The 57,671-nt window shown below is 33.0% G+C and carries 53 protein-coding genes and 1 other RNA gene (1 of these 54 running past the window's edge); 16 read left to right on the top strand and 38 right to left on the bottom strand.

Going from position 1 to position 57,671, the window contains the following annotated elements; all coding sequences use genetic code 11:
- From HDR40_RS03830 to HDR40_RS03785, 10 genes are all read right to left on the bottom strand, one after another.
- Nucleotides 1–1,133, bottom strand: partial view of a phage/plasmid primase, P4 family gene (locus HDR40_RS03830; RefSeq protein WP_290626677.1) — the 5' end (the start) only. It extends 1,231 nt beyond the left edge of the window; 1,133 of the gene's 2,364 nt are visible here — the first part of the coding sequence; the start codon lies at nt 1,131–1,133; its stop codon lies off the left edge, out of view.
- 9 nt (nt 1,134–1,142) lie between these two features.
- Complete coding sequence (locus HDR40_RS03825) at nt 1,143–1,682, bottom strand: DUF669 domain-containing protein (protein ID WP_290626675.1); 540 nt, start codon at nt 1,680–1,682, stop codon at nt 1,143–1,145.
- 15 nt (nt 1,683–1,697) lie between these two features.
- Nucleotides 1,698–3,056 (bottom strand): DEAD/DEAH box helicase, encoded by a 1,359-nt coding sequence (locus HDR40_RS03820; RefSeq protein WP_290626673.1) that lies wholly within the window; start codon nt 3,054–3,056, stop codon nt 1,698–1,700.
- Entirely contained in the window at nt 3,056–3,784 is a 729-nt protein-coding gene (locus HDR40_RS03815; protein ID WP_290626671.1) for an AAA family ATPase, read from the bottom strand. Before HDR40_RS03815 ends, HDR40_RS03820 begins: the two co-directional genes overlap by 1 nt.
- 37 nt (nt 3,785–3,821) lie before the next feature.
- The gene (locus tag HDR40_RS03810) at nt 3,822–4,301 is read right to left on the bottom strand and encodes a siphovirus Gp157 family protein (RefSeq protein ID WP_290626669.1); all 480 of its coding nucleotides are present in this window, start codon (nt 4,299–4,301) and stop codon (nt 3,822–3,824) included.
- Between the two features lie 238 nt (nt 4,302–4,539).
- Nucleotides 4,540–4,764 (bottom strand): hypothetical protein, encoded by a 225-nt coding sequence (locus HDR40_RS03805; protein WP_290626667.1) that lies wholly within the window; start codon nt 4,762–4,764, stop codon nt 4,540–4,542.
- Nucleotides 4,764–4,997 (bottom strand): hypothetical protein, encoded by a 234-nt coding sequence (locus HDR40_RS03800; RefSeq protein ID WP_290626665.1) that lies wholly within the window; start codon nt 4,995–4,997, stop codon nt 4,764–4,766. Before HDR40_RS03800 ends, HDR40_RS03805 begins: the two co-directional genes overlap by 1 nt.
- The gene (locus tag HDR40_RS03795; protein ID WP_290626663.1) at nt 4,994–5,293 is read right to left on the bottom strand and encodes a hypothetical protein; all 300 of its coding nucleotides are present in this window, start codon (nt 5,291–5,293) and stop codon (nt 4,994–4,996) included. Before HDR40_RS03795 ends, HDR40_RS03800 begins: the two co-directional genes overlap by 4 nt.
- 88 nt (nt 5,294–5,381) lie before the next feature.
- A complete protein-coding gene (locus tag HDR40_RS03790) occupies nt 5,382–6,089 on the bottom strand; it encodes a hypothetical protein (RefSeq protein ID WP_290626661.1) in 708 nt (235 codons plus the stop codon).
- An 18-nt stretch (nt 6,090–6,107) separates the two neighbouring features.
- Nucleotides 6,108–6,326, bottom strand: a complete 219-nt coding sequence (locus tag HDR40_RS03785) for a helix-turn-helix transcriptional regulator (RefSeq protein WP_290626659.1) — start codon at nt 6,324–6,326, stop codon at nt 6,108–6,110.
- A 153-nt stretch (nt 6,327–6,479) separates the two neighbouring features.
- Here HDR40_RS03785 and HDR40_RS03780 point away from each other — a divergent pair, with 153 nt between their 5' ends.
- The 3 genes from HDR40_RS03780 (at nt 6,480) to HDR40_RS03770 (ending at nt 8,993) form a co-directional block, all read left to right on the top strand.
- Nucleotides 6,480–7,121, top strand: a complete 642-nt coding sequence (locus HDR40_RS03780; protein WP_290626657.1) for an XRE family transcriptional regulator — start codon at nt 6,480–6,482, stop codon at nt 7,119–7,121.
- Nucleotides 7,122–7,197: 76 nt separating this feature from the next.
- Nucleotides 7,198–7,608: a hypothetical protein gene (locus HDR40_RS03775; RefSeq protein WP_290626655.1), complete on the top strand. Its 411-nt coding sequence runs from the start codon at nt 7,198–7,200 to the stop codon at nt 7,606–7,608.
- 257 nt (nt 7,609–7,865) lie between these two features.
- On the top strand, nt 7,866–8,993 hold the full coding sequence (locus HDR40_RS03770) for a site-specific integrase (protein ID WP_290626653.1): 1,128 nt from the start codon (nt 7,866–7,868) through the stop codon (nt 8,991–8,993).
- A gap of 396 nt (nt 8,994–9,389) precedes the next feature.
- Here the strand turns inward: HDR40_RS03770 and HDR40_RS03765 are convergent, their stop codons facing one another.
- Both HDR40_RS03765 and HDR40_RS03760 read right to left on the bottom strand, forming a co-directional pair.
- The gene (locus HDR40_RS03765; RefSeq protein ID WP_290626651.1) at nt 9,390–10,142 is read right to left on the bottom strand and encodes a carboxymuconolactone decarboxylase family protein; all 753 of its coding nucleotides are present in this window, start codon (nt 10,140–10,142) and stop codon (nt 9,390–9,392) included.
- Nucleotides 10,143–10,240: 98 nt separating this feature from the next.
- Nucleotides 10,241–10,918 carry a dihydrofolate reductase family protein gene (locus HDR40_RS03760; RefSeq protein ID WP_290626649.1) on the bottom strand — a complete coding sequence of 226 codons (678 nt, stop codon included), beginning with the start codon at nt 10,916–10,918 and terminating at the stop codon, nt 10,241–10,243.
- 394 nt (nt 10,919–11,312) lie between these two features.
- Between HDR40_RS03760 and HDR40_RS03755 the strand changes: the two genes are divergently transcribed.
- From HDR40_RS03755 to HDR40_RS03740, 4 genes are read left to right on the top strand one after another with little or no spacing between them, the layout of a single operon-like run.
- On the top strand, nt 11,313–12,455 hold the full coding sequence (locus HDR40_RS03755) for a PLP-dependent aspartate aminotransferase family protein (RefSeq protein ID WP_290626647.1): 1,143 nt from the start codon (nt 11,313–11,315) through the stop codon (nt 12,453–12,455).
- Between the two features lie 28 nt (nt 12,456–12,483).
- Nucleotides 12,484–13,176, top strand: coding sequence for an amino acid ABC transporter permease (locus tag HDR40_RS03750; protein ID WP_290626645.1), 693 nt, complete (start codon nt 12,484–12,486; stop codon nt 13,174–13,176).
- Nucleotides 13,177–13,190: 14 nt separating this feature from the next.
- Nucleotides 13,191–13,937: an amino acid ABC transporter ATP-binding protein gene (locus tag HDR40_RS03745; RefSeq protein WP_290626643.1), complete on the top strand. Its 747-nt coding sequence runs from the start codon at nt 13,191–13,193 to the stop codon at nt 13,935–13,937.
- A 15-nt stretch (nt 13,938–13,952) separates the two neighbouring features.
- The gene (locus HDR40_RS03740; RefSeq protein WP_290626641.1) at nt 13,953–14,759 is read left to right on the top strand and encodes a transporter substrate-binding domain-containing protein; all 807 of its coding nucleotides are present in this window, start codon (nt 13,953–13,955) and stop codon (nt 14,757–14,759) included.
- Nucleotides 14,760–14,898: 139 nt separating this feature from the next.
- On the opposite strand, the gene HDR40_RS03735 is transcribed toward HDR40_RS03740, so the two are convergent.
- On the bottom strand, nt 14,899–16,086 hold the full coding sequence (locus HDR40_RS03735) for an amidohydrolase family protein (protein WP_290626639.1): 1,188 nt from the start codon (nt 16,084–16,086) through the stop codon (nt 14,899–14,901).
- Between the two features lie 216 nt (nt 16,087–16,302).
- Here HDR40_RS03735 and HDR40_RS03730 point away from each other — a divergent pair, with 216 nt between their 5' ends.
- On the top strand, nt 16,303–16,626 hold the full coding sequence (locus HDR40_RS03730) for a heavy metal-binding domain-containing protein (protein ID WP_290626637.1): 324 nt from the start codon (nt 16,303–16,305) through the stop codon (nt 16,624–16,626).
- Nucleotides 16,627–16,670: 44 nt separating this feature from the next.
- On the opposite strand, the gene HDR40_RS03725 is transcribed toward HDR40_RS03730, so the two are convergent.
- Nucleotides 16,671–17,879, bottom strand: coding sequence for a hypothetical protein (locus HDR40_RS03725; RefSeq protein WP_290626635.1), 1,209 nt, complete (start codon nt 17,877–17,879; stop codon nt 16,671–16,673).
- A gap of 134 nt (nt 17,880–18,013) precedes the next feature.
- Between HDR40_RS03725 and HDR40_RS03720 the strand changes: the two genes are divergently transcribed.
- The 3 genes from HDR40_RS03720 (at nt 18,014) to HDR40_RS03710 (ending at nt 20,524) form a co-directional block, all read left to right on the top strand.
- Entirely contained in the window at nt 18,014–19,354 is a 1,341-nt protein-coding gene (locus HDR40_RS03720) for a potassium transporter TrkG (RefSeq protein WP_290626633.1), read from the top strand.
- Complete coding sequence (locus HDR40_RS03715; protein WP_290626631.1) at nt 19,347–20,015, top strand: TrkA family potassium uptake protein; 669 nt, start codon at nt 19,347–19,349, stop codon at nt 20,013–20,015. The genes HDR40_RS03720 and HDR40_RS03715 overlap by 8 nt, the downstream gene beginning before the upstream one ends.
- Nucleotides 20,016–20,287: 272 nt before the next feature.
- Nucleotides 20,288–20,524 carry a cytochrome b5 domain-containing protein gene (locus HDR40_RS03710; RefSeq protein WP_290626629.1) on the top strand — a complete coding sequence of 79 codons (237 nt, stop codon included), beginning with the start codon at nt 20,288–20,290 and terminating at the stop codon, nt 20,522–20,524.
- Between the two features lie 117 nt (nt 20,525–20,641).
- Here the strand turns inward: HDR40_RS03710 and HDR40_RS03705 are convergent, their stop codons facing one another.
- On the bottom strand, nt 20,642–21,526 hold the full coding sequence (locus HDR40_RS03705; protein ID WP_290626627.1) for a DegV family protein: 885 nt from the start codon (nt 21,524–21,526) through the stop codon (nt 20,642–20,644).
- A 74-nt stretch (nt 21,527–21,600) separates the two neighbouring features.
- The gene (locus HDR40_RS03700; RefSeq protein WP_290626625.1) at nt 21,601–22,716 is read right to left on the bottom strand and encodes a low temperature requirement protein A; all 1,116 of its coding nucleotides are present in this window, start codon (nt 22,714–22,716) and stop codon (nt 21,601–21,603) included.
- Between the two features lie 121 nt (nt 22,717–22,837).
- Here HDR40_RS03700 and HDR40_RS03695 point away from each other — a divergent pair, with 121 nt between their 5' ends.
- Nucleotides 22,838–24,529: an NFACT RNA binding domain-containing protein gene (locus tag HDR40_RS03695; RefSeq protein ID WP_290626623.1), complete on the top strand. Its 1,692-nt coding sequence runs from the start codon at nt 22,838–22,840 to the stop codon at nt 24,527–24,529.
- 41 nt (nt 24,530–24,570) lie between these two features.
- Here HDR40_RS03695 and HDR40_RS03690 read toward each other — a convergent pair whose 3' ends face one another.
- The 6 genes from HDR40_RS03690 to HDR40_RS03665 are packed head-to-tail and all read right to left on the bottom strand — an operon-like array spanning nt 24,571 to nt 32,224.
- Nucleotides 24,571–27,735 (bottom strand): carbamoyl phosphate synthase large subunit, encoded by a 3,165-nt coding sequence (locus HDR40_RS03690; protein WP_290626621.1) that lies wholly within the window; start codon nt 27,733–27,735, stop codon nt 24,571–24,573.
- A 3-nt stretch (nt 27,736–27,738) separates the two neighbouring features.
- Nucleotides 27,739–28,794 (bottom strand): carbamoyl phosphate synthase small subunit, encoded by a 1,056-nt coding sequence (locus tag HDR40_RS03685; RefSeq protein WP_290626619.1) that lies wholly within the window; start codon nt 28,792–28,794, stop codon nt 27,739–27,741.
- A gap of 6 nt (nt 28,795–28,800) precedes the next feature.
- A complete protein-coding gene (locus HDR40_RS03680) occupies nt 28,801–29,715 on the bottom strand; it encodes an RluA family pseudouridine synthase (protein ID WP_290626617.1) in 915 nt (304 codons plus the stop codon).
- A complete protein-coding gene (gene lspA / locus HDR40_RS03675) occupies nt 29,712–30,191 on the bottom strand; it encodes a signal peptidase II (RefSeq protein ID WP_290626615.1) in 480 nt (159 codons plus the stop codon). The genes HDR40_RS03680 and lspA overlap by 4 nt, the downstream gene beginning before the upstream one ends.
- A gap of 3 nt (nt 30,192–30,194) precedes the next feature.
- A complete protein-coding gene (locus HDR40_RS03670; RefSeq protein ID WP_290626613.1) occupies nt 30,195–31,868 on the bottom strand; it encodes a formate--tetrahydrofolate ligase in 1,674 nt (557 codons plus the stop codon).
- Nucleotides 31,868–32,224, bottom strand: coding sequence for a hypothetical protein (locus HDR40_RS03665; RefSeq protein ID WP_290626611.1), 357 nt, complete (start codon nt 32,222–32,224; stop codon nt 31,868–31,870). Before HDR40_RS03665 ends, HDR40_RS03670 begins: the two co-directional genes overlap by 1 nt.
- 146 nt (nt 32,225–32,370) lie before the next feature.
- Between HDR40_RS03665 and HDR40_RS03660 the strand changes: the two genes are divergently transcribed.
- Complete coding sequence (locus HDR40_RS03660; protein ID WP_290626751.1) at nt 32,371–33,300, top strand: DegV family protein; 930 nt, start codon at nt 32,371–32,373, stop codon at nt 33,298–33,300.
- A 95-nt stretch (nt 33,301–33,395) separates the two neighbouring features.
- Nucleotides 33,396–34,454 (top strand): SEC10/PgrA surface exclusion domain-containing protein, encoded by a 1,059-nt coding sequence (locus HDR40_RS03655; protein WP_290626609.1) that lies wholly within the window; start codon nt 33,396–33,398, stop codon nt 34,452–34,454.
- 48 nt (nt 34,455–34,502) lie between these two features.
- Here the strand turns inward: HDR40_RS03655 and HDR40_RS03650 are convergent, their stop codons facing one another.
- The 16 genes from HDR40_RS03650 to HDR40_RS03575 all read right to left on the bottom strand — a co-directional run bounded on the left by HDR40_RS03650 (nt 34,503) and on the right by HDR40_RS03575 (nt 54,462).
- Nucleotides 34,503–34,958, bottom strand: a complete 456-nt coding sequence (locus HDR40_RS03650; RefSeq protein ID WP_290626608.1) for a DUF441 domain-containing protein — start codon at nt 34,956–34,958, stop codon at nt 34,503–34,505.
- A gap of 21 nt (nt 34,959–34,979) precedes the next feature.
- Nucleotides 34,980–36,104, bottom strand: coding sequence for a class I SAM-dependent RNA methyltransferase (locus HDR40_RS03645; protein ID WP_290626607.1), 1,125 nt, complete (start codon nt 36,102–36,104; stop codon nt 34,980–34,982).
- 62 nt (nt 36,105–36,166) lie between these two features.
- An RNA gene (rnpB, locus tag HDR40_RS03640) (RNase P RNA component class B) lies at nt 36,167–36,525 on the bottom strand.
- A gap of 51 nt (nt 36,526–36,576) precedes the next feature.
- Nucleotides 36,577–37,404 carry a helix-turn-helix transcriptional regulator gene (locus HDR40_RS03635; RefSeq protein ID WP_290626605.1) on the bottom strand — a complete coding sequence of 276 codons (828 nt, stop codon included), beginning with the start codon at nt 37,402–37,404 and terminating at the stop codon, nt 36,577–36,579.
- A gap of 4 nt (nt 37,405–37,408) precedes the next feature.
- A complete protein-coding gene (locus HDR40_RS03630; RefSeq protein ID WP_290626603.1) occupies nt 37,409–38,275 on the bottom strand; it encodes a helix-turn-helix transcriptional regulator in 867 nt (288 codons plus the stop codon).
- Nucleotides 38,276–38,410: 135 nt separating this feature from the next.
- Nucleotides 38,411–38,947, bottom strand: a complete 537-nt coding sequence (locus tag HDR40_RS03625) for a hypothetical protein (protein WP_290626601.1) — start codon at nt 38,945–38,947, stop codon at nt 38,411–38,413.
- A gap of 45 nt (nt 38,948–38,992) precedes the next feature.
- The gene (locus tag HDR40_RS03620; RefSeq protein ID WP_290626599.1) at nt 38,993–39,769 is read right to left on the bottom strand and encodes a hypothetical protein; all 777 of its coding nucleotides are present in this window, start codon (nt 39,767–39,769) and stop codon (nt 38,993–38,995) included.
- Nucleotides 39,770–40,100: 331 nt separating this feature from the next.
- Entirely contained in the window at nt 40,101–41,231 is a 1,131-nt protein-coding gene (locus HDR40_RS03615) for an SLAP domain-containing protein (protein WP_290626597.1), read from the bottom strand.
- 197 nt (nt 41,232–41,428) lie between these two features.
- Nucleotides 41,429–42,331 (bottom strand): SLAP domain-containing protein, encoded by a 903-nt coding sequence (locus tag HDR40_RS03610; protein ID WP_290626595.1) that lies wholly within the window; start codon nt 42,329–42,331, stop codon nt 41,429–41,431.
- A 1,608-nt stretch (nt 42,332–43,939) separates the two neighbouring features.
- Entirely contained in the window at nt 43,940–47,428 is a 3,489-nt protein-coding gene (locus HDR40_RS03605) for an SIALI-17 repeat-containing surface protein (RefSeq protein WP_290626593.1), read from the bottom strand.
- Nucleotides 47,400–47,627 (bottom strand): YSIRK-type signal peptide-containing protein, encoded by a 228-nt coding sequence (locus tag HDR40_RS03600; protein ID WP_290626591.1) that lies wholly within the window; start codon nt 47,625–47,627, stop codon nt 47,400–47,402. The genes HDR40_RS03605 and HDR40_RS03600 overlap by 29 nt, the downstream gene beginning before the upstream one ends.
- A gap of 308 nt (nt 47,628–47,935) precedes the next feature.
- Nucleotides 47,936–51,703 carry an SEC10/PgrA surface exclusion domain-containing protein gene (locus HDR40_RS03595; RefSeq protein ID WP_290626589.1) on the bottom strand — a complete coding sequence of 1,256 codons (3,768 nt, stop codon included), beginning with the start codon at nt 51,701–51,703 and terminating at the stop codon, nt 47,936–47,938.
- A gap of 117 nt (nt 51,704–51,820) precedes the next feature.
- Nucleotides 51,821–52,600, bottom strand: a complete 780-nt coding sequence (locus HDR40_RS03590; protein WP_290626587.1) for a hypothetical protein — start codon at nt 52,598–52,600, stop codon at nt 51,821–51,823.
- Between the two features lie 21 nt (nt 52,601–52,621).
- Nucleotides 52,622–53,176 carry a helix-turn-helix transcriptional regulator gene (locus HDR40_RS03585; RefSeq protein ID WP_290626585.1) on the bottom strand — a complete coding sequence of 185 codons (555 nt, stop codon included), beginning with the start codon at nt 53,174–53,176 and terminating at the stop codon, nt 52,622–52,624.
- Nucleotides 53,177–53,384: 208 nt separating this feature from the next.
- Nucleotides 53,385–53,810 carry a DivIVA domain-containing protein gene (locus HDR40_RS03580; protein ID WP_290626584.1) on the bottom strand — a complete coding sequence of 142 codons (426 nt, stop codon included), beginning with the start codon at nt 53,808–53,810 and terminating at the stop codon, nt 53,385–53,387.
- Between the two features lie 91 nt (nt 53,811–53,901).
- The gene (locus tag HDR40_RS03575) at nt 53,902–54,462 is read right to left on the bottom strand and encodes a DUF1273 domain-containing protein (protein ID WP_290626582.1); all 561 of its coding nucleotides are present in this window, start codon (nt 54,460–54,462) and stop codon (nt 53,902–53,904) included.
- A gap of 72 nt (nt 54,463–54,534) precedes the next feature.
- On the opposite strand from HDR40_RS03575, the gene recU reads away from it, so the two are divergent.
- Entirely contained in the window at nt 54,535–55,152 is a 618-nt protein-coding gene (recU, locus tag HDR40_RS03570) for a Holliday junction resolvase RecU (RefSeq protein ID WP_290626580.1), read from the top strand.
- Nucleotides 55,153–55,157: 5 nt separating this feature from the next.
- A complete protein-coding gene (locus tag HDR40_RS03565) occupies nt 55,158–57,563 on the top strand; it encodes a PBP1A family penicillin-binding protein (protein WP_290626578.1) in 2,406 nt (801 codons plus the stop codon).
- The last annotated feature ends 108 nt before the right edge of the window (nt 57,564–57,671 follow it).

Raw genomic sequence — 57,671 nt, 5'->3', positions numbered from 1 at the left:
ACTTTATCAGCCATAGTTTCAATTTTTCCCATGTCATCAGATGACCAAACGCCATTTTCATAGATATACCAACCTTTACGTTCACCTGACATGTAACGAACATCATCACCAAACATCTCTACAAATCTCTTTGCATTACCAGTATCATCTTGTGAATAGTGCTTAGGAGCGTCTGGTAAGTTTGGCTCTGTATCCAGAAAGCTCAAATCAGCATGATAATCGTCTGCTTCTTCAACTTCTTGAGAGTAGAAATTGTGTGCTTCACTAGCTGCTTTTTCTAACAGTTCTTGTCCGTAAGTCGAATTGCCACGTTTTGAATTGAATTTAGGGCGTATCATAGCCGAATTTTCAAAAATTTGTCTCATCATAGATACATCCCCAGAGCACCAAAATGCTAAATCATTCGCAAATGCAATATCTGCTTCAGAATGCGAATTATAATGTCCTTCCCAGCCTCCATACATAAACCAAGCAAATCGATCACCAGTTTTTGAACTTAAAGCTTTTCGAATAACATCACCAATCGATAAATTATTAATTGGCTTTGCTACTGCTTCCCTCATTACTGGCTCAGGGTCTTTACCAAAGCAAAATTCATATAACTTCAACATCTCATCGTGGTTTAGCTCTTTAACGTCGCCGGAACCAATGCGGTTACCAGTCATTGCGAAGAACCTACCAGATTGATACATTTCGAATTGGCCTTTTCTTCTGCGTTTACCTGGAATTTTTCCTTTAAAGATGACATGGATTCCTTCGCCCGATTGACTAACTTCCATATAACTATTTTTAGTTAATTCTTTAATTTGTCTAATCAGGTTATCCGGGTCAGGGTCACCGAGTAAGTAACTTTCTAAATCGTCTTTAATGTGATCAACATCTAGGCCAACAAGGCCGTTTTCTAGGTACAATGCTAGTCCATCAGCCCTATCATACTTATCCAGCGCTTTAAGAGCTGTGGAAAAATCAGCCCATGAACTAGGGGCATTTGATTTGCCATTTAATCCTGTGTATGAATTAATTGGAATTTTTGTATTTTTGTGACGCTCTTCAACCCATTTTAAGTTGAAGTTTCCCCATTGGCTTAACTGTCTGAGCTTATCGGGGATTGTAGTGTAATTAAATTCAGACATTTAAGCCTCCTAAAATGGAATATCAGAATCTGAAAGTTCAGTACCTTCTTTGCTATCTTTAAATGGATCAGCTGCAGTGTTAGTTCCTTGAAGTGGAAATTGGGTTGTATGCCAACCATTTGGAAATACTGAATTTCTTTCGGTTGTTTTCCCATTATATTCACTTTTATCTAAAACTAAACTTACTCTAACCGGTTTGTTTACTAATATATCGGTAAAATCATCCCAAGTCGCAATTGATGTTCCTTGTGGCACTCCAATAGCTTTCATAATGCGATTAATTTCGTTGGCATCATACTTGCCAGTCTTTTTACGTTTCCAAATGTTTAAGAAAATTAAGCGCTTATGATACTTACCATTTGTATCCGGCATAGCTTGGTCAAGGTCTGAACGAACTTGTAAGGTAATACTGATATTTTCAGTACCACTAGGAGTTGCATCGGGTTGGGCTTTAGTCACGATGCATTCATAATTACCTTTTGGCAATGCATCGTAATTGTTGTCTTCATCCAAATTTGAGTAATCTGTAGTAAATAATGGTTGTGTCATTTTAATTTTTCCTTTCTATTTAAGCCAGCCGCGTTGTTTTTGCTGAAAATAAATCCAGCCTGGCTTATATCCTTTAACTTTGGCGTACTCTTTTAATTCTTCTACTGAATTCAATTCAGATGGCTTAACATCTAAGTACTTATAATTAGCTACATATTGTTCATCGTCTGAAGTAAATTTTGTTAATTTAGCTTTTTCATCAACTTCAATCTTATCTTTGCGTTCCTCTACCGGGACTTTGAATCCGCAAATTGGACAAATGTTTTTAGATTTCACTGGTTCAAACCATGCATAGCATTGAGGACATTCCCTAATACTAGGACCTTCATTACTAGCATTATTCTTACGCTTTCTAGCTTCCAGTGACCATTTTCTTTCCGTGGCCGGTGCTCCGAAGCTATGAACATTGCCGATTTGGTCAATAATAATTGCTTCTTTTCCAGGTTGATACCTCATGCAACGCATTGCTTGCTGCAAGTACAGTACTAAGCTAGCCGTTGGCCTAAGTAAAACTACGCATCCACAATCCGGAACATCAAAGCCCTCAGAAATTAAATCTACGTTAGATAGTATTTTTATTTTCCCGTTTCTAAAGTCTTCCATGATTTGATCACGCTTTTTAGAGGGTGTCTTACTATCAACATGAATTGCATTAATTCCAGCGTCATTAAATGCTTTAACTACTTCTTGACTAAACTGGATTGAGTGACAATAGATAATTGTTTTTCTATTTTCGCCGTGTTCAATCCAATTTTTAACGATATCTCCACGGATTATGTATTTAGAAAATTCATCCATTGAGGCTTGCGTAAAATCCCCGGTAGACGACTTTTTTAATAATTCACGATTGCCATCTTCACTACACCAGTATTTATAAGGTGCCAGGTGATGATGATCAATCAGCCACTTAACCGCTTTACCTTCAATCATCACATCATAGATTTCACTTAATCCTTGGCCGGATAATCGCCAAGGTGTTGCTGTAAAACCTAAACGCGGTACATCAGAATAGTAATCATATATTTTTTGATACGTCTTAGCTAAACTGTGATGAGTCTCATCCGTAATGATTAAGTTAGGTCTAGGTAAGATAGATAATCTGTTTTTGATTTTGCCAACGGTCATAATAGTGCAAAGCTTCATATCAACATTTTGTTTGATAAATGTTTCTCGAATTTGCTTTACTAATTCTTTTTTATGAACCGTAAACATAACCCTATTACCTTTTAAAGTAGTTAATCTTGCTATTTCAGCAATTACAACTGATTTTCCACTACCCGGGGGACTAACTATAAGAACACTTTGATTTCCATCAATTAAAGCTTTTCTAATTTCGGTGACTAGCTTTTGTTGATAATCAAATAATTTAAACATTAACTATCGCTCTTAGATGATTGTTTAACTTTTTTATCGTAATTATCAGCTGTATCAAAGTTAAATAATTCTTCAACTTTGCATCCCTTACGGCTATCCATTCGATTTTTGGCATAAATTCCATCATTTCCCGATAGAATTACACCTCTTTCACCAGTAGATGGTTTCTGAATTAATCGACCGACAATGTCGCAATGGCCCATTAACCAGTCACGCGCTTTATCACGCATACTTGGCGCATATTGGCTTATCTGTTGACCCGAATCAATGGTAATATCGCGCTGAGCTTCCCATGCAGTAATCAAGATATTCAAATCATAATTCAACATTGAAGCCATAAATCTGATCAAATAATTTACGAATTCGTTGTAATGGGCTATTTGATTATCTAGACCGTTTTTAGACTCTCTAGCTTTTTCGACAAACCATAAATCTTGTAAACTCGTAATATTATCTATGATAAGATTGTCATATTTTTTGTGAGCATCTCTCCACCAAATCGCAAAATTAGCTAAATCTTTTTGGACATTATCAGAATCTAAATTCCAAATAGAATTTTCATCTTGATATATTGTTTTCTTTAATCTGGTATACGATTTATCAAAACTTAATAGGAAAGTTTTGCCTTTTAAGAATTTTCCCAAATATGTTTTACCTACACCGGGTTTACCATAAATCAAAATACGCCAACCCTGTTCTTTTGCTTTTAATGAACTAACTAGTGGCATTGATTTCCCTCTCTTTCTTTTATTAGTTTGGTAGCCATTACATGATTCTTGTCTTTCGATTTTCTTTTAGATGGGCACCGGTAATTTCCTTACCCTTCTTCAAATCTTCATAAAGCTTGGCTTTATCGATTTTTTGAACTTCCTCAAGCTTTATATAGTCAGCTGGAAGTTCTTCACTATTTTCAACAACTACCGAATCCCGGTAGTTTCTAGGTTTAAGTAAGTGGTGAGCTGTCTTGATTTCCTTTTTGCCGGTGTTGTCAATTGCAGCGGTTAAGTAATCCATCAACCGGATATTTTGGTTGTTGAAGTGTTTCTTTACGTCCTGAAGTTGTTTGATTTTTTCAGAAAGCCAATCGATTTTTGCATTGTTGCTTTCAATCCAGCCTGCTACGCCATCAAGCTTTTTATCTCTAGCTAAAGCTAAGCTATCTAAAGTGTCTTGGATAACTTCAGGATCTAAATCCTTTTCTTGAACCGCTTTAATTGCGGCGTTGATTTCAAAAATATTGTTCATGTGTTATAATCTCCTTAGCTTTTATAATTTTTGCGAGCTTTGATATGTCGGATATCAAGGCTCTTTTTTGTGCTTTCAAAACCTTGTAAGATAATGAAGCCGGCATCTAAAGCATTGGAAGCTTTGATTAGTTTCTTTTTAGTTTGGTTCTGCATCTTCATCACCTATATAGCTAATCCAGCTGGTAAAGCGATGATAGCCGCAAGTAGCTTTTTTATTGTTTTGTCACTCATTTGGTTTAACCTCTCATGTGAAGGTATGCACCGAGTAACATCGCAAGAACCACGATAACTGAACCTAATGCCATGCAATCAGTTCCACGGCGACTAAATAGGTGTGTTGGTTTTAAGAAATGATTAACGGCATCATTGAACTTACAAGAAAGCTTGTATCCCCAAGATTGATGTTCAAATGCGATTTGTTTGTTAATTTCAACTTGTTCTTTGTATCTAGGTAGTTCCATTATTTTTCCTCCCGTGTAGCAGTTAACAAAACTAAAAGTTGCTTTTGGTTTTCCAATGCCTTTAGCTCAATTAACAAACTCTGATAACGATTAGCGACCGCAATTAAGCTATTAATTCTATCAGGGTTATGGCTTAACCAACCAACTTCTTTTTCAAGGTCAGTTTTTGTTATTTTCAGCTGCAATAACTTTTCATCGATGTCTTTGGTGAATTGATCTATCAGCTCTTTCATGAAGACCTCCAGTTAATTTCATTACGGTGCTCTTTCATCCACACCGCTGCTTCATCTTCGAAAATCGTAAAGCCGCGTCCAACTCCAGGATGAATATCCACTACCCAGTCAGGATTAAACTTGTAGAAAATTTCATTTTTAACCCACTCTATGCCATGAGGACAACAATATTTCTTAGCAAATTCCTTAATACCAATAGTGCGGCCGATGATTTCTTCAGCTGGTCGATAATCACGCTCTTGCATTATCTCATCAACAATATTTTTGATTTCTGTTTTATCATGCGTATGTTGCATAAGGATCACCTCTTACAATCCGCCACAGTACCAACCAAGTACCGGGCCAACAATCAATATGACAATCAGCAAAATGTAATACACTTTATCAGTCATTTGAAACCTCCATATCAGGTAAGTTATTAACGCAACTTAAGAAGTATCCAACGGGATATTGGTTAGACAGTGCTAAGGCTTTATAGAGCTCATCATGAACAGCACGCGCATTTTTGTTTGCTACAGCGATAGCAATCTTATCCAGTTCCTTATCGCTTACTGAAATTTCACAACTTTCAAACTGAAGCTTAACCATTTGTGCTAAAAAATAATTTTTATTTTCTTTCTCTCTCTCAGTATTGTTAGAGAGAGATTGATTATTATTAGACTTAGTATTTATTTGATTAGTTATTGTTTGATTAGTATTTATTAGTTGCTTGTTTACCGCTGCGGATTTTCCGTCCACGGTTTTACCGTCATCGGTTTTAACCGATATGGTATTTTCCGCTTTCGAAGATTTCCGTTGTGGTAAATGATCAGTTAATATCCATTCGTAACCGTTGAACTGACCTTTAACTCGCTTCTTAGTTCTAGTGAGATAACCGCGCATTTCAAGCTCTTTAAGATAACCTTCAACCTTAGTTCGGCCATCTTTGTCACTATGCTTAACGATTGCACTGATATAAAAATCAAACGTGTCTGCTTGTGCCCACAAATAGCTAAACAATCCGATAGCCCCAAAACTAATTTTTGAGTCATTTAAAACTTGATTATCAATTGTGGTGAAATGTCTGGTGTATTGTTTTTTGATACGTCTCATGATTGTTAACCTCTACACTTAATTGTTTTTGGTCCATTTTGGAACATTAGGGGGTAAAAAAATTTTTTCTATAGGTTTATGGAACAAATGACTTAATTTAAACATTTCTTCCGCATTAAACAATTTATAACCTAATTCTTTATTTCTGTAAGTTTGTTGCGAGATATGCAAGTAATTCGCTACATCATCTTGAGTTAATCCCATCTCTTTACGAAGGGCATATAAATTCTTTTGCACAAATTCACCTTCCTTTAATATTGTTCCTTATTGGAACAATATTAATAATAATTCCAATATGGAACTATGTCAACACTTTTTTTATGATTTAATAAAAAAAAGTTCCAATTAGGTCCAATAATAGTTATAATAAAAATCATAAGGAGAAAAAATATGGCTACCGATTTAAATATTTATATTGGCAATAAGATACGAGCGATACGCAAATCTAGGCATTTAACTGCTGAACAATTAGCAAATAAGTTGGGTGTATCGCGTGCAACCGTTACTCGTTATGAAACCGGCATTAGAAATACTAACCAAGACATTCTATTTAAGCTATCTGATGTTTTAGAAGTCTCAATAGATGACTTTTTTCCAGCAACAGCTTTTAATAGGCCTACGAATGTGGAATACCTAGAAAAACATGATCAGCATATAGTAAGGATTCCCATAATTCAAAATATAACTGATATTCAAAATATGAATGCTGATATATCTGGTTATGTTTCACAATTATTTGTAAAAGAACCCCAAGGTAAGTTTTTTGCCTATTATTGTAAAGATGATAGTATGGCCCCTATTATTCCAAAAGGCGCTCTAGTTACTATCAAAGAACAAAAAAATACTAAAAATGATAAAATAGCAGCAGTTTATATTGACGATGATGATAATTTGATTTTAAGGCGCATTAAGCGTTTAGGAAACCAATTGATGCTAATGGCTGAAAATCAAAAATACGACCCTATTCTTTTAAATGATAAGAATAAAGATCGTATTATCGGTCAAGTTATTAAAGTAAGTTATGAATTATAGTTCTTAATTAAAGAACTATAAAATTTTGTCCATCAACCAGTGACTATAAACCTGAGGCTTTTTTCAGGAGGAAATTATGAAACATAAATTGTTGACTAAATTATTAATTACAGCATCGTTAGCATCAGGCATTGGAGTTACAGCCACCACAACTACACATCACTCCCCTGATACTGTAGAAGCTGCAACAAATTGGTATGCCCCTAGAACAGTAAAATTAACCAAAAATGTGCACATTTATAAAATTAAAATGGCCAAGCATGTTTACCAAACACAATTTATTAGACAAGGCAAGGACCTAAAAAAGGGGACGGTAATAAAAACTGTATCCGGTGGTATGCAATTTGGATGGTTCCTTATCAAAAATGGTTACACTCACTCAGGTCTCAGTTTATACAGCAGAGACTATCGCACAAAAACTTCTGGCTATGCATGGGTAATCGGTAAAATTTATAGCGATACAAAATGGTTTAAAGTAATTAAATAAACAAAAAAAGCCCTGCTCCATAAGGAGCAGGACTCGTATCAGAAAACTAAGTTAATTATATACTTTTATTAAAAAAATACAAGGTCCAATATTTTGAAGACCTAAAAAGATAAATAAAAACTCACTACCACTGGCATGATAATGAGTTCTCACTAAAACTTGTAATATTGTAGACTAATCTAACACGTGAACAGAAACTGGCATTTCTCTCACGCTTTTAGTCTATTCTATTTTATCATAAATGGAGCAATTAAAAAATGGCCCACGTATTTAAACGCAACCCAAAGAGTAAAACTTGGACGGTAAGATTTACTAAACGAGTAAAAGTTTGGGACCCTGATAAGCAAGAATTTAAGTCTGTTCTTACTCAGAAGCAAAAAGGTGGCTTTAAAACTAAGGTAGAGGCAACTAATTATGGCATTGAGCTTGAAGCAGCTGCTTTAAAGGGTATTGATGTTACTAAAAACCCCCTTTTCAAGGATTATTTTCAATATTGGCTTATAAATGTCAAAATTGTAAATTTACGTCGCAATTCGATTAGAAGCTATAATTCTTTATATGGAATGATAAAAAAGCACTCGATCATTCAAAAGCATATGAAAGATATAACCAAACGAGAGTATCAACAATTCATAAATAGCCTGGCTCAAACTTATGCTATCAGCACCGTTAAAAAGATAAATTCCACGATTAGAGCTTGTGTATTCTATGCTATCGATGATGGTATAATATCGAAAAATTTTACTAATCAGGTAAAATTATACGGCAATAAATCAAAAGATAGAGTTGTAGAATATCTTAGTTTAACTCAGTTAAAAACGTTCTTAAAAGCTTGCGAAGAAGACATTCGCCCTAGCTATACTAGTAGATATATGATAATCACTGCAATTCTAACTGGTATGCGTGTTGGAGAAATCGGCGCCCTACATTGGGACGATATTGATTTTAAAAGCAAAACTATCTCAATTACCAAATCTTTTGATTTAGATCACCGAGAAATGGGACCTACTAAAAACGGAAAATCACGAGCAATTGCTGTATCTGATGAGTTACTGAAGTATTTAAAGCAATTGAAAGCTAATAATATGGAATTTGTATTTGGAACTAAGCGTTCTAAATATCCTCCAAAGGCTTCAGATGCCAATAAAACTATAGGAAGAATTTTAAAAAAATATCGCATTGAAAATCAGGGAGTTACCATTCACTCTTTTAGACATAGTCATGTTGCTTTTCTACTATCCCAACATATAGATATTTATGCGATTAGTAAACGCCTTGGCCATAGTAATGTTTCTATCACACTTGATAGATATGGTTATTTAATGGACGAATACAAAAACGAAGAAGATGCGAAAATTATTAAATCGTTAAACAATTTAAAATAAGTGTGCATCAGATGTGCATCAACCATAAACTTCTTTAAGCTTTATAAAGTTTTATTTGCTGTTATATCAATATTTTTAATTCTTAACATCGCTTAAAGTCTCTTAAAATATACCTTGTCTTTATAACAGTATACCTTATACGTATGGTGGCAGAAAACTTATTAGCACTGATATATTAACCTTCAGCTAGTAGTATCAAGGAATAAGCATATTTTGATATAAGAAGTACTTTCTTTTATTTTAAGCAAAAGCCGCATCCCAATAAAGGACACGGCTTTTTAGATTAGTTGAGAAAGTTTATTTGTATTAATTTAAGGAACAGCTGAAAACAGCTTTAACTTAAAGATTAATAAATGCTCTTGAAAAAATGGCCTTATAAAATTCTTTTCGAACTTTTTATTTCAAATTGGTATAGAATTCTTCATCTACTGGTTCAAGCCATTCATTAGATTGGTCTTCACCTGGAACCATGAATGCCAAGTGTGAGAACCATGAATCAGGAGAAGCACCATGCCAATGTTTGGTATTTGCTGGAACGAAGAAACTATCCCCTGGCTTCAATTCAACTGGATCTTGACCTTCAAGTTGAACGTAACCACGACCACCAACAGCAATAAGCATTTGACCACCACCTTTAGAAGCATAGTGAACATGCCAATGGTTAATTACACCTGGTTCAAAGGTAACATTACTGATTGGAAATGCATCATCAGTGATTTGCGCTAAATAGCTTTGACCAGTAAAGTACTGTGCATAAGCATCATTAGATTCACCGATTGGGAAGATGATAGTATTTTGGTAAGCTGCCTTTTCATCTTCAACAGTTTCGTCTGCCCAAACATCCTTAGCGAGTCTAAATGCAGCCCAAGCCACAGGCCAACCTGCATAAAATGCAGCATGAGTAATTATTGCCGCGATTTCCTTTCTAGTGATACCATTCTTTTTACCAATTTCAAGATGAGCTTTTAGTGAAGAGTCAACTAGTCCACGACCAATGAATACTGAAATAGTAATAATTGAACGAGTCTTTTGACTAATATCATCGTTAGCCCAGTTTTCACCAAATAATACATCATCGTTAAAATGTGCAAATTGTGGCGCAAAATCACCTAATTGATCTCTACCGGCGGTTTGATGAATTTCTGTCATAATAAATTTATCCTTTCTAATTTCAAATTACACTAAGTATATAAGTGATGTTTTCAATTGTGAAATATTTATTTCTTTGTATCAATTATAAGTAAAGGTTATTCAGTTAAGTATCTTAACCAAATAGCACCATTGTCATATTTTTTAACATCTTTGAGTTTTAATTGAATTGGATTTTTGCTTTCTCTGCGACCATCAAATAAACTTGGTTGATTAATTCTGCCATCAACAGCAGGTCCAATTACAACACTAATTTCATCAATTAAACCAGCTTCAAGAAAGCCACCATTAATCTTACCGCCACCAACGACAGCCACTCTCTCTACACCAAATTCCTTGGTCAAAATTTCCATAGCATGTACTAAATCAATACGTTTTTTACCAGTAGCAATCCAAGAAATTCCACGCTCATTAAGATAGTCGGTATATTCTTTAGGAGCATTTTCACTCATTAAAATTAAATGCGGTTTACTACTGTTATGATCATCACCCCAAGTAAGTGTACCTCGAGTATCAGTTACAATTTCGTAACTATGGGCGTTGGCATTTACCTTAAAACTTTGGTGACCGATTACTTCAGAATTTTTAGCTCTAAAAAGCTTACCATTAGTTAATTCTGTCGCAGCAGTTACCTTGCCACTGATTCGGCTAGGTGCGTCCAATGAATTTAAAGTGTCATAATAAACATTATTACCTGGAATATCAATTGTCATATCACAATCGATTCTGGCATCTAATGACATCATCATATGGCAAATAATATAAGGCTTGTCCACTAATTACTAACCTCTTTTTTCTTTATAACTTTTACTACTAAGTTTATAAAGAAAAAGCACTTATGTGAAATGCTTATTTTCAAGCTTAAATTATGCTTAGATTGTATTTTTGATGATTATCTAAAAACTAATCTTGACTTCTTACTTATTGTCAGTTATGATGAAAATCAAATCAATATAGGAGGTACACATCATGTTTAACAATCAAGTTACCAAAATGATCAATACTTGTTGTTGTGGATTGCGTCTTGAGCAATCCACGGTTTTGATGTGCCCTCATAAATTGAGGAACCGTTAAACTATCAAAAAATCTGGATAAATTTTTGCTTAAGACGTAATTCATTAAATTAATGAGTTGCGTCTTTTTTTGTTGCTAAAAAAGGAGATAAAAATTATGAAATTTGATACAAAGTTAATTCATGGTGGTATTAGTGAAGATCCTGCCACAGGTGCAGTTTCAGTACCAATTTATCGAGCATCCACATTTCATCAAAAAATTTTAGGTGGTGAGATTAAGTGGGAATATGCTAGAACCGGTAATCCAACTCGAGCAGCTTTAGAAAAACTAATCGCTGATTTAGAAGGCGGAATCACCGGATTTGCTTTTTCATCAGGTTTAGCTGCAATTAATACTACATTTTCGATGTTTTCTGCTGGTGACCATTTTATTATTGATAATAATATTTATGGCGGTACCTTCCGCCTGATTAATCATGTATTTAAGCGATTTGGTTTTAAATTTACAGTAGTTGACATGCGTAATTTATCCGAAATCAAAAATGCTATTCAAGATAATACAGTAGCTGTTTATTTTGAAAGTCCAACTAATCCATTAATGCAAGTTGATGATATTGAAGCCATAGCGACAATTGCTAAGCAAAATGATCTTAAAACGATTGTTGATAATACTTTTGCTACACCATATAATCAACAACCTTTAACTCTTGGTGCTGATTTAGTTCTTCATTCAGCTACTAAATACTTAGCCGGTCATAGTGACGTAGTTGCTGGATTAGCAGTAACCAATGATCCTCAAATTGCTCAAAAATTAGCTTTCTTACAAAATTCTATCGGTAGTGTTCTGGGTCCTGATGATAGTTGGTTAGTACAACGAGGTATAAAAACTTTAAGTGCTCGCATGCGTGTTCATTTAGAAAATGTCCAAGCGGTCATTAAATTTTTACAAAAAGATTCACATATTGGGAAAATTTACTACCCTGGTTTAGATGATTCACCAGAAAGTGAAGTAGCTAAGAAACAAATGAAACACTTTGGTGCTATGGTCTCTTTTGAATTAAAAGAGGGCTTAGATGTTAAAAAGTTTGTAGAGAGTTTGAAATTGATTGATCTAGCTGAAAGTTTAGGTGGAATTGAAAGTTTAATCGAAGTGCCTTCCTATATGTCTCATGGGAGTGTACCTCGTGAAGAAAGAATTAAAGTTGGGATTACTGATGGTTTAATTCGTCTTTCGGTAGGGATTGAAGCTGAAGAAGATTTAATTGCTGATTTAAAGCAAGCTCTTGCCCAATTGGATTAATCAATATAAACGAAAGGAATTTTTTAAAATGTGGAATACCATTATTACAGCTCTTCCCCAAATGATAGTAGCCGGATTACAATTTACCCTTCCTCTAGCTATTACTTCATTTTTCTTCGGTTTAATTATTGCCTTAGTAACAGCGTTAATCCGGATATCTAAGCGTCAAGGAGCTTTTAAAATTTTGAAATGGTTGGCTAGTTTTTACGTTTGGCTATTTCGGGCTACTCCATTAATCGTACAACTGTTCATTGTATTTTTTGGTCTACCCTATTTAAAAATCAAGGGTATTACTCCTGATGGTATAAAATTAGAAGCTTATGTTGCTGGCTTGATTACTTTTTCATTAAATACCGGAGCATATGCTTCTGAAACATTACGTGCAGCAATTAGTTCTGTTCCTGAAGGTCAATGGGAAGCTGGTGCTGCAATTGGTATGGGAAAATTAAAAACTCTTTGGCGAATTATTATTCCCCAAGCTCTCAGAGTTGCTTTACCTCCGCTAGCTAACTCTTTTATTAGTTTAGTTAAAGATACCTCCTTAGCAGCTTCCATTACAATTATGGAAATGTTTGCGGTTAGCCAACAAATTGCTGCAGCCAATTATCAACCATTATTAATGTATAGTTTGGCCGCCGTAGTTTATGCACTTTTCACAACGGTTTTGACTTACCTACAAAAATATTTAGAAAAAGTTTTGGACCCCCAAATAAATCATTAAGCTAGGAGAATATCATGAAATTAATTAATGTGAACCATATTGTAGGCAATAAGCACATTTTAAAAAATATTAATTTAGAGTTTCCTGAAGGAAAAACTACTGTAATTGTTGGTCCATCTGGAGCAGGAAAATCTACTATCTTACGGTCATTAAATTTATTAACCGTTCCTAAAAAAGGTAAATATGAATTTGATGCTCATCAAATTGACTTTAGCCATAAAATCGAGCGAAAAGCTATCCTATCAATTCGGCAAGAAACGGGAATGGTCTTTCAAAATTACAATCTCTTTCCTCATAAATCTGTTTTAAAGAACATCATTGAAGGACCTACACAAGTTTTAAAAGAAAGTAAAAAACAAGCCACTCTGGAAGCTCTGCAATTACTTAATAAAGTAGATCTAAGTAAATACGAAAACTCTTATCCATTTGAACTCTCTGGTGGACAAGCCCAAAGAGTAGCAATTGCTAGAGCTTTAGCAATGAAACCTAAATATATTCTTTTAGATGAACCTACTTCAGCTCTTGATCCGGAACTAGAATTAAGTGTTTTGCGAGTTTTATTACAATTAGCTAGTGAAAAACAATCAATGGTCATTGTTACTCATAATTTATTATTTGCAAAAAAAATTGCTGATAAAATTGTTTTCATTGAAGATGGCGAAATTAACTATGATGGTGACGCAAACACATTTTTCTCAGCAGATAATCCTAATAACCGTATCAAAAATTTTATTTCTTCAATGACACTAGAAAATTTATAAAGGATGGCTTAGACTATGAAACTACGACAAAAAATCTTCCTAACAATTATAGGAACTTTAATTCTGGGGTATGGATTTATTGGAAGTTGGAATGCTATTCATTCAACTAATTCATCCACAGCTAGTTCTTCTCCTAATCAAACCAAAAAGACATTAATAATTGGCTTAGAGGGAACATATAAACCTTATTCATATGTAAAAAATGGTAAACTAACTGGTTTTGAAGTGGAGCTTGGTAAAGAAGTTGCTAAAAAAATGGGTTTAAAAGCTAAATTTGTTCCAACTAAGTGGGATTCATTGATTGCGGGTTTAGGTGCAGGCAAATTTGATGTCGTAATGAATAATATTTCTCGTACACCCGAACGCGCTAAACAATATAATTTTTCGATTCCCTATATCAAATCTCGTTATGTATTAATTGTTCCTAAAAATAGTAATATCAAGAGTTTAAAAGATATTAAGGGTAAAAAGATGGCTGCTTCAACGGGGACTAACAATGCTGCTGTCACTAAAAAGTATGGTGGTATTGTAGTACCAAGTGAAGAATTTTCTAATTCTTTATCAATGATTCGACAAGGTCGTGTAGCTGGCGCAATCAACAGTCGCGAAGCTTGGTATGATTACAAAAAGAGCGGTAATACTGAGGGATTGAAAATTATTGATGTTTCTAAGCAAGAAGCTCCAGTAAGTATTTCTGCTTTATTCAATAAGAAAGATACCGATCTTCAAAAGTCTTATAATCGTGCAATGACTCAATTAGAAAAAGATGGCACTGTGAAAAAATTGTCTCAAAAGTACTTTAATGCTGACATAACTAAATAACTTGAATTCAAAAAAGTAGCTTTAACTCTTATAGAAAAAATCTCCTTTATCAATTACATGGTAAAGGAGATTTTTGTTATTTACATAATAATCTAATAGGTTTTAATGCTTCTCTTAATATTTCAACTTTTATTAATACTTAGTATTTTCTAATACCATGTTGATATACTTGCTTATCTTTTTGTTGGACAGCAGCTACATCAACTAGAGGGTTTTGTTTTAAAACCAAAAAATCAGCATATTTGCCCACCTCTAAGGAGCCATATTCATCGTCTATCTTCATTAAAGTGGCATTTCCTAAACCTGCTGCATGTAGAGCTTGGTAATTAGTAGCTCCTGCATTAACTAACTCTACCAATTCTTCAGCTGTTTCTTCAATCGGATTACCAAAAGTTCCTGCATCAGTTCCTAAAGCTAAGTTAACTCCTGCTTTTATAGTTTTGCTAATATTCCTGTAGTAATCTTCAATTACACTAGTCATTTTATGGTAAGAAAATTCTGATAATTTTCCTTTACCCTTATCAACAATATTTTTAGCAGCAATTAATGTAGGGGATAAAAATGTTCCCTGCTTTTTCATTAATTCAACATCTTCATCACTAATATAAATTCCATGTTCAATTGAATCGACACCTGCTAAAACAGCATAATGAATACCTAATTTACCTTGAGCATGAGCACTAACAGTCATATGTTTTAAGTGAGCATCTTGAACAGCAGCTTTCATTTCGTCTAGTGATAATTCAACATCATCTACTTGATCAGTTTGAGAAAGTACTCCACCAGTTACCATTAGCTTAATATTTTTAGCACCTTTTTTAAATTGAGAACGAACAGCATTTTGTATATCAGAAATTCCGTTTACAAGATGGGATGCATTTTGAGCATGATTTTCACCGAGTAATTGATCACCATGCCCACCCAGGATAGAAATCGGCATTCCTGATGGCATGATTTGTGGTCCTTCAAATGGATATTGAGTTCGCATATTATTAAGTTTTATATCCGTATCAAATGGTACTCCACAGCTTCGAATATAAGTAACGCCACCTTTAAGAGCCGCTTTTAAATTAGCAAAAGCATTGTATATCCCAATAGTTTCAGTTTCTGGAAACCAATTAGTAATATGTACGTGTGAATTAAGTAAACCAGACATTACATATTGATTCTCTAAATCTATACTTTTATCTGCCTTTTTATATGGAATTCCAGTTCCTTTTGCAATAATTTTGCTGGTTGTATCGTCAATTATGAACCAAGCATCTTTTAATATTTCATCTTGGGTTCCCACAAATAAATTACAGTTTGTAAATGCAGTTTTAGTCACAATAAAGGCCACCTTTCTTGAATAATTACTTTTCATAATAGTTTAAAAATATTAAAAGTCAATGATTTTTATAATAAAACTATAATGATTAATTGAATAATACAAGTTTGGTAACTTATTGATAGTTAATTTATAAACTATAACCCAAACAGTTTATTACTTGAATCTCGCTACTAGCTCGTGTAGACTGAAAATAATTCTAAGGAGGACATTAAAATGGCAGATATATTAGTTACAACAACTGAAAATGTTCCTGGCAAAAATTATGAAATTCTTGGTGAAGTTTTCGGCGTGACTACGCAATCCCGCAATGCAATCAGTGATATCGGAGCAGGATTGAAGAGTATGATTGGTGGCGAAGTTCGAGGATATACTAAAATGCTTACAACTTCTCGTACTGAAGCAATTCAACGTTTGCGAGCTGCCGCCCAAGAAAAAGGAGCTGACGCTGTGGTAATGATGCGCTTTGATTCAGGCTCAATTGCCGGGGATATGCAAAGTATTGTTGCTTATGGTACAGCAGTTAAATTTGTAAATTAATAAAGGAGTTCACATTTCAAGTTGTGGACTCCTTATTTTGTATCCTAATATTCATTCTGCTTATTAAATAAGTTACGATAATCACTTTTTTTCAATAATGGTTTAAAAACATCTAAGAGTGCTTTTAATTGCAAGTAAGCAGCACTTTCCTGATATGCATCATTTAAAGCTGCATTAAATTGGTGATAAGTATAATTAGTATCAGTTGCAGTAGATAATTCTTTAGGTTCATGGAACGCCCATTTTCCTTGATAAAAACTAATCAGGGTCTCCGACAGCTTTTCTTGTAATTTATGATATATATCTTCAAGTGCGTCTAATTCTATATCAACTGCCTCTCCAAGACTAATTTCTTCATTTGAAACTATATAATTTATTTGTTGTTGAACTTCTTGGTAGCCATTGAATAATTGGTTAGCGACGGTAATAATTTTTAAACCTAAATTATCTTGATAAAAATCATCTACAGATAAATATTCGTTTTCATTTAAGCCATTTAATCTATCAATCTCTTGAGTAAATGATTTAAAAATTGGATAAGTTCCTAAAAAAGTATATATACTGGTAACATCTTTTTGATCCTTTTGAAGTTTAGCCTTCATACCATATTTACTTAAAAATTTATGAACTGTATTGTAAAGGATAGACAAGATTTCTTGATAAAGATTAACTGCTAATTCTTGATTACGTCTGATTAAGTATGGGCTAAATTCTTCAAGTTGGATTTCCCCTTTAACTAATGAATGTAGTCTGTTATCCAGATCTATATTCTCATCATTAATATAAACACAAGTAATAGGTTTACCCACCCTACCTTCATCATTTTCATAACGAATAAATATATTAGGATAATACTTCGTCCTAACATATCCATAATAAAAGCCATCAGTGGCTAGATAATTACTAACTTTAATAACTAAAAAATGAAAATAATCTAGTAAATCACCTGAATTATCTGAAGTTGGTACATACCATAAATTATCAAGCATTAAGTTAGCATATCTCAAAGAAGATTGTATTTGTTGATCCTTCAACCTATGTTGTCCTCTTTGTTTCAAAGCAGCTAGTTGATCATAGAAGAAAGAGAGCTTTTCTCTTGTAGTCATAGATAAATAATTTTCTTCACCAGCTAAATACTGCTTGAGTGCATAAGAAGAAATATTAAATTGAATTCCTAACTTTTCCCAATCAATTAATTTATCATTAAGTAGTGAAATTATTTTGTCACGTTCTGACATCGAAGCATTTTCCATTTATCATTTTTCTCTCTAATCATATGATTTATATATATTAAGATTACTAGATATTAGCGCAAAGTAAAAGAAAAAAGAAGACATATGTTAGACTTAGTAGTGAAAAAACTTTGACTTATAAAGGAGAGGACGCCTTGATAGAAATATATCATCATAAATATACCTTCCCTAAAGTTTTAACTTTAGGCTTTGTTTTTATAATTTTAATTGGAACATTACTTTTACTTTTACCAATTTCTACTAAGTCTGGCCATACTGATTTTATGACTGCTCTTTTTACATCGACAAGTGCTACTTGTGTAACTGGATTATCCGTAGTTCACACATCTACGCACTGGTCTTTCTTTGGTCAATTAATTATTGCTGTCTTAATGGAAGTAGGTGGACTTGGCTTTATGACATTTGCGGTGTTAATGTCACGTCTTATTCGGCAACGAATGCAAATGTCAACTAAGTTATTGGCTAAAGAAGCTTGGAATTTTGATAATTTATCGCAAGTTAATGTCATTTTCTTAATCCTTCGCTTATCGATTGCAATTCAACTTTTAGGAAGTGCCTTATTATTAGTTAAATTTTATCCACGCTATGGTTTGGCGAAAGGAATTTGGTACAGTATTTTTCATTCTATTGCTGCATTTTGTAATGCTGGCTTTGACTTATTCGATCATGGCTTAGCAGAATATATTAATGATCCTTATGTGTTAGGTGTACTAGCAATGTTAATCATTGCTGGTTCTTTAGGATTTTTAGTTTGGAAAGATATTCTTGATTATCATCGTACCCATCGCCTTTCCCTACATACAATCTTAGCGTTGCGAACTGGGGCTATTATAACTATTCTTTCTATTATTGTTTATTTCATTACTGAAAAAAATTTAGCTCAGTTAAGTAACCATGTTAACTTTGGTGAGCGGATAGTAAATACTATTTTTATGGCTATCACTCCTCGAACTGCAGGATTAACGACATTTTCTTATACAGACCTAAGTGCAACTGGATTAGCCTTTACTACCCTTTTAATGTTTATCGGTGGTACACCCGGTTCTACTGCTGGTGGGATCAAGACAACGACAATTGGTATCTTAACTATTCAAACAATTGCCACTTTGCGAGGTAAACGTGACACTACATTAGCTCATCGTCGCTTTACTCAAGAGAATATATTTCGAGCATTGACTTTATTATTTGTAGCTCTTTTCATCTTATTTATTGCTATTTTGATTTTGATAGAAACTCAAACTTTACCAGAACGTAATCCACTAGGTTCAATTGTTTTCGAAGCAGTCTCTGCATTTGGGACCACGGGAATTTCTGTTGGAGTCACTCAGAACTTAAACTTAATCGGTAAACTAATTATTATTTTCTTAATGTTTATTGGAAGAGTTGGTATCTTTACCGTTATGTTCTCAATTTTTAATACAAGAAAGAAACCAGAGAATTATCGTTATCCAAAGGAGAGTGTATTAATTGGCTAAAAAAGAAAGTTATGCAGTAATTGGGCTGGGACAATTTGGGTCAGCAATTTGTCAAGCATTAGTAGAAGCAAATCAAGAAGTATTAGCTATTGATATTAATGAAGAAGTTGTTGAGGAATACGCTGATATGGTAATGGAAGCTGTAATTGCGGATGCTCAAGATGAAGAAGCTATGCACGAACTTGATATTGGTAGTTTTGACCATGTTTATGTTTCTATCGGTAGAAATATTGCGGCGAGCGTAATGGCGACAATGATTGTTAAAGAAGCTGGTGTACCAGATATTATCTGTCGAGCAGAAAACGCAACGCATGCACGTGTTTTAGAAAAAGTTGGTGCTACTAAAGTTGTGCGTCCAGAACATGATCTGGCGATGCAAATTGTCTTTCATCAGCTTCACCCTAGTGTAATTGATTATGTGGATTTAAATAAAAATCTTACCTTAGCTGAGATTAATGTAGCTAATCCTAAAATTATCGGTAAAACTATTGATGAACTCGATTTTCGTAATCGCTATAATGTTAATATTCTGGCAATTATTAATGAAGACGATGATATTAATCAACTACCACAAGCTACGGATGTTATTCATAATAATGATAAAATTTTAGTAATTGGCAAGCAAAAAGATATCCATCGCTTAAATGAATTGATGAATTGAGGGTTACAATTTTTTTACGAATAGTTATTAATATATTAAAAATATTAAGATTACTCTCAAAAAATCTATCAACTTTTGTGCAATTACTGCAATGAAAAATGCACTAGTTTCTCTTAATAAAATCTAAATAATTTTATAGATACTTTTCTAAAATCTTAATGGGCTAGCAATTTAGTAATTCATATAGTTTTCAACTCAAACAAACTAGTTGAACCTCCTACACAATTTTGATATAGTAGCCTTTAAATTATAAGTAATGAAAGGAAGTATCAATGGCAGAGAAATTTTTTACACGAGAAGAATTGTCAGAATTTGATGGTGAAAATGGTCATAAGGCCTATTTTGCTGTAGATGGTACTGTTTATGATGCAACTGGAAACTCACATGTAGGTGCTAGCAAAAATCACGGTAATCTAGCTGGTAAAGATATCACCCAAATTTTACAGCATGCTCCACATGGCGCTGCTGTAATAAAAGGTTTACCTGTTGTTGGTAAACTTTCTGATTAATTCTACCTTCCCCCCAAGAATCAGATTACTATTAATAATAAATTTATAGTCAGTTCGCTTCGAACTGGCTTTTTCTTCATGTAAAAAACCTTAGGCTCAGCACCTAAGGTCTTTTAGTTAGTTTTTTTCATTAAAATCAATCTGATCAATGTCAATCATCCAAGCTATTGCGATAGATTTTTCACCCAAGTGAGTCGCAATTACAGGACTAAATTCCGCTACGTCTACTGGCATCCCTGAAAAATTCTCTTCAATAAACTCTTTAATACCTGATGCTTGCTTAGCATCATTTGAGTGGAAAACGAACAAACGCAACTTATTCCGGTAGGAAAGATTACCTGTTCTTTCTAAAGTTAATTCTTCTACTTTAGAAACAGCTCTCTTGAGTGAACGAATTTTATCAAAAGCAACAATCTTACCATCTTCAAAAGTAAGAAGTGGCTTAATATGTAGCATTGTACCAATAAAAGCACTCGCATTACTTAAACGTCCACCACGGCTTAAGTTTTTTAAATCATCTACAACGAAGAATTCATCAATAGTACTTCTAATCTGGTCCAGACGATTCAAAATATCCTGAGGTTCATAACCTGCTTTAATCATGCGCGCAGCAGCTAAAACTAAATAACCTTGTAAACGCACAGTCATCTTAGAATCATATGGGTATAAACCATATTGTGGATTATTACGAGCCATGGTCTGTAAAGTTTCATAAAAACCGGAAATTCCGCTAGAAAGTGTAATTGCAATGATTGCATCATAACCTTCATTATGAAGCTTATCAAAAAGCTCAATCATTTCTCCAATTGCAGGTTGCGAAGTCTTTGGGAAATCTGCTCCAGCTCTCTGCATATCGAAGAGTTGACTTGCTGTAATGTCAACTCCTTCCAAGTATTCCTTATCACCAACAATAATTGGAATAGGAGTGACGATTACATTATTGTCCTCAGCCTCTTTTTTAGTTAAAACACTAGTACTATCGGTAACTAATGCAATCTTCATGTAATTAAACCCCTTCCGCTTTAATGCTTATCAAAAATTGATTATAGCATACCATAAGACTTTTTTTAAGCATATTAATTGCTTTTTGTATTTCTAAACATGAAACTAGTTTGAAAAATAACATTTATCATTACTACTATGGTAGTAATGATTACAATCGGCGTAAATGTATCAAACTTTAGTGCTAGCAAATATCCTACTAATGTAGTTATCGCAAAAAAGACCATTAGGCTCAAATTATTCGACATTTCTTTTTTATTATAATAATTACTTAAAGCCAAACCAATATAAAATAAAGCAATACCACCGTATAAAAAGCTTACTGAGAATAATGGATTGGCACTTTCCTCGTTAATAAATTTCAAAGAAACTGTAATCATGCTTAAACCAAACAAGATAAAGTAATGCAAATAGATTAACTTATTCCCAGTTTCATGTGCACGATTTTCGTCAATCATATGATCAAATTCAACAATATAAGTAAAGAATAAGCCAACAACAATCACAAAAATCAAAAGTGATTGAATTGAAAAGTTTTGTTTAGTAAAGTAATCTGCTATTCCTACGATTGTTTCACCAAACATTACAATAATTAAAGCCGTTAATCTTTCTAGTAAGTGTGAAAAGATAATTGGATGATTTTCCGTATATTTTCCTGTAAAACCAGGTAAGATCCAACTAACGATAATTCCAATCAGAGCTATTGCCAAACCCACTTTATTTTCAATCAAGCCCCCAATTAATAAACAAATAGTTCTAAAAATTAAAATCAAGGCAAAAGCCCGTGAGATTTGTTTATCAACTAAATTATCGGTTTTAAAATAGACAATCAAGTATTGAATCATCAATGTTAATGACAACAAGCCTGCTGCTAAGAAGAAAGTCTTCAAATTGTGATCATAAGTAGCTGTAAACGAATTTGACATGTATAGCACGATTGCCATATTAATAAACGAAATGATCACGTCTGTCCATGAAGAAGTCCCATAACGATTGGTAAAAACTGTTTGTACCATCCATGAATTGATAAAAACAATTATAACTAAAGCAAAAATCCCTAAAGTTAGTGGATTAATTATTCCATTATGCAGATGATGGATCAAACTAGTTGCTCTTGAAATCATATAAACAAAAACTAAATCATAAAATAATTCCACGAGTGATACTCTTTTAGTAAGTATTTTAGCCATTATTATCCCTCCTAATAACAATTATTATTAAATACTATTTTTATACGGGATTCCACTATCTTTTTTCTTACTTTTCAAAAAATAGTATAATAGAAAAGATAACTTTTAGAGGTGATAATTTATGGCTTTTGATGGCTTATTTATACATAGTTTATTAACAAATCTTTCTCCTGCTTTAGTTGGAGGAAAATTAACAAAAATTTACCAACCATTTACACATGATTTAGTTTTAAATTTTAGAAAAGATCGTAAGAATAAGAAGTTGCTAGTTTCCGCAAATGCACAAAATCCACGCTTTTATTTAACGACTGAATCTATTGCTAATCCCGATGTAGCTCCTACTTTTGTAATGGTTTTAAGGAAGTATCTCATCGGCTCTATTTTGCAAAAAATTGAACAAGTTGGAGTTGAACGTATTGTCAATTTCTACTTTTCTAATCGTAATGAATTAGGTGATGAAGTACAATTAGTACTTTCTGTTGAATTAATGGGGCGCCACAGTAATGTGATTTTGTATGATCAAAATACTGGTAAAATCATTGACTTGCTTAAACGCATTAACCCTGATGAAAATCGTGCACGTTTACTTTTGCCACATGCACCGTATGAATTGCCACCACTTAACCCTGGAATCAATGGGTTTACATTAACAGAAGATAAGTTCAATCAAATAAAAGCAACCTATCCTGAACCTAGCGAATTTGTTAAACGATTCAATGGCTTAGATGGTGATGATCGTCGAGAATTTATGGGATATATGGAAGATGACTTTAGTTTTAATACGTTCACTACCTTCTTCGATCATTTTGACCATCCCAAGGGTTATGTTTTACAAACGCCTAAACACAAGGATCGCTTTTTTATTTACTTACCCTATCACTTAGACTTAATTTTAGTAAGTTCAAATGATAATGTTAACCAGGCTTTAGAAGATTTTTACCGTGAACAGGCTAATAAAGATTGGGTACGCCAAAAATCTAAAAAGATTGAAAATGTTGTTTCTAATGAGCGCAAAAAACTCAGTAAAAAAATTATTAAATTACAAAAGCAACTTGATCAAGCCGAAAATTCAGAAGGATTTCGAGTTAAGGGAGAATTACTTAATACTTATCTTCACCAAGTTAAGCCTGGTATGGAAGAAATCATATTACCTAATTACTACGAAAATAATAAGGAAATCCCAATTAAGCTTGATCCCGCACTCTCTCCTGCTCGGAATGCGCAAAAATATTTTACACGTTATCAAAAACTTCGTAATTCAATTAAGCATATTAATGAACAAATTAAGATTGCTAAAGAAAATCTGGCCTATTTTGACTCAATTCAAACAGCAATCGATAATGCTGAACCTGAAGATATTGACTCAATTACCGATGAATTAATGAATCAAGGCTATATTAAGAAGCAAACAGCTCATCGTCGTAAGAAAAAAATTACTGAACAAAATTTAAATACTTTTAAACTATCTGATGGAAAAAAAGTCTGGGTAGGCAAAAATAATTACCAAAATGATTGGCTTACTCTTAAGAAAGCTGATAAACGTGATTATTGGTTCCACGTTAAAAATATGCCTGGTTCTCATGTTATCTTACAAGATTCTGATCCAAGTCAACAAGATATCCGTGAAGCTGCTGAGATTGCTGCTTACTACTCTAAAGGGCGCCAATCAGGACATGTACCAGTTGATTATGTTCAAGTAAAACGAATTAAAAAGCCTAATGGTGCCAAGCCAGGGTTCGTAATTTATACTGGGCAAAATTCAATTGAAGTAACACCAAATGAAAAAGAAATCTTAGCTAAACGAGTAGATTAATTACAAAAAAAGCATCCCAAATGGGATGCTTTTTTATCACCTTATAGAGGTTGAGTTGTCATAGCCATTGTTTCTAGAACTTGTAAAATATCATCAGCAGATTGCAGACTTGAGAATACAGGAATATGGGTACTTAACGCTTGATCCTTTATTATAATTGCATCTTGACTAGCAGAATCGGATAAGCTAGTAACATTGATAACTAGACTAATTCGGTGCTGTGCTATTTTTTCTAAAAGACTATCGTTACCATTTTGAATTTTTTCAACAATTCCCGTAGTAATTCCCTCTTCTGCAAGAATATTAGCCGTCCCTTCAGTTGCTAGTAAAGTAAAGCCTAGTCTATGGAAACGAGCAGCAATTTTTATTGCTGCATTTTTATCGGAATCTTTTACAGAAATAAAGACTGTTCCATAACTTGGAATAATTAAATCACTTGCCTCATACCCCTTGTATAAAGCAAAAGGTAATCTTTTCGCACGTCCAATTACACTACCCGACGTTTTCATTAAAGAGTCAAAAGTATTTTCACCGTGATAGCGTAAATATGAAAATACAGGCATCTTTACGTGAATTAGTGAATTAGATGGCCAGACATCATTCTTTAAACCTAATTCTGGTAATTTTTTACCTAATAAAACTTCAGTAGTGATAGCGGCAATATCTTGATGAAGTGATTTACTTAAGAAAGCCACATTATGCCCAGAATAAATTTTAACCTGTAAAACATAAATTTGATCTTTAGCTATCAAAAAATGCAAATTTATCGGTCCACAAACGTGCATTTGACTAGCAATATTTACTGCAGCATCTCGTAAAAGACGTTGGTGAGTCGTACTTAAATTTTGCGGTTGATAAACTGCAATTGAATCAGATGCATGTGATCCAGTTTGTTCAAAGTGCTCAATAATTCCTGGTAAAGTTACATTTTCACCATCAGAAATAGCGGTAATCTCATATTTATGACCTTCAATAAATTTAGATATAGTCATTTTATCTAATTCATTTTCAGAAATATACTTTTTTAAAGCTGGTACATCAAATACCACCGCAGATTTTTGTTTTTTGGTGTTGCTAATACCACCAATTAAAACTGGAAAACCATATTGTTCAACAAATTGATCAATTTTATCGAGGTGAGATGTAGTAAGGGCTGGAACAGGATTTACGCCCGCATTTAAAATTAAATTAGTTACATTTCCTTCCAAAAGTTTTCCAATATTTGGTTGGCCAATAATTTTCAAACCATGCTTTAACAATTCTGAGCGATATTGATTAATTTGTTTACCAGAAAATTGAGTCATTACATACTCAATATTTTCTTTTTCAGCCACATCTAAAATATTTTCTAAAATTAGGGGTTCAAAATATACCCGATCACAAACATTATATGAGGCACTTATACTTTCGGGATTATTACTAATAATAACCGGGCTAATACCATTCTCTTTGAGTGTCTTGGCTGCATGATAAATCATATAATCAAATTCACCAGTCAATGAGACCTGAAAAGGTTTTAAACCTAAGATTAGACACTTTTTGTCATTATTAAGAGGTTTAATTTCATTTTCTACACCATAAGCTGAATAAACAGCATTAACTTTAGGTTCTTCAAGTCCAGCAGTACCATCAATACGAATATAGCTAGGTTTTATTTTCCATTCTTTTAATAAAGCTACAACTTCAGACTCAGTTTTATTAGCAAGATAAGAAATTAATTTATTAGAGAAACCATTACGTTTAGCTTTGAGTAATAAGTTTTCACTTAAAGTTTCAGCCTGTAACTTCTTCATTAAAATTATCATATGATTAAATTTTTGTAAGAATGCAGGATGAATATGTAAAGTTTGATGAAGTGTAGTGTAAGGAATATTTTTAGCAATTGCAGCAGCTAGGATAATAATATGATTCTCTAAAGGTTGTTCTAAATCTTTAATAATTTCTGTTTCACTTTTTGCATACTCTTGCTTAAACACACGTAAATTATTAGCGAAATTGGTTGTAGCCTGCAAAGCTTTCATAAAAGCTGCTTCAAAACTCCGCCCAATACCTAATGCAGTTCCTCCTGAAGTTGGCTTATTACTTAATTTGTAATGATTATAACCTGATTCAACAAATGACCAATAAGGAAGTTGGACGCTAAAGGCATCCTTTACAGGCTCAATAGCTGCATTCAACCCGGATTGTGGATCAATAATTTCATTCAGGTTATAGCCAAGAGCAATTTTAGCAGTAATATAGCCTACACTATATACCCCACTCCGATAAGCAATCAAACTAGTATGAGTTATACGAGGTTTAGCACTCAAAACTTTAAAATTAAAAGTTTCACCATCTTGCTTAACAGCAAAATGAACTGATAAGCAACCATGAATATTTAACACATTAGCCAACCGTTTCATATAGTTTCTAAGTTGCTGCATTTGATTATTGTTTCTAGTAATTACTGGCGAAACTAATAATGAATCTGCTGAATTAATTTTAACAGGTTCTAAACTTCCGGTATTATTGATGAAACAAAAATTCCCATTATTATCTCGAACAACATCTAAAATGATTTCTTCCCAATTAGATAGATCCTCATCCAGAACATAATTTCTAAAGTCAAAGTGATCCATCTCACGTTCTTGCTCAAAATATTTTTTTAAACTTTCCCAATTAGTAAAAGAACGATAAATATCACGACGATATTTTAATTTTTTGGTCAACAATAATGGATAATGAACCTTTTGAAAATCACCTTCTAAATCTTCATCTTTATCTAATAACCATTGCTGAGCAGTGGGAATAGCATGGCGTTCTAAAAAATCGTGAAATTTTGTATGGTCTTGCAACTCTAGTGCCAATTGGTTAATACTCAAAAGCTTGATTTTCATATCTTGTAAAATACCGTCATCAAGCAATTGTTTAGTCAATTTTAAGGCAGGTTTACCTCCACAAGCTGTAAAAATGGCATCTGGCTTCTCCATACGAATAATACGTTTTAGAAAAGTTAATGTCATAGGTTCTAGGAAAACCTTTAAATTTTTACGTTTGTCTGTTTGAACTGTAGCCGGATTAGGATTAATCAAAACCACCTGAAGATTTTCTTCTAAAAAAGCTTCTAGTGCTTGTTCACCCAAAATATCCATTTCAGAAACTTCACCAATAATTGTTGGTCCAGCACCGATTATCAAAACTTTATTAAATTCACTATGTAATGGCATAATTTACTCCATCATTTGCAAAAATTGATCATAAATACTTACCGCATCAAAATTTCCCGGTGAACCTTCAGGATTAAAAGCTGTGGCAATACATTTATCATTTTTTATTCTATAGCCAGCGATTAAATCCGACTTAAGATCATAATAAACATCAGAAAAATTGACTGTAATATTTTCCGGTAAAACTAATTGACTAATATTCATAGCAGTTTGCCAGATACGATGAGTCTGTTGTTCAATCACTGGAAAATTGCTCCCATTATAAGCTGGTTGTAGATTGAATAAGTCGAAGTCTAGATAATTACTTAAACTTAGAAAACCTAGTCCAATTACTAAAATTGGTAATTTACCATAAAATTTATCAAAGATTGGATTAAGATCTTTAGCTAATTCTTTAGCACTTCCTGGACCATTTGAAATAACTATTCCATCAGCACGAATGTTAATAATATCATAGATAGAAGCATTATATGGCAGAACGACACTATTTATTTTTCTTAAAGAAAGCTCACGTAATAACGAGTGCTTTAATCCTAAGTCAATAACTGCAACTGTTTTGCCAATATTAGGTGCTGCGTATGGATTAGATGTTGAAATTTGAGCAGTTTTATTTTTAGGTAAAACTAAGGCCCTAATTTGATCAAATGCATGTTCATCATCTGTATCCATAATAGATGCTTTGATTCGATGTTGGTTCTTCAATTTTTGGACAAGGGCCCGAGTATCGACACCATAAATTCCTGGAATCTTTTTTTCTTTTAAAAAGTCGTTCAAATCTTGGAAACTACTGCTATGAGAAATATGAAATGCAATATCATTAGCAATAATTCCTTTTACTGAAGGATTGATGGATTCATAATCAATAGCGCTGATTCCGCTAGCTCCAATCATCGGTGTGGTAAAGGTCAAAATTTTACCAAAATTAGCTGGATCAGAGATAGCCTCTTGATAACCAAAATTTGCAACCTGAATAGCAAGTTCACCTGTGGCAGTAGTTGCAGCACCAAAATCATGTCCACTAAAGGCTGTACCGTCTTCCAGAATTAAGTATCTTTTCATGAGAAATCACATTTTCTTATTTAGTCGTAAATTATCTAACTGTCTTTGGAAAATAGATGGAATTGGACAAGAAAATTCTAGCCATTCACCAGTAGTTGGTTGTTCAAAGCCAAGTGTTTCAGCATGTAGAAATTGACCGTTCCCTTTTAAAGTCTTTTTTGGTCCATATAAAGGATCCCCAGCTAAGGGATGTCCGATATATTTCATGTGAACTCTAATTTGATGAGTACGTCCAGTTTCAAGTATACATTTAACTAAACTATAATCTTTGAATTGCTCTAAAACTGTGAAATGTGTTATAGCAGCTTTACCATTTGGATTAATCGCCATCTGCTTCCGATTAACTGGATTTCTGCCAATTGGGGCATTAATTACTCCACTTTGTGTTTCAAAATTGCCATGTACTAATGCTAAATATTCACGCTTATTAGTTTTAGTCGCAAGTTGTCGCTCTAAACTTTCTCTTGCTTTATCATTTTTAGCCACCATTAAAAGACCTGAAGTATCTTTATCAATACGGTGAACAATTCCTGGGCGAAAACCTTCAGGGCTTTGAGCTAAATCACGAGTATGATAAAGCAAACCATTAACTAAGGTATGATTGGGATGCCCTGCTGCAGGATGAACTACCATCCCTTGTGGTTTATTGACAACAATAACATCCTTGTCTTCATAAACAATATCTAAATTTAAATCTTCAGGCTCTAAATTTAATGATTCTTTTTTAGGAATTTCGACATTGACCTCATCTTGAGGAGAAATTTTATATGACGGTTTTTCTTTTTTACTATTAACTAGAATTTTGCCATCATCGATTAATTCTTTTACCCTTGTACGGCTAAGCTCAGGAATCTGTTCAGAAATGTATTTATCCAAACGTCCTGTCTCATTTTCGACAAGTAAGTCATATTTTTTACTCATGATGTAGTTTGTTCCTTTTTATCTTCAAAAAATATCAAATAGATGAATACTAAGATAATTCCGACGGTAATTGCACTATCAGCAATATTAAAAATATTAAAGTTAATAAAGTCTAATTGAAACATATCAACTACATAATGTAATCGAATTCGATCAATAAAGTTGCCAATAATTCCACCTAGAACTAGTGCTAAACCAGTATCAAATAATTTACTTTTATATTTAGGATTAAAAAGATAGTAGAGAACTACTGCAATTGCAACTACAGTAATCACATAAAACAACCACATTTGACCGGAAAAAATATTCCATGCTGCTCCATTATTTCTTAAATAATTAAATGAAAGAATTCCTGGAATAACTGTCTTGGTTTGTCCGATTTCAAAATTATTATGTATATAATATTTCAACCATTGATCTAATGCCACAATAATTATTGAAATCAATAAGTAAAGTGCTTGTTTTGCTTTCTTCATTTTTTAGAATAAACCTGAAATCTTTCCGTTATTATCGACATCAATATCTAAGGCAGCAGGATGTTTAGGTAAGCCTGGCATATCTAAGATAGAACCAGTTGCCACAACAATAAAGCCTGCACCATTTTTAAGTGAAAGAGATTTTACATGTAAAGTAAAATCTTTAGGAGCGCCAAGTTGCTTTTTATCATCAGTAAATGAAGCCTGGGTCTTAGCAATAATCACTGGAAGTTTATCTTTAGCTAATTCTTTAATTTCTTGAAGTTGTTTTTCAGCTGCTTCTGAATATTCTACTTGATTTGCACCATAAATATTTTTAGCTATTTTTTCAATTTTTGTTTTCACAGAATCTTCAGTTTCATAAATTGGAGTGTAATTACTTTCTTTTTCAGTTAAAGCAACCAACTTTTTAGCTGCTTCAACTCCACCCTTTGAGCCTTCATCATGGTAAGAAACAACTTCACATTCAAATCCTTCATTTTCCACTAGTTCTTTTAGTTTAGCGATTTCAGCGGGAGTATCTGTTGCGAATTTATTAATTACAACCATTACAGGGATGCCATATTTTGCCATATTCTTCATATGACGATCTAAGTTAACAAATCCCTTTTCTAAGGCTGGAATATTTTCTTGTTCTAAATTATCAGTCTTCTTTTCAGTTTGGTACTTTAAAGCACGCACAGTTGCTACAACAGCTACAGCATCTGGTTTTTTCTCTAAATGTTTAGAAACAAAATCCATAAATTTCTGTCCACCTAAATCTGCACCAAAACCAGCTTCAGTTAATACGTAATCACTTAAATGAAGTGCTAAATTAGATGCAATGATTGAACTTGCACCATGAGCAATGTTGGCAAATGGTCCACCATGAACTAAGGCTGGAGTATGTTCAAGTGTTTGGACTAGATTTGGCTTTAAAGCATTTGATAGTAAAGCTGCAATTGCTCCTTCAAATCCCAATTGCTTAACAAAGACAGGATCGCCTCCACGAGTAAAACCAACTAGCATGTTACCAATTCTAGTCTTAAGATCATTAATGTCCTGAGCTAGGCACAAAATTGCCATTAATTCATTAGCTACAGTAATTGCAAAACTAGTTTGTCTTTCAATTCCGTTAATGCGAGAACCTTGACCGATTGTAACTTTTCTTAAAGTTCGATCATTTACGTCAACTCCACGCTTTAAAACAATTCTATCGGGATCAATATCTAAGGCATTATCTTGATAAATGTAGTTATCTACTAATGCTGCTAAGGTATCAATTGCACTGGTTAAGGCATGCATATCGCCAGTGAAGTGTAAATTGATATCTTCCATTGGAATAATTTGTGCATATCCCCCACCAGTAGCGCCACCTTTAAGACCAAAGACAGGTCCCATTGATGGTTCACGTAAAGCAATTAAAGTGTTTTTGTGAAGTTGATTATTGATTGCATCCCCTAAACCAATTGTAATTGTAGACTTACCCTCACCTGCAGGTGTAGGAGAAATAGAAGTTACTAAAATTAACTTACCTAACTTTCCATTTCTTCTAAACTTATTAATAGCCTCCCATTTGATTTTAGCTTTATCATTGCCATATAATTCAATGTCTTGACTAGTAAGATCCAATTTTTCAGCAATTTCATTAATGGGTTGAACTTCGGTTCTTTGAGCAATTTTAATATCTGATTCCATTAAATATTCTCCTTTTTCTTATTACTTTTGATACACATTACTAAGTAGTTATGATAGTTATCTTTTATTTCGTAGAAATTGAATATTTTCCATGAAGTACGTAGTTGAGGCTTCCCTATCTTACTAAGTGAGTGGTAGGGCAATTTAAATGAATACTGTCCTTCTTTGTCTTTGAAGTAAGAAAATACCCATGTATAAATTAACCAAACCACAAAAATTATACTTAAAGTTAAACAAGGTAGACTCAAAGAATTGTCTTTTTCATAGCCAAACACAACTGCTACAAAAATTAAGCTCAGTAACCAAGAATAATAAATAACTCCTGGTACGCCTAAAAAGATAAAATGTTTTTTCATTAGAATTTAGGTCCCACCTTATTTCTGATTTACATCTCATTATAACAAAAAATATAGATGACTGTTTTTTATTACTGGTTTTTGTTTTAAAATATAATGTATATAAATACAAAAAAACATACTTAATAAATGGAGGCCTTCTATTGATGAAGATTGGTGTCTTAACAGATAGCTCAGCATATTTAACTAAAGAACAATGCGAAAAATATAATATTGGAGTAATTCCTATTCCTATTATTTGGAATAAAAAGACTTATCGTGATTTAATTGATATTGGATTTCATGAATTTTATGAAAAATTAAACACTTCTGAAGAATTACCAACTACTTCTCAGCCTTCAATTGGTGATGTTCAAAAATATGTTGACCGCTATGTTGAAGAAGGATACACCGATTTAATTGTTGTTACTATCTCTAGTGGCCTTTCAAGCTTTTATAGTAATGTTGTAAGTGTGGCAAATGAAGAAAAACGTATCAACATCCATCCTTTTGATTGTAAGATTACTTGTGCTGGCCAAGCTAATGCTAGCTTACTTGCTGCTAAGTTAATTCAATCAGGAGCCGATATTGATTTAATTATGCACGATTTAAAAGACTTGCGTAACACCACTGATGTACGTTTTGTAGTTGATAATTTAAAACACTTAAAGCGTACGGGTCGTCTATCTAATGCGGCAAGTTTTGTAGGTACTTTACTAAAAATTACACCTATTCTCTCGATGGATGTTCAAGGCGAGGGTCATATTTCTGCTATTGCTAAAGAAAGAAAATATAAACGTGCTTACAACCATATTCAAAATGATTTTGCAAAATTGACTGAAGGACTATCTTATCCAGTCCAAGCTACTATTTTCCATGCCGATGATTTAGAAAGAGAAAATGAATGGCTAACTGACTATAAAGATAAATTTTCAAAGATAACTTTTTATTCAAGCATTATTGGACCAGTAGTCGGGGTGCACGTTGGACAGCATACAATTGCGATGATTTGGTGTCGTGATGTCAATTCTTACTTTGATAAAGATGGCAAGCCACTACCAGCAAATAAAATACATTCAGAACCACTTAACGACTAGTGATTAAATTATAGGACCTTGTGAGGTCCTTTTTATTTTTAATTTGTTAAAATACACTTATAAGCATCGTGTGTGAATATGAAAAGGAAAATTCAATGAACAAAAAATGGATTATTTCTAGCTTAACTAGTGCGGCGCTCTTAACTGGAGGCCTTTTTTCTCAAAAAACTACCCCTCTCCAAGCAGCAACCAAAACTTTAACTATTAAGCAAAAAACTCCCTTGTATACTACCAATGGTAAAAAGACTGGTGAATATGTGGCTGCTAAGACAGTATTTACTTACAGTTCTAGTAAAAAAATTAAAATTGGTCAAAAATATTATCTTGCTTACTACCTTCCTAAAAAGAAAGCATGGGTTTTAAAAGCTAATGTAACCTTAAATAAAGCGACCTCAAAGAAGGTTTATCGTAAGTCTAGTTTAACCTTACCTACTGGCTATACTCGTAGTGCTTTACTGGCAGCTTTTAAAGGTAATCCTTCTAAAAGTTTTAAAAAATCTTGTGTTGAAGGGATGAATGATAACAGCTTTTCACGCATCGCAAATCTGTCCGAAAGCAAAAAAGATGATACAACTAAAGTAAATTTAAACAAATTAACTAGCGAACAAAAAAGGGAGCTTTCTGAATATATTTTAAGATTAATTAATCAAGCTCGAACTCAACTTGGGTTACCCGCTTGGAAATATAGTTCAAGCGCTCAAGCCTTAGCTAATGATATTGCTAGTGAATATGTTAAAGGTAATTGGAGTATTTCAGATCAACGAGGTCACTATGTTGCTGGAATTACTAAAGCTTGTAAGAAAAATGGATTTTCTGGCCCCTTGATTGAAGATAATTACGTTGAAAATATGGCTGGATTTCTATCTACTAAAAACACCCTTACTATTACCCAGATAAAAAAAGATATTTATTTCAGCTTAAAGCAAATGATTTTTGGTTATGCTGGTAGTAGTGAAAGTGAGCGCAACAACCCCAGTAAGTATATAGAGTGGCAACATGCGGCTTCTATTTTTAATACCCAAGGTTCAAGTCATGATGGGGATTGGGATTATTTTGCCTTTAGTATTTCTAATAAAGGTAAAGCATATAGCTTACATTTTATTTGTATCCCTAGCTTTGCTGTAAAACAATATCATCAGGGAACTTGGAAGTAGTTAGTTACCATATAAAAAAGCAGCACTTAATGTGCTGCTTTTTGTTTTTTAAAAATGCAAATTAAATAAACTTACAATAACAAAGGTCATCCCACTAGCAATTACTGGACCAGCTGCGACACCTTTAAAGGCCACTACCCCAATAATTGTTCCTAAAACTAATGCTACCGTAACTTGAGGGACTGCTGCTAACTGGTTTACACCATAGCGGGATAAAATTGCTACCGCAATTCCCGCAGCAATCGCAATCCAACCTGCTGGGGTTTTAAATGTATGCCACAAATCTTTAAAACCAATTTGACCTGTAGCAATAGGAATCAAAATTGCTACTGAGATAACTGTTACACCCCAATTAATTCCTTTGGCCTGAATGATTGGTAACCACTTTGTAGTAAAAGGCAGTAGTTTTAATCCCATTACTACTAGGGTTGCAATAATTAGAGACATATTCTTTCCTATTAAAGCAACAACCAAAACTAGCCCTAAGAATAGCCAACTTTCCATATTTCCTCCATTAACTACCTATTATTTTTGATTAGCCCAGTATTGGTAGTAGTCAGTTCGTAAGTTACCATTGAAGAACTTACGTTTTTTAGTGGCTTTTTCACCAAAGTACTTTTCAAATTGAGAATCGGAAGTTAAATAGTACTGACTAAAGCTAGTAAGTGGGCGCAAAGTTTGTCCCATTTCTTCATAAATCTTTTCGGCAGCTTGTCGATCCTTTAAACGTTTACCATATGGTGGATTAGCAACAATTACCCCATTTTCTAAATCAGTTGTAAAATCTTTTACAGCTACTTGTTTAAAGCGAATATCTTGTAAGACGCCGGCATTATGAGCATTGACCTTGGCAATTTCTAAAATAGATTGGTCAATATCACTTGCCCAGATTGGTGCATGATCAGTAATAATTTCACTCTTAGCTTTTTCGATCATCTCTGGGTGGAGCTTTTTATCAAACCAATCAAAGTCATCAAAAGCAAATCTACGCCACATTCCAGGAGCTACATGTTTAGCAATTAAAGCTGCTTCAATTGCTATTGTCCCTGAACCTGTCATTGGGTCGATGAAGGGATGGCTTCCATCAAATGGGGTTAATTCAATTAAACCTGCTGCAAAGTTTTCCTTAAGAGGTGCTCCACCATGTTCTACACGATAACCACGTTTAAATAAACTTTGACCTGTGGTATCTAAACTTAGACGAACCATATCTTTATAAATATGCACATCTAGTGGATATTCTGATCCACTTTCTGGCAAAAAGCCACGACGACGATACTGATCAGTCATTTTATCAACGATAGCCTTTTTAACGATTGATTGAACATCTGGTTCTGAATGTAATTTACTACGTACACTACGTCCTTTTACAGGAAAACGGGCATCTACTGGCAAAAGAAGTGCCCAATCGTAAGCGTAAGTTTCATTATAGAGAGTATCAAAATCAGTCGCCTTGAATTCTTTTAGTAAAATTTTTACTCGATCGGCACTACGTAACCAAAGATTCGTTTTAACAATATCTTCTTGTGTACCTTCAAAGAAAACACGACCATTTTCTGTTTGAGTTTCATATCCTAAATTTTGTAATTCCTTGGCTACAACACTTTCAAAGCCTGCGCCCATAGTAGCATATAAACGATATTTTTCCATAATTTAAAAACCTTTTACTCCATAAAAAAAGGTTGAGACAATGCTCAACCTACCACACAAGTTTCTATAAGCCACGTTTTGTTCCAACAAGACTTGGCTGATCTTGTTTTCAGCAACCATCTATCTTCATAAAATGACCTTGTCTTTAGTTCAATTCCATAGACAAGACGCCCCTACCAAATTTGGGTTGCCCACTTGCAGGGTTTACCTCGTTCCACCAATAAGATTTCTCCTATTGCTACGTCACTGTGGCACTTTTCAGGATAGTCACGCATGTCCAAAATGGATTTAGCGCTTTTTCCGCCGTGATCTTACGATCCCCCAGCTTATTGGGCTGAGTACAAACACTACGAGCATCGCAGCTCGTGTGGGCGTGGACTTTCCTCAGCTAGCATAAAGCTAACCGCGATTGCTCAAAACCTGTAGTACCATTATAACATAACTTCTTTTGATTTATTCAAAACTATTTCTATTATTTGGTATTTTTATTTTTAATCCAAGATAGATTAGGTTTGGACATTGTTAAGACTTCTCGCAATAATTTATTCTTATTCTCTGCATCTTCAATCTGAAGTACCGTATTAATTCCCAAAGTTATAGATATTTTTTGATATGCTAATGAATAATCATTGGGAAGTAAAGTTTTGATAAAAGCCTGGATTTCTTTTAATTCATCTTTTATAGCAGAATTTAGTTTAAATTGACCAATGTATAAGTTAGATACAAATCTGTTTACTACATTCAAATAAACACCTATTACGTATTTATTTAAATTATTACTTGTATACTTTCGACTAGCTTTAACTACCTGTAAAAATTCTTCTTCATTTAATAAGCCACTGAAAGCTACAGCTTGTCTCATTGAATGAATATTTATCGGATTATTCAAAATTTTCTTCTTTTTTTGTTGTAAAAGAAGCGTATCTTCCTTATCTAAATCAGGTATTATTTCTTTATGATATATGTATAGATACAATATTGTAGCCAGATAATGGGAAGCACTAATTTTTATCTTCTGTGCTTTTAATTGTTTATAGAAGTTCTTAAAATTTTCAACAGTGATATCTTTTTGAATATTATTCATATACTTACTGTCTAATATTCCATCATTTAGTACATCAAGCATATTCAGGGGAAGATAATTTTTATTAATTATTTTAAAAAATATATCAGCATCTACCTGATGCACTCCCCGCTCAATTTTTGAATAATATGATTCACTTATAATTCCTTCACACACTTCTTGTTGAGAAATACCAGCGATTTCTCGTGCAGTTTTTAAAATTTGATTTGCTTTCATTTTATTATTTTATATATCCAAAATAAGGGTTATCTTCAATTTTATCTGATTCATTTGCAAGAATTAAACCGATTAATTTCTCTGCTTGGGATATTTTTTCATAAGTTTGACTATCTTGATTAATTAAAGCATTAATTTTCTTGGCCTTAATTCCAAATCCAAATAATGAGCCAAAATCTGCTTCCATAAGTATATCATCAATTAATTTTAATGGTTGTGCGAAGGAATCCTTTGACGAATGCCGTTTTAAAAGTATCTCACAGTATACAAGCAACGCTTCAACATATACCTCTAAAAAAGTAAGGGATCTTTTTTGTCCCTTTTGGTAATTTTTCCATATTTTTACTAAATAAAAATTACTTTCATTACTTTCTAAAAACGGTAAAAGCATTCTTAATTGATTCAAACTACTCAAATTCCATACTTCAATTGAACGCAAAGTCATAATTTGCTTATTAATATATGACTTCATATTATTACTTACTTTATCAATATCAACTTGTTGTAATGAAAGAAGAGCAAGATTTGCAGTATTCAATAACTGCTTATTTGTAAAATTATTCTTAATTTCGTTCGTAAGTTCCTTTAACGCTTTTAAATTTTTTGAAAGAAAAGCTAGATTAATTTCAAGATATAATTGCCCTTCTTCTCCATTACTATTAAACAATAGTTCATATAAAAAGGTTTTAACATCTATTATTGAAGAATTTCTACCTAGAATTTCATATAGTGTATCGATATCTATTTTATGGATACCTCGTTCGATTTTTGAATATGCAGAAACAGATAGTACTCCTTCACACATTTCAGATTGGGATAATCCCGCTTCTTTTCTAATGCCTTTTAAAATTTCTCCAATAGTCTTATTCATAAATCCCTCTAATTAAAGTTAATTTATTAGTGTAATATATTATATTACTTTACAGGTAATAATACTAATGAAAGCACCAAAAGCACTATATAGAAAAAATCGCTAGAACTTTTAACTATTCTAGCGATTTTTTTCTTATTTTTTCATTTGTTTGGCCAAACTCTTACTAGGGTAATAAGTACCATGTACCTTCCAACCAGCAAAAGTAATAGTGTAAGTTAATACCCGATATTTGTGACCATTAATCTTTTTGATACCAGATCTAAAGCACCCATCTCCAATATTAGCAAGCCATGGAATAAAAAAGATATATTTTTTACCATTAATTTTTACATACTGAGCGCCCATTAAATTACCTACGCTATTCATCATCTTATTCTTTTTCTTACCGCTATGAGTTTGAGCATAGTAACTGGCTTTATTTCTTGCTTTCATAGAAGAAATTTTATAGACTGTTTGCCCATTAAAAGTATGGGTTGTCATTTTTACTGTCCTCCCTAGACCACTATCATAACTGTACCAAGTACCACGGTAAGCTTTAGGAATAGTAAATTTTGCTCCTCTACCATAAGCTGCAGCTTCCACTTGATGATTACTGTGCATCCCTAAAAATAAGAATACCACACTGAACACATTTAAAAATAATATAATTTTCTTTGTTAATTTATTCATTCTTATCTTCTTCAATTATTTACCTTTTAATATAGAATCACCAAATTAATTTTGATAATTTAAATCAGCAAACTTTTCATCTTTATATTGTTTAGCCAACTCTGGTGATTTCCAATATACACTACTTGTATAAAGACCAGCACCGTATGCACCAATAATTACTGGTTGTCCTTTTTCAGTATGATAGCCGTAATAACTACCGTCTCCTGCACCTTGGAAATAACCTCTAACATTGATATATTTAATACCATTACTATTTATAAATAGTGCACGACCATAGTCTTTAGCAGCAACTACTTGTTTTTCACTTGGAATAGTTGGTAACTTATCAATATTTACTTTATGTAATTCTGTAGAACCGTACTCTGTAATGATTTTTGAGCCCTCAAAAGTAATTTCTTCTTTCTTTCCTTCACTATCATATCCATACCAAGTTCCTTGGTATTCACTTGGAATTTGGAAAAGTCCTTCATCACCTGGAAGATTAGTTTTTGATTCTTTACTAGTATCTTGAGATTGATCATTTTTAGTTGAAGTTGAAGATTCATTTGAAGAACTTGATTGACTACTTGAAGTAGAATTTTGATTTGTAGAAGTTGTTACTTCTTGAGATGATGATTGTTCATCTTCAGTTGCTGTTGAAGAACTATTTTCTTCTGATGTGGAAGAACTACTTTCTTTAGTTAGAGATGATTGTTTTTCTGACGTACTAGTAGATGTTTGAGAAGAACGACTAGGACTTACTTGATTTTTATTTTGACAAGCTGTAGCTCCTAGACTTAATAGTACTAAACCACTAAATAAAATTAATTTTTTAGACATTTTATTAATCCTTTGTTTTTTATTCATTTTTGTTCGATAGATAATATTATTTTTAACATCTATTACTTTATTACTACAAATAACGTTAGTCTTAAAATTTGCCAAATTGAAACAATACATTCGTTATAAAAATTAGTTTATTTAAATCAAATGTAATTGATATATTATGGGGCATAAGATTTATCTTAGATTTCACTATTAGTATAAATAATATAAAAAAGATAAAAGCCAAGTATTGTTCTACTCAGCTTCTATCTTTTTTATTAGAATTTGGTGATATTAATAGTACACTTCTTACTTTAGAATCTTTAAAAGATAACCATTTTTCATACTACTCATCTTCATAATCAGAAAATGGAGTATAGGAAGCAATACTACTAATTGGAATATGGATAGAAGCAGAATCTTCTGGCACAAAAGTATAAATGCTATAATTACCGTAACTATTAAAAGTTATGTCAGGATCTTCGATTTCGATTGTATCACCTGCACTATATGATATCTTTCCGTCATCTGATTTCACTGGACTGCTTAAAGTTACTTTAGCCCCTCTATAGTTATCATCGTAAACATATTTGTTTACTAAATTCTTATATTCTGAAGATTCTTTATAAGTGTTGTAGGAGGTACTGAAAGTGAAATCAGCAGCAGGAATCATACCTGAACCATCAGGTCCTATAACTTCTATATAATATTTACCATCCTTATCTTTATATACGTCTGCATAACTATGATATTCAGAATAAATACCATCATTATCAGTAGGATCAGGTAGAATATAGAAATCTCCTTTAGCTATAGAAGTGGTAGTATCGTCGTCATTATATTCTTTGGTATCACGAATAGCTACTAATGCGCCTTTATGAGCATTATCAATCCAACTTTGATATTTTTTTGTCATAGCATCAGATGTATTATTAGTATTTATACTGGTTTTAGTATTAGTTTTATTATCGGTTTTAGTAGCGCTTTGTTTCTTAAAATTGCCAACAACTATATACTCACCTGGCGCAATTCTATACATTAACTTCCCATTAATAGTATAAGCACTGCCATAAGTAGTTACTGCTTTACCTTTCTTAATACTAGAGGCAGCTTTTTTCTTACCCTTTGAAGTGTAAACGTAAGCATTATGAGTTAGTGTACGCTTAGTACCATCAATAGATCCAACTTTAATGTATTCATTTTTACCTGAAATCTTGTAAAACTTAGAACCGTTAATGGTAACTTTCTTACTTACTTTGACAGATTGGTAAGATTTTGCCATCTTTTTCTTACCATTTGCGCTCTTAACGATAGTCTTACCATCTTTTTTATAGTAGTAAGTGTTGTGCATTACTTTCTTTTTAGTAGTTGCAGCTTGAACTATTGAAGTTGTATCTTGAGTTGAGACTAATGTAACACCTGCTGAAATTAAAGTTAAAGCAGTGGCACTAGCAAAAACAAACTTTTTAATTTTCATATATACTCCCTTAATTAAATATTATTTTTAACAGGCATAACTTTACCCTTAAAAATAACATTTGTCTCAAAATCTGCCAAAGTAAAATAATACATCAGTTATTTAAGTCAATTTATATAAAATTGTTATCATAAAAAGCCAACTCATTAGTTTGAGTTAGCTTTTTATGATAGAGTATTATTTTCTTAGATACTTAACTAATGATAGAGATAATAGTTTTGAACTGCATCTAAATCTTTTTTATAGTCAGTATCACTTTCATGTAGTACTTTTGTGATATCTGTATCATAAGTTACTTTTTTAAAGAGTCCACGTTTAGTTAATTCTCGTTCGGTGCCTAATAAACTATACATACCTCCATTAATTCCATTGGCTTTTTGTTCTTTATATTCGCCTGTTTGAGGAACCAAAGCATCTAAGCCACCATCATCTAAATTGTTGGTATAGTCCTCTGGTGGAATCCATTTGCTTAAAGAAACATCACGAATATCTATACTAGTCCCTTCATCATCCCCACCTTCATCGATTTCCATGTTTTCAAGCCATTGTTTATATTTTGTGAAATGAGTAAGATAGATTGAACTACCTTTAGGAAAATTAATTTCTCCATGAAATACTCCGGTTTCATACCAGTCATAACTCATATCATAATAAATAGTTGTATCTTTAAGTGCCGTTATTTTATAGCCTTCAGCATCATCAAGACCTTTTAATTTTTCGCTCCAANTTTTTTTATAATCATTCTTCGAACTATTAGTTTTAGTAGCTTTTTTTGTAGTTTTACTTTTAGTGGATTTTGTCTTACTTTTATCGATTCCACTTAAATTACTCAATTTTACAAATTGATTTTTACCAATTTGAGCGTAGGTCTTTCCTTTAATCTTAACAATTTTTATTACTTTGGCAGTTTTATTTTTCTTTAAAACTGATTTTTTAACTCGTTTTCTCTTGCTATTATAAATGTAGGCATTATGTGTTAACTTGGCAGTTTTGCCAGCTGTAACTTGGGCTGCATTCACAATAGTATTATTTAAGACGCTAGTGCTTAATCCAATTGTAAGTAAACTAATTCCAGCTAGTGTTAGAACCTTCCTTTTCATTCTTTTTTCTCTCCCAAATTAAACAATCTCACCAGTCTTACTTCCAAGAAAGTCCCCCATATACTAACTTTGTCTTGTATTTTTNATTATATTTAGTAATCGACTTCTTTTCAGTTGATTCTATTTTGTTAAAGTTTAAGAAACCTTTCCCAGTACCACCTTTTACAAATTTAGATTTATCACTTGCTCTGATAAACATATAATGTCCATTTTCTAATAAAATTTCAATGTATTTTCCACCATACATCGTCACTTTTTTACCTTGTACATTTAATGTTGTTTTCCCTTTAAGTTTAACTATTTTATTGAAATTATCACATTTATTTATTGTATATGGTTTTAGATAATCGAAAAATCCAACTACGCTTCCTTTCTTTAAAGTCATTGCCGCTCCAGGTAATATGACACGATTGGATCCATTATCTGCTTTATTATCAGTAGATACTACCCAGTATAATTTTATATCAGACTTTGCACGATAAAGAGTAGGTTTCTTTAATGAAAGAGGATTATAATAGAAAATTTTTCCCGTATCATCTTTTTCATAATAATATTTTTTACCATTAGTTTTAGTATATCCATCAATTTGCGCAATCCGTATATCAGGAGTATCATCATAATAATCATCAGGCTTAAGGAAAGTTGCAGGTGAAGTAAAAGTACCTATTCTATTCAAATTAATAGTTTTTTTATGGTATGGACCCCATAGGTACTGTATATGTGAGGTCTTATATTTAACTAACTTACTTTTTGTTGCAGCTTCTACTACGTTTCCTTTTGTAAAATTCATAGTTCCACTAGTAGCAGTAGCAATACCTAGTAAAGCCATCGCTACTAATCCTAAATACTTCTTTTTCATTTTTTCTCTCCCAAATTAATATCACTTTTAACAGTTATTACTTTACTCTTAAAAATAACATCAATCTGTAAATCTGCCAATTTAAAATAATACATATGTTATATATGGAAAAATAAGCCAAATAAGGAATCAAATTTCAAATAATCTAGAATCTGCAGACGATATAATTCTTTCATTTTGGCTAAGGGATATTTTTTTACGATCCAAATTAGTAAGTAAGACTTTCTACAATCATGACTACTATTATTAATTCTTACCTTGTATATTATTAATAATAGTTTTGAAAGTTCTAGAAGCATCAAGCTTACTGATGTGCGGTAATGCGTGAAAATAAGAAATAAACTTAGGGAGACCAGTATTATAATAGGTATTGAATCTAAACATTTTAATATGTGTTCATAGTGATATTGTTCTTTCCAGACAATTAAAAGATTAACTAAAAGGAGGAAGTTACGACTTCCTCCTTTCTTTTTATTTAGAAAACAAAAAAGAACCGAATCATATAATTCGGTTCTAAAAATAAGATATTTTTTAATGAGAAATTGGTATTGGTCATACGCCTGATAGCCATTAATTCATGATTATTATGTTCTTTAGCTACAGTTCTAGAGCAACTTTTGCATTATAAACTGAAACTTTAGTGGGTTGTACATTTAGAATATAACCATCGTCAACTAACCAATGAGTGTACTTTAAATAAAACCATAATAGTAGACCTTATTAATAGCCTTGTAATCAATATTTATGGATTATTTTTTCTGTTTACGTGAAAATGATAAACCTAAACTACCTAATAGTATAGTAATTGCGCCCATGAGGCTTAACCATATGCTTGAACGTGTACCTATTTGTGGTAATGTATTCGTCTTTGAATCTTGTTTAACATATATAGATGAATTTTTGGAGAAGTTATAATTAGTAGTATGTGTTGATTTAGTTGTATGCTCAACTGAAATCGGCAGATCATTATTTGATTTAACAGATACTTCAGCTTTAGCTCCAGTCGTATTCTCAGTTACAGCATGTTTATCTTGCGTTGTTGGAATATAGACTGTTGTACCAGTATGTTTAGATGGATCATCTTGGGTTGATGACATATCAGAAGCAGTGCCGGTAGGTTTAGATAAATGATCTTGGATTGATGGACTATTGGATGCAGTATCAGTATGTTCGGAATTACTCTGGGTTGGTGGCATAGTAGATACAGTACCAGTATATTCTGGTAGATCATCTTGAACTAATGGAATACCAGAAGCGGTGCCGGTATATTCTGGTAGATCATCTTGAACTAATGGAATACCAGAAGCAGTGCCGGTATATTCCGGCAAATCATCTTGAACTAACGGCATACTAGAAACAATGCCAGTATATTCTGGTAGATCATCTTGAACTAACGGCATACCCGAAGCAGTACCAGTGTATTCGGGTAAATCATCTTGAACTAATGGCGTACCAGAAGCGGTGCCCGTATATTCTGGCAAATCATCTTGAACTAATGGGATACCCGAAGCAGTTTCAGTATATTCTGGTAGATCATCTTGAACTAACGGCATACCCGAAGCAGTGCCGGTATATTCTGGCAGATCATCTTGGATTAATGGAATACCTGAAACGGTGCCGGTATATTCTGGCAAATCGTCCTGAACTAATGGAATCCCAGAAGCAGTGCCGGTATATTCTGGTAGTTCATCCTGAACTAATGGAATCCCAGAAGCGGTACCTGTATATTCCGGCAGATCATCTTGAACTAATGGGATACCAGAAGCAGTGTCGGTATATTCCGGTAAATCATCTTGGATTAATGGGATTCCCGAAGCAGTTCCAGTATATTCTGGCAGATCATCTTGAACTAACGGGATACCCGAAGCAGTGCCCGTATATTCTGGCAAATCATCTTGAACTAATGGGATTCCCGAAGCAGTGTCGGTATATTCCGGTAAATCATCTTGGATTAATGGGATTCCCGAAGCGGTGCCAGTATATTCTGGCAGATCATCTTGAACTAACGGGATACCCGAAGCAGTTCCAGTATATTCTGGCAGATCATCTTGAATTAATGGAATCCCAGAAGCAGTGCCAGTATATTCTGGTAGATCATCTTGAACTAATGGGATTCCCGAAGCGGTGCCAGTATATTCTGGTAGTTCATCTTGAACTAACGGGATACCCGAAGCAGTGCCGGTATATTCTGGTAGTTCATCTTGAACTAACGGGATACCCGAAGCAGTACCGGTATATTCTGGTAGTTCATCCTGAATTAATGGAGTACTAATATCACTTGAAGTAGGTACTTGAGTATCATCATAATTTTGAATCTTAGGGTTAATTAAAATAATATCATGAGTTTTACCATCATTAGTTGTTGGCAAATCTTTTGAAACAAGTACATAACCTTGATTTTCAAAATTATTAAGTTGTTTTTTATAATCAATAGGTGTGTTTAATGCACCATATAATTTATCTGTTGCTAACGGCTTATTTGTTTCATAATCAACATAGTTAATTACTGTTTCAACCGAATTGTTATTTGCATTAGGTGCATCTTCAAAGTTTGTATCTTCTTTCGGCTTAATTACCGTAATAGCGATTTTATTAGTTTCATCTGTTAACTGATCAGGTAGTTCACTTGAGACTAATATGTAATTATCTGGAATCATTAAATCATTATTTGTAATTTTTTGACCAACTTTTCCTGTATATGTTTGTGACGCAATTGCTTTACCGGTTTCATAATCAAGATAATCAATGTTGACTGTCACTTTTTTATCAACATTAAACTTAGCATTAGTTAATGCTATGGGATCAGTCAAATCAGTATCAGAATCAATTGATACTATATAGTCATCGCCGACTTTTGCCTGTTCATCTGCAATAACCTTATCAATATAATTAGTTTTAATATAGTTAGCAACATCTTTCTTATCCGCAGCATCAATACTATAAATAACAGGAATAGTGGTGGTATCACCATTAGAAAATGTGATAGTATTTTTCAAATTTTTATAATAATCATTATCATATACGCTACTATCTTGCGGATTTATTACAAATACCGAATTTCCAGTCTCCCAAGGATCAATATTCATTTCAGTAAATGAAGAAGAAAGGCCATCTTGTAGACCTTGATCCCAACGTACACGCCATTGACTTACGTTAATGTACTGTGTCGAGTACATTACATTCCAAATATCGATTGGTTTATCATCGTTAATACCTCGTAATTCCCAATTCGTTAAACCATCCGCATCTTTTAAGTCAATGTAATCAAACATACGTCTGATATTTGCATTATTAGGCATACGCCAATTACCTAAAGATGAAACATCGGTGATAGATGTAGCTTCGAACATTGATTCACTGTCTTCAACATTAGTCATATCCCATTTGGCTAACGCACTAATATCTCGTAAATTCTTATCATCCAAAAAAAGAAAAGATACATTGGTTACATTACTCATGTTCAAATCTTGCAACCCATCAGTGTTACTGATAGCCAAATCTTCCAACATTCCCTGCATATCGGTAACTACTGATGTATCTAATGCATTCAAATCAATTTGCTGGATATTAGTTTCATAATTTGGTCTATGAATATAATGCTCATCATCAGTTGATTCATTATCAATTACTTGATAATCAGGTGCAAAAGTAAATGACCAATCTGAGCCAGTGGCTTCTATAGTGCTATTATCGGTCTTACTGATTGCAATAGTTTGAGTAGCCTTCGTTATATCAGTATTGTGAACAAGGTCACTCATTGTTTTACTACTAATCTTAGCGGTAGCACCTTCGTTTAATTTACCTGCTTTGATTAAATCAGCAGAATTAGGAATGATAATATGAATTTTATCTGCACCAGTATAGCCCGTAATTTCCGCATCATTTAATGTCCAGTCGTCAACGTTTAACTTTCCCCAGATAGCGGGGTCATATCCACCATTATCAGAAAATTCTGCTGTATTAGTGTTATGTTCTAGATTACTTGAAGCTTCACTGTTGCTAGCATAGCTTTCATTTGCGGCTGTCGTATTACTATCACTTGCTGAACTAGGTGTATTTATAGTATTACTTGACTCAGAATTGTTTGCAGCATTAGAAGATGTAGCCGAAATTGAATTTGCATAAGTATTCGTAGACGATGAGTCAGAGTTATTTGTATTAATATCAGCTGAAGATGACGTTGAACTATTACTTGAACCATAATTACTATTATCTATCGCTAGTAGCTGATGATGCAATTATTTCAGTACTTGGCTTGTTAGAGGCGCTATCTGTATATCCTCCCGTATTATCTAATGTAGAAACAGTTTGCGTATCATTAGTTGCTGCGTTAACGGGTTGGGCAGTAGTCACAATAAAAAATGAACCTAAGCTGACACTTACTAGTCCAATAACTTTTTTACGTAATGAAAAACGATCTGTTTTCTTTTTTTGCATTTATATTTGTTACTCCTTAACTATAATGTTGCAGTTTGATCATCGTTGTTATCCAAGGCTTAAATGTTATTTAGGTGAATGCTGTTTATAACCATACCACTTAAGGCGTTACTCTTAATCATGTAGCTGTAACTGAACCTAAATACTTCTTTTTCAAAGCAAATGTTAATTTTAACAGTCATTACTTTACTCTTTCAAATAACATTCATCTATAAATCTGCCAACTTGAAATAATACATATGTTATATATTGATGATAAAAAGAAGACAGAGTTCTCTCTATCTTCTTTACTGTGTATTAGTTAAATATTATTTTTTGATGCTTAACTTACTTGCTGGAATCCAATTATTAGTCCAAGTAATCTTATAGTAAGTCTTACCCTTAATAGTACGTTTTTCATTAAAGTGATATTGCTTAGATGGCTTAATAACTTTTCCATTAGATTTACCATTTATATCAACTGCCTTAATAGATTTCTTGCCCTTAAGTACAGCCTTGATTTTAACTGATTGAGTCTTGAGCTTAGTATTAGCTACTTTAACAAATTGATTTTTACCAACTTGATAATACTTCTTACCTTTAATAGTAACCACTTTAGCATTCAAAGGTTTAATAGTTTTACCACGTCTAATAAACTTAATATTAACCTTACCTTTAACTACTTTACCATTCTTATCGTAAACAAATGCATTGTGAGTTAACTTGATAGTAGTAACTTTTGAAGTTTTTGTGCTTGTTGCAGTTGTTTTAGTTGAGGTAGTTTCAGGTTCTTTAGTCTTATCTGCTGAAGTATTAGTATCTTTGTTAGATAACTGTTCTTTATTGTTTGAATCATTTGAGATTAGATCAACGATAGGGACTTGAATATCTACAGTATCTTGACTATTTTCGGCTTTGTTGATAATATCCTCAAGTTTGGAATTGGCATCATCTAACTTAGTTTGAGCATTTACTACTGCAGTATCTGCTTTTTCTTTATCTCCCTTTAATTCAGCTACTTTTTTAGTTTGTTGATCTAAACTAGTTTGAGCTCCATTTAACTCTTGTTGAGCAGATTCTAAAGATTCGCTAGCTTTTGCTAAAGCTGAAGGCGCATTTTTTAATTCATTAACCTTTTGTTGAGCGTCAATAACCTTAACTTGTGCTTCTTTCATTTTGGCGTCAGCATTATTAAGCTTGTTTTCGGAATTAACTAATTCTTGTTGAGCATTTTCAAGGGCAACTTTAGTTTGCTCATTTTCTATACCTGCCTCTTGTTTTGCCCTTTGTAATTCATTTACTTCTTGACGCTGTTGATCTAAGTTAGCCTGTGTTTCGTTTAACTCTTGTTGAGCGTTTTCTAAAGAATTATTAGCTTCTGCTAAAGCTGACTCTGCATTCTTTAACTCAGCTACTTTTTGTTGAGCTGCTGTAAGCTCTTTTTGAGCATTATTTACTTTCTCCTTAGCATCATTTACCGTGTCTTGTAAAGTAGTTAAGTCGTTTTGAGCGTTTGTCAGAGCAGTAGCAGCCTTCGCTTTATCATCTTCTGCTTTAGATAAGTCACTTTCTGCTTGAGATTCCTCAGTTAAATCCTTTGTCAGATTTTCTTTAGTATCTGAGTTATCAATAATAGTTTCTAGGTTACTTAGTTTATTTAAAATATTTTGATTATTTGTAAGTTCGTTTGTAGCTTCTTCAAGCTTAGATTGTGCAGTATCTAACTTAGTTTGGGCATTTGTGACCGTCTTGTCTGCTTCATCTTTTTTCTGTTTTAAGTCAGCTAATTTTTTATTTTCTTGATCCAATTTAGATTGTTCCGTCTGCAACTCTTGTTTAGCTTTTTCTAAAGCTTCATTAGCTTTTGCTGAAGTTGAAGGCGCGTTCGTTAAATCAGTAACTTTTTGTTGAGCTGTTGTCAGATCTTTTTTAGCATTATTTACTTTCTCTTTAGCATCATTTACCGTGTCTCGTAAAGTAGTTAAATCGTTTTGAGCGGTTGTCAGAGCAGTAGCAGCCTTCGCTTTATCATCTTCCGCTTTAGATAAGTCAGCTTCTGCTTGAGATTGTTTAGCTTTTGCCTTAGCTAAATTATCTGCTAATGTTTTCTGATCGTTAGTAAGATTATCATATTTTGATTGAGCATTAGTTTGAAGTTGGGTATCTTGTGATAGACGATTGTTAATAGTCTCAACAGTCTTATTAATCTCTTTTAATTTGTTATCGGCTGTATCCAAGTCTGCGGACAACTCCTCAAACTTACTTTCAGCGGAAGTTGCAGCAGCTTTTTTAGTATCATAGTCTTGTTTATCCTTCTCTAACTCTGATTGGTTAACAGGATTTTTTGTATCAGCAATTTCCTGACTCAATTTTTCTTTTTGATCTTTATAAGAAACCACTGGTGTCAAATCAACTTTTTTATTATCCAGATAGTCAACTACTGATTTAGTAATATTGATAAAGTGAACTTGAGAACTAGTAATTTGGTTATAGCTGGAACCATCAAATGTAACTGGAGTACTTCCTAAATTGCCAACTGCTACACCTACTAATTGGTCTCCTCCATCTGCAAACTCACTACTAGAGATTCCTACCACACCTCTTGCATGCGCTAATTCCATTTCTGACTTTTCAGGACTTACATTTCCTTCCCTAGTTGGTAAAATTAAATCTACTAGACCTTTATATATAGTTTGTTTAAGACTGTTTAACGTCACAGGTTCTGGAGAAAATGCCTCTGAGCTACTTTCCCAGTGTTCACTCTCTGCCATATCTTCATATGGCTGATTTATTCCATCATTATCTGTAGGTAAATCATACTCAGAGGCGACTTTATTAATCATTGCTGAGTCATGCCAACCGCCCGTCCATTTTCCGTTTTTGTAATCTTCTGCGTAGCCCTTTAAGATATCTTGAGTAAATTGAATACTTCCCTTGGTTACTTCAGCATCGCTCCAACCAAATTGATTTCTTACCTTAGATATTAAATCAGCACTAAAGAGATTTAAATTCTCTATATCACTTTCAGAAAGATTATTTACATCGACCTCTTTATTATCAGCATCAGAATTACTGTCTTGATAGGCATTCTTTTCTGCATCTGCAGCTAAAAAGTCAAGATCATCTTGAGTTAATCCACCATTGATATAATCTGTATATGCCTTTTTGTATTTTTCGACATCTGAAATTACAATAGTATTTTTAGTTTCTTCTTCTAGGTCTTTTAATTGATTTTCTTTACTTTGGATAGTATTTTGATATTTATCATCCTTATCCTTCAGTTTACTATAATTAGTTTCAGCATCTTTTGCTTTTGCGTTAGCAGTATCGCGCTCTTTTTCTGCTGCATCTTTTGCACTTTTAGCTTTATCATATACAGCTTGTTGATCAGTTTGATCTTTTTGAGCTTTACTTAAGTCGTCATTATCTTGTTGAACTGCCTTATTTGCATCGTCCAACGCTGTCTTAGCTTCACTAATACCTGTTCCATCTACTGCTTTTTGAGCTTCAGAAACTGCTTTATCTGCATCACTTTTAGCAGTAGTCGCTGTATCAACGTCAGCTTGGGCTTTATTTACTGCTTCTGATTTTGTAGTAATATCCTTATTTTTATTAGTCAGGTCCTGTTCGGCTTTTTTCTCATTATCATTCGCTTCATCCAAAGCTTTTTGTGCTGTATCAACAGCATCATTAGCTGCTTTTACCTTACTTGGATCCTTAGCTTCACTTAATAAACTTGCCGCTGAATCAGCTTTAGTTTGAGCATCTTCAAGAGCATTTGACTTAGTATTAACCTCTGTTTGGACTGTGCTTACTGCTTCACTTTGCATGTTGTAGTTATTATTTGCAACTGTTAAGTTATCCTGAGCACTCTTTAGATTATTAGTTGCCTCATCTACACTTGTTTGTGCTTTTTCTTTAGTCTTTTGAGCATTATCTACATTAGTTTGCGCAATTTCTTTCGGAGTTTGAGACTTCGCAACAGTTTGATTAGTTGTAGTATCTGCCTTTACAGTATGATTATTTAAGTTAGTAGTTGCGAGAATAGTAGTTGCCAACGCAGCTGTAGTTAAACTGGTAATTTTTAATTTTTTCATTTCTTTTCCTTCTCCTGAATTATCTATTATTTGTGACCTTAATTACTTTACTCTTTCAAATAACATTTATCTCGAAATCTGCCAACTTGAAATAAATTATAGTTATTTAATAAAGCTTTACACATTCAGTAATTGATTAAATTCTCTTGTTAAATTTCCTAAAGAAACTTGGACTCTAATTTGTTCAACTTCCTGTAAGTTTTGTTCACGTTCTGCCAATAGATAACGACCTACTATTTTTTGTAGAAAAATATCTTTACTTGGCTCTAAATCTACCAACACTTTTAAAGCCTTATCTTGTAAAGATTTATCTCTTTGGCATCCCTTATTTAATAAAAATGCTATCAAGACATCCGCAAATAATTTTTTAGTGATATGGGACATCTCAACCTTCTCTAACTTAAGGATTACAGGCTTAACAATCGATGAAAAATTTTCTTCTTGATATAATCTTAAAACTACTAGTAAACACCATAAGAAATTATCGTTCCAAGTTTGAAAATTAAAGAGAAGTTTTTTCACTTTATTATTTTTAGCAATTTTTTCTCCTGATAAATCTTTAAGCATAGCTGTAGTTAAGATATCTAATAATTTGCTATTGATCTCTTTATTTTCATAAACTTTCTCTAAATTGACTGAATCTTTATTGAAAAAATAATATAAAGCATTAGCTTGATATTGTCTTATTGTGCCTGTTACCGTGGAATATTCATTGAGAAAAGCAGTTATCGATATATTATTAATTTTCAAAATTTCTTCTAAGCATTCTGTAAAAATTCCTGTTCCCTTTTTCTCAATTCTTGATATTGATGATGAACTTAGTACATTACAACCTATATCTGATTGAGATAGTCCCAAATTTGTTCTAAGCTTATAAAATTTTTCATAAATTTCCATTAGTTATTATCCCTTCTAAATTTATAATTTAGGTAAATCTTTTAATACGTCTCCACAACCAGCAATTTTTACTAGTTCCCTTATTTGTTCAATCTTTAAACTATCTTCATCAATTAATCCCCGATAGTATTGAGCAATTAATTTATCAACTGCCAGTAGTGGATATGGAGGGAATTGTTCAATCAATTTAATTATTTGCTGGGCTTCATCAATGAATCCTTTTTCATAAAAAATCTTAAGATAACTAATGGCTATTTGAGCTAATTTTCTTACTTCCAAAGCTTTATTTTCTGGTATATCTTTTTGATTTAATTGCACAACTACATTTTTAAATTGATCATAGTTGATAGAAATATTGCCTAAATCAGATTTTTCATTAGTAATATTCTCATTGAAGAAATCTTCCAAATGAATACCATTTTTATTAAGAATCGCCAATAAATCCACAATATTTATTTTTCTAGTTCCTCTTTCTACCCTTGAATAAAAAGATTCACTTACTATTCCTTGGCTCATCTCTTCCTGTGTTAATCCTAAAAATAGTCTGAACTTCTTTAAACGTTCCCCAATTGACATTTATTTCATCCCTTCTGCACTTTTTATGATAGTGATTTATCAAAAAAAGTCAGAAAATCTTCTATATCGAAAATTTTTTGTGCATAATGGCAATTTATATAAAAACAGATTATAAATATAAACTAGATTATTTAATTTTTTAATATTAAATAACGATTGCATAATAAAAACGCACCTCTTTAAAAGAGATGCGTTTTATAATTATTTTTTAGTTTACTTTATAAGTTTTATCTTGATTGTTCATTCTTTGTTCAAGGTTATAGACTTTTCTTTCTAGAGTTGAAATTCGCTGAATCATTGCTACATTAGTAGTGATTTCATTGTTATTTTCTTCAATAGAGTAATTACCACTCGGAATAGACTTAGTAGGCTGATATGTCTTCACATCATCGTCTTCCCTGTCTACTGTTTTACTTATATTACTTTGATTTTTCTTAGCTTGATTTAGCTGATTTGTTAAATCAGTAATTTGGTTTTGTAAATCAGTGACAATCTTTTCATAATTTTCGTAATCAGAAATTATTTGATCTAAGTAAGCGTCAACTTCTTCTTGATCATAGCCTTTCATTTTAGCTCTAAATTGCTTTTTTAGTATATTTTCAGGTGTTAATTTAATATCTTCTAAACTCGCCATTATTTCCAGCTCCTTTATAGTATATTTTAGCAAAAAAATATGTCGCATTAAAACGATATCAGTACCTGTTTACAAACTTTTTGCAATTATTTTAAAAGTTATTTTCACTAGCTTCTAAATATTCTTGGGCCGAATCTTGTAAGTCATAAAAATCTATTAATTGAAGTTCAAAGGACTTATCTTTTTGGCTGTTTTTGATAAAGTCATAATCGTAGTGTGGTTTCCCAGGATGCTCTGTATCATATACAAAAAGAGCTTGATCAGTATGGTTAAACATAAATTGCTGGTAATTTTTTAGTTGTTGGGGATTTTGGTATGGTTGATTAGAAACCGCTGCATAAAAATCAACTTCTTCTTTTAATTCTTGATAATGTAATTGATTTTTTTCATTCCATCGTTGAGAAAAATTAGTATACGGCGTAATCATTGCAATTCTTAAGTCATAATCAGCTGCTAGTTCTGCTCCTGCTTCGATTGCCCATTGTTCAACGCCTAAATTAGCACCCGTAATTATCCAATCAAGTTGATTGTTATCAAGTAAAGTTTTAAGTTGTTTTTTTAAGGCATACTTGATCACTTCAATCCGCTTATCATTGTCATTAAAAATGTTTAACTCATAACTGCGATAACCACTTACCCATAAACGTTGCATCAACATTACCTTCTCTTCATCTTTTTCATTATTATAGCTTAATTTGATATAATGCTAACAGGAGTGAATGCAATGGTCAAATATCCAACGGGGACTCTGACAAATTATAATAAAGATCAGACTACCCTCTTTAAACCTAAAAAAAATCGTCATCGTAAAGATGTTATCTTTTCTGATCGTGGAATGAACTTAGAGCAACAAATTAATGAATCTAATAAGTTCTATTTATTAGAGGATTTAGCCGTTGTCCATAAAAAGCCTACTCCCGTTCAGATTGTTAAAGTTGATTATCCCAAAAGATCTCGTGCAGTAATAAAAGAAGCTTACTTTAGACAAGCTTCTACTACTGACTATAATGGAGTATATAAGGGTTTCTACCTTGATTTCGAAGCTAAGGAGACCAAAAATAAAACGTCTTTTCCATTAAAAAACTTTCACGAGCACCAGATAATCCACTTAAGTCGTTGCCTTAACCAAAAAGGCATTTGTTTTACAATTATTCGTTTTGTGACACTTGATCGCTATTTTGTAACTCCAGCAAGTTTTGTTATTAAGGCTTGGAAAACTCCAAATAAGAGTTCAATGACATTGGGTGAATTAGAAAAAAACTCAATTGAAATTAAAGTTGGTTTCCGCCCAACTCTACCTTATTTGGAAGCTGTAGATCAATTTATATTAGATAGGAATTAGGTATTATGGTAAATAATAATAAAGAAGATTCTTTAAATAATAATCCTGAAACCTCACGTATGGCAAGTCTGCATCCTAATGAGAAAAAACATAAAAAGAAAATTTGGAAACAAATTATCAAATGGGCTTTTATTGCAGTCTTATTAGTCATCGTTTCTGGTGTAGGTGTGTTTGCATATTATGCTAAAGATGCGCCAAGTATTTCTCAAACTCAATTGCAAAGTGGTGGAACCAGTAGTTTATATACAACTGATGGTAAATTTTTATTATCACTTGGATCGGAAAAACGTACTTACGTTAAAAACAGTGCAATTCCAAAACAGTTAAAAAATGCTGTTGTTTCAGTAGAAGATCGCCGTTTTTATAAAGAAGGCCTGGGTCTTGATCCAATTCGTATTATGACGTCAGTTTTACTTAATGCTAAAAGTAAAGGCGTAGCTGCGGGGGGATCAACAATCACCCAACAATTAGTTAAGTTATCAGTCTTTTCTACAGATGCTTCGCAACGAACGTTAAAAAGAAAGGCACAAGAAGCGTGGCTTTCTATGAAGGTAGAACGAGAATTTAGCAAAAATCAGATTTTAGAGTTCTATATCAATAAAGTCTATATGAACTATGGAATTTATGGTATGGGGACTGCTGCTAATTTTTACTATGGTAAAAGCTTAAAGCAACTTGATTTAGCCCAACTTGCCCTTCTTGCCGGAATGCCAAATGCTCCTGTTACATATGATCCATATGTTTACCCCGCAAAGGCAAAATATCGGCGAAACGTTGTTTTAAAATCAATGTATAAAAATAAAAAGATTACCAAGGCTCAATATAAAAAAGCAATCAATGAGCCAATTACTAAAGGCTTACAACCTAAGAAATCTACTGTAGATTCAACGTTAAGAAAAATTGATGATCCATATATTAAAGAGGTAATTGCAGAAGTTAAAAGTAAAGGATTTAATCCTTACAATGATAATTTGAAAATTACTGTTAATATTAATCAAGCTGCTCAAAACAAGCTTTATGAATTAGTAAATAATGGCGAAGTTCCTTTTACTAATGATCAAATGCAAGTCGGAGCAACTGTAGTTAACCCTCAAAATGGACATGTAATTGCTATTATTGGTGGTAGAAAACTTCCGTCCGTTCAATTGGGACTTAATCGAGCCGTCCAAACAAGTAGGTCAACAGGATCAACTATCAAGCCTGTTTTAGACTATGGACCGGCTATTGAATATCTTAACTGGCCTACTTCATATCAATTAAGCGATACGAAATACATTTATCCTGGTACTAATATTCAACTATATGACTGGGATAATACTTATAAGGGTAAAATGAGTATGAGAGAAGCTTTGGTACAGTCGAGAAATGTTCCCGCTGTTAGAGCTCTCTCTAAAGTAGGTGTAAGTAAAGCTTCCCTCTTCGCTCGGAAAATGGGAGTTAACGTCCCATCTGATTCTGGATTATCGGTTGCTATCGGGGCAGATGCTTCATCCTTGCAGATGGCTGGTGCCTTTGGAGCTTTTGCTAATAATGGTGTCTACCATAAGCCACAATTTGTATCTAAAATAGAAACCCCGGATGGCATTACTAGAAAATATGATAGTTCTGGTACTCGTGTAATGAAAGAATCTACAGCATACATGATAACCGATATGTTGAAGGGTGTCTTTACAAGTGGTACTGGTAAGAGTGCTAAAGTTGATGGACTATATGAAGCAGGTAAAACTGGTACGGTTAAGTATTCCGATGAAGATTTGGTAAAATATCCACAATATGCTAACTCTCCAAAAGATGCTTGGTTTGTTGGATATACTAAGCTCTTCTCTATCGGAATTTGGACAGGATATGACAATTTGAAAGATGGTACCCCATCAGGTGTTGGTGAGACATCGGCTCAAATTCTTTATAAAAAGATGATGAAGTATTTGATGCAAGATCAAAAAAATGAAGATTGGCAACAACCTAGTTCGGTGGTTAAACGTAAAATAGTTAATGGTACTGAAGACGAAGTAGCTACTTCAAATGCAAGTAATGCTACTTGGCAATTATTTGTAAAAGGTCATGCTCCTTCTGATCCTGAATCAGCTGTTACTACTACAAGGAAAAATGAAGATGACGATGATGCTGAAGTAACTACTCAAAATGACGATGATACTAGCGCAGCTGGTAATAATGATGACGATGATAAAACTTCATCTGAATCAAGTCACGAAAGTAGTAAGTCAAGTGATGATGACAATGATGAAGAGTCTAGTAGTTCGTCTAGCTCTGAAGAACATCATGAAGCACAATCAAGTAGTCAACAACAAAGTTCTACTACTCATAGCAGTACTGAGGAAAATAAACAAAGTTCAACTGACAATAATACTCACTCGTCTCAAACTACTACAACTGATGACGATAATGATTAAGTAAAAAAATGAGTCTGGGAAAAAACTAGCTTCCTAGACTAAAAAATAAGAGCAAGAATTCTATTTTTAGAAATCTTGCTCTATTTTTGTGTCTTCTTTTTGTTAAAA

The sequence above is a fragment of the Lactobacillus sp. genome (assembly GCF_014803895.1).
Note: the sequence above shows the minus strand (reverse complement) of the source record. Positions and strands in the feature narration are given on the sequence as shown.

Bases quoted from the DNA above. Each gene is read 5' to 3' on its own strand.
- HDR40_RS03825 (WP_290626675.1), bottom strand. From the start codon at position 1,682: ATGACACAACCATTATTTACTACAGATTACTCAAATTTGGATGAAGAC.
- HDR40_RS03820 (WP_290626673.1), bottom strand. From the start codon at position 3,056: ATGTTTAAATTATTTGATTATCAACAAAAGCTAGTCACCGAAATTAGA.
- HDR40_RS03815 (WP_290626671.1), bottom strand. From the start codon at position 3,784: ATGCCACTAGTTAGTTCATTAAAAGCAAAAGAACAGGGTTGGCGTATT.
- HDR40_RS03810 (WP_290626669.1), bottom strand. From the start codon at position 4,301: ATGAACAATATTTTTGAAATCAACGCCGCAATTAAAGCGGTTCAAGAA.
- HDR40_RS03805 (WP_290626667.1), bottom strand. From the start codon at position 4,764: ATGGAACTACCTAGATACAAAGAACAAGTTGAAATTAACAAACAAATC.
- HDR40_RS03800 (WP_290626665.1), bottom strand. From the start codon at position 4,997: ATGAAAGAGCTGATAGATCAATTCACCAAAGACATCGATGAAAAGTTA.
- HDR40_RS03795 (WP_290626663.1), bottom strand. From the start codon at position 5,293: ATGCAACATACGCATGATAAAACAGAAATCAAAAATATTGTTGATGAG.
- HDR40_RS03790 (WP_290626661.1), bottom strand. From the start codon at position 6,089: ATGAGACGTATCAAAAAACAATACACCAGACATTTCACCACAATTGAT.
- HDR40_RS03780 (WP_290626657.1), top strand. From the start codon at position 6,480: ATGGCTACCGATTTAAATATTTATATTGGCAATAAGATACGAGCGATA.
- HDR40_RS03775 (WP_290626655.1), top strand. From the start codon at position 7,198: ATGAAACATAAATTGTTGACTAAATTATTAATTACAGCATCGTTAGCA.
- HDR40_RS03770 (WP_290626653.1), top strand. From the start codon at position 7,866: ATGGCCCACGTATTTAAACGCAACCCAAAGAGTAAAACTTGGACGGTA.
- HDR40_RS03765 (WP_290626651.1), bottom strand. From the start codon at position 10,142: ATGACAGAAATTCATCAAACCGCCGGTAGAGATCAATTAGGTGATTTT.
- HDR40_RS03755 (WP_290626647.1), top strand. From the start codon at position 11,313: ATGAAATTTGATACAAAGTTAATTCATGGTGGTATTAGTGAAGATCCT.
- HDR40_RS03750 (WP_290626645.1), top strand. From the start codon at position 12,484: ATGTGGAATACCATTATTACAGCTCTTCCCCAAATGATAGTAGCCGGA.
- HDR40_RS03745 (WP_290626643.1), top strand. From the start codon at position 13,191: ATGAAATTAATTAATGTGAACCATATTGTAGGCAATAAGCACATTTTA.
- HDR40_RS03740 (WP_290626641.1), top strand. From the start codon at position 13,953: ATGAAACTACGACAAAAAATCTTCCTAACAATTATAGGAACTTTAATT.
- HDR40_RS03730 (WP_290626637.1), top strand. From the start codon at position 16,303: ATGGCAGATATATTAGTTACAACAACTGAAAATGTTCCTGGCAAAAAT.
- HDR40_RS03725 (WP_290626635.1), bottom strand. From the start codon at position 17,879: ATGGAAAATGCTTCGATGTCAGAACGTGACAAAATAATTTCACTACTT.
- HDR40_RS03710 (WP_290626629.1), top strand. From the start codon at position 20,288: ATGGCAGAGAAATTTTTTACACGAGAAGAATTGTCAGAATTTGATGGT.
- HDR40_RS03705 (WP_290626627.1), bottom strand. From the start codon at position 21,526: ATGAAGATTGCATTAGTTACCGATAGTACTAGTGTTTTAACTAAAAAA.
- HDR40_RS03700 (WP_290626625.1), bottom strand. From the start codon at position 22,716: ATGGCTAAAATACTTACTAAAAGAGTATCACTCGTGGAATTATTTTAT.
- HDR40_RS03695 (WP_290626623.1), top strand. From the start codon at position 22,838: ATGGCTTTTGATGGCTTATTTATACATAGTTTATTAACAAATCTTTCT.
- HDR40_RS03690 (WP_290626621.1), bottom strand. From the start codon at position 27,735: ATGCCATTACATAGTGAATTTAATAAAGTTTTGATAATCGGTGCTGGA.
- HDR40_RS03685 (WP_290626619.1), bottom strand. From the start codon at position 28,794: ATGAAAAGATACTTAATTCTGGAAGACGGTACAGCCTTTAGTGGACAT.
- HDR40_RS03680 (WP_290626617.1), bottom strand. From the start codon at position 29,715: ATGAGTAAAAAATATGACTTACTTGTCGAAAATGAGACAGGACGTTTG.
- lspA (WP_290626615.1), bottom strand. From the start codon at position 30,191: ATGAAGAAAGCAAAACAAGCACTTTACTTATTGATTTCAATAATTATT.
- HDR40_RS03670 (WP_290626613.1), bottom strand. From the start codon at position 31,868: ATGGAATCAGATATTAAAATTGCTCAAAGAACCGAAGTTCAACCCATT.
- HDR40_RS03665 (WP_290626611.1), bottom strand. From the start codon at position 32,224: ATGAAAAAACATTTTATCTTTTTAGGCGTACCAGGAGTTATTTATTAT.
- HDR40_RS03660 (WP_290626751.1), top strand. From the start codon at position 32,371: ATGAAGATTGGTGTCTTAACAGATAGCTCAGCATATTTAACTAAAGAA.
- HDR40_RS03655 (WP_290626609.1), top strand. From the start codon at position 33,396: ATGAACAAAAAATGGATTATTTCTAGCTTAACTAGTGCGGCGCTCTTA.
- HDR40_RS03650 (WP_290626608.1), bottom strand. From the start codon at position 34,958: ATGGAAAGTTGGCTATTCTTAGGGCTAGTTTTGGTTGTTGCTTTAATA.
- HDR40_RS03645 (WP_290626607.1), bottom strand. From the start codon at position 36,104: ATGGAAAAATATCGTTTATATGCTACTATGGGCGCAGGCTTTGAAAGT.
- HDR40_RS03635 (WP_290626605.1), bottom strand. From the start codon at position 37,404: ATGAAAGCAAATCAAATTTTAAAAACTGCACGAGAAATCGCTGGTATT.
- HDR40_RS03630 (WP_290626603.1), bottom strand. From the start codon at position 38,275: ATGAATAAGACTATTGGAGAAATTTTAAAAGGCATTAGAAAAGAAGCG.
- HDR40_RS03625 (WP_290626601.1), bottom strand. From the start codon at position 38,947: ATGAATAAATTAACAAAGAAAATTATATTATTTTTAAATGTGTTCAGT.
- HDR40_RS03620 (WP_290626599.1), bottom strand. From the start codon at position 39,769: ATGTCTAAAAAATTAATTTTATTTAGTGGTTTAGTACTATTAAGTCTA.
- HDR40_RS03615 (WP_290626597.1), bottom strand. From the start codon at position 41,231: ATGAAAATTAAAAAGTTTGTTTTTGCTAGTGCCACTGCTTTAACTTTA.
- HDR40_RS03600 (WP_290626591.1), bottom strand. From the start codon at position 47,627: ATGCAAAAAAAGAAAACAGATCGTTTTTCATTACGTAAAAAAGTTATT.
- HDR40_RS03595 (WP_290626589.1), bottom strand. From the start codon at position 51,703: ATGAAAAAATTAAAAATTACCAGTTTAACTACAGCTGCGTTGGCAACT.
- HDR40_RS03590 (WP_290626587.1), bottom strand. From the start codon at position 52,600: ATGGAAATTTATGAAAAATTTTATAAGCTTAGAACAAATTTGGGACTA.
- HDR40_RS03585 (WP_290626585.1), bottom strand. From the start codon at position 53,176: ATGTCAATTGGGGAACGTTTAAAGAAGTTCAGACTATTTTTAGGATTA.
- HDR40_RS03580 (WP_290626584.1), bottom strand. From the start codon at position 53,810: ATGGCGAGTTTAGAAGATATTAAATTAACACCTGAAAATATACTAAAA.
- HDR40_RS03575 (WP_290626582.1), bottom strand. From the start codon at position 54,462: ATGCAACGTTTATGGGTAAGTGGTTATCGCAGTTATGAGTTAAACATT.
- recU (WP_290626580.1), top strand. From the start codon at position 54,535: ATGGTCAAATATCCAACGGGGACTCTGACAAATTATAATAAAGATCAG.
- HDR40_RS03565 (WP_290626578.1), top strand. From the start codon at position 55,158: ATGGTAAATAATAATAAAGAAGATTCTTTAAATAATAATCCTGAAACC.